The organism is Natronomonas salinimetallica, from assembly GCF_013839515.1.
GTDB lineage: Archaea > Halobacteriota > Halobacteria > Halobacteriales > Haloarculaceae > Natronomonas.
In genome coordinates this window covers 15,310-71,285 of sequence record NZ_JACDNQ010000012.1, presented here as the reverse complement: position 1 = coordinate 71,285, position 55,976 = coordinate 15,310, and the positions used below count along the sequence as shown (strand labels likewise).

Genomic DNA, 55,976 nt, shown 5'->3' with positions numbered 1-55,976 from the left:
GTTTCTCCTTGCGGACGTTCGTGACGAGGTCTGCGGCCTCGGTGATGTACTCTGGGCGGGCGTGGCTCCCCGAGAGAACGAGTTCGAGGTCGTCGGGCTTGTTTTCGATCATCCCGAGGACAGTGTCGGGGGCGATGAGCCCCCTGTCGGCCGCATAGAGGACCTCATCGAGTACGAGCATGTGAACGCCGGCCTCGGGGTCGCCGTCGGGATCGAACGGCGTGGACAGGTCGGCTGTGCCGGCCGCCTCGACGAGTTCGTTCGCCCGCTCGAAGCCCGCCCGTGCCTCGGCCTCGTGGTCGCGTTCGTCGGTCCCGTCGTTCATCGCGTGCCAGCCGTAGTGTCCCAGGTTCTCGTAGCTAACCCCTGGCATCGCCGCGATGGCGTTGTACTCGCCGCGGACGTCCTCGACGCTGTCCGCGCCGCCTTTCATGAACTGCAGGACGTGGACGCGGTAGCCGTGGCCCGCCGCCCGGAAGGCCATCCCCAGTGTCGCGGTCGTCTTGCCCTTACCGTCGCCCCACCACACCTGCGTGAGTCCGAACGCCTCCGGTGCGGCCGGCTCGATCTCGCGTGCCTCGGGGATCCGTCCCCGCCCCGGCGTCTCGCGGTCTGTCATGCGTGTCGGTTCGAGTGCCGTCAGTAAGGCCCTGTCGGAGGGCGGAGCCGGCGACGGCGAGGGGTCACGGCGGCCGAACGGTTCGAGGAGGGCGATCCGGATCCACCGCCCTCGGTAGGGACCGTCGAAACATGATGAAAGATCATTATGTTTAAGACCCCACGGCCAGTGGTATGGAGTAGACGATGCGCGACGAAATCGAACCGATGGTTCCGACGATGCCCCGATCGGCCGATCCCACCCCTTCGCCCCGCCCCGACGGGGGGCGGACGACCCGCTTTAGCGCCGACGCGGTAGACGCGCCGTTCGTCCCCGACCTCCGCTAACGGTGCACGCGCCGGTGACGCGCGTCACGAACGGCTCGCCGGCAGTATCACTCCGCGAGCGACGCGCCGAAATCGTCGAGGGGAACGACCGAGTAATCGACCGAGAGAATATCGCTCGTCGCACGTACCTTGCCGACGAACGTCGAGATCTCTTCGAGTGTCCCCTCGAGGATAAACAGTTCCATGCAGTAGTGGTCGCCGACGTGGTTGTGGACGTTCGAGACGACGAGGTGCTCGTGGTCGTGGCGGATCCCCATCATCCGCTCTTCGGCGCTCGACGTCTCGTGATCGAAGACGACAGTGACGACGCTCATCAGGTCACGTCCCTCGAGTTTCTTGTCCTCGAACTCACCGAGCAGGTTCCGGGAGGCCTCCCGAACGACCTCACTGCGGCCCGTGTAGCCGTGCTCGTCGGCGAACTCGTCGAGACGATCCAAAAGCGAGTCGGGCATTGACACGCTGACGACGGTCATATGTTAACTGAACGCCGATATTATATTAAGGATTGTGCATCGTTTCGGCCGTCCGGGGACGCCGTCGTCGCCCTGGCCGTCCACATCCCGATCCGATCGCCTACATCCCGACCCGGTCCTCCACATCCCGATCCGACTGCCCACATCCCGATCCGATCGCCCGACCGCCCACGCCCCGACCGGATTGTCCCTCGTCGCCACGTCTCGATCGACGGAGTTCCCGCCCGGGCGTGTCGTACCACAACGGTTTACTTCGGCAGTGTGTTATACCGTGGCAGATGCGACGACGGAGCAAAATCGGATACGGCGCGGGCACGCGGGTCGACCGTCGACAGTGGCTGTCGATGCTCGGTGCCGTCGGCGCGGCCGGACTCGCCGGCTGTTCGGGTGACGACGGCGGTTCGCCCGAGACTCCGGATAACGGTGGTGGTGTTCGTGGCCTCGATGGCATCGAGGAACGACCGACGGTTTCTGGGACCTACGATACGGTCACGTCGGCGTCGTTTACCACGTTGAACCCGCTGTACAACACGGAGTCGGGGGCCGGAACCGCTATCGGACGAGCGCTCGATCAGGGGTACACCTTCGACGCCGACGACGAATACGTCCCGCTTTTATACGACATGTCGACGGACGACGGCGAAGTATGGGTATTCGACGTCCGTGAGGGGCTGACGTTCAGCGACCCCTACGGCGCGGTCGACGCCGAATCGTTCGTCTATCAGATCGAAGAGCTCCACCAAAGCGACTGGGCGCTGACGGCGAACGCGACCGACTGGACCGGCGTCAACGTCGAACGGACCGGCAAACGCCAGTTCCAGGCCGAGTTACCCGAACCGCAACTGCTCTGGCCGGAGTCGTTCGACCCGCTCGAGTACCCGATCCCGAAGGGGGTGCTCGAACCGTACGTCGACGACGAGAACGTCGAGGGACTCCGACAGGACGAGGAGCTGCTCGAACTGCGGTTTAGCGGTAATCTCGGGGCGTTCGTCCTCGATGAGTGGGACCGCGGTGCCGGCACCACCTACACCCGAAACGACGAGTACTACATCCAGGACGCCGACAACTGGTCGGACCTCTTTTCGAACGCGCCGTACTTCGAGGGGGCCTCGATCAGCGTCGTCGAAGAACAGGCCTCCCGGCTTGGCGCGCTCGAGACCGGCGAGGCGGACTCGGCCAGCGTCCCGCCCGAGCGCTTCGAGGAGTTCGACAACGACCCGGACGTCAGCATGCTGCAGATCCCACAGCCGTTCAACCGTATCCTCTCCGTCAACATGCGGGACAACGGCTGGAACGCCGGTCCCGGCAACCTCTTTCGGTACGTCGCGTTCCGCCAGGCGATCGCGACCGCGATCGGCACGGACGACCTCATCGAGGGGGTCTACCGCGGGCTCGCCGAGCCACACCACACCTGGCAGCCGGCGTGGTCCCGGTGGTACCCCGGTGACGACGAGGTCCCCTTCTTCGGGACCGGAGACCGCTACGGTGCCGGCCCGGCCCGGGAGCTCGCGACGACGGCCTTCGACCGGTCGGCGTTCGACTACGGCTTCGATGGCGACCGCATGGTGACACCCGAGGGCGACCAGGTCACCCTCGACGTCTACCACAGCGCCGGCCAGGAGACAGCACAGCTCATCGCCGAGTACGCCGCCCAGGAACTGGATGACAACCTCGGCATCGAACTCGACGTCCAGGCGATCGACGGCGTCCGGTTCAACAACGAGTTCTGGACGGCGACACCCGAGGGCGGGACGGACACCGTCGCCGGCGAGAGCGTACGCTGGGACGCGCCGACGCCGAACAACCCCGGCCCCCGATCGGTGACGTCGAACGAGGAGTGGGATATGTCGCTCGTGTTCGGGCTGAACACGTATCCGCGCAACCCCCTCACCAACGCGGCCTTCTTCGACGGCGCGAACGCGAGGTACAACCCGGTCGGCTACTATCCGGAGTTCGACGCCGGGGGGCTCTTCGAGCGGGCGCGGACGGCCGCCACCGAGGAGGAACTGGCCGCCGCCTTCGCCGACGTCTTCGTCGAACTCGCTCGCGAACAGCCCTACGTCATGCTCGCGTTCGGGGACAGTCTGACGGGATACAACCCCGATCTCCGCGGGCCGATCGAGGACTTCGCCAACGGCTGGAACGCTCCGGGGTGGCACTTCGCGGAATGACGGCGACCGCATTCGCCCCCCGGAGACGGTCCACAGCCGTTTGCCGAACCGCCCCCCGGTGTACACGTCTCGCAGCGATCCTCCGACGATGGGACTAGCCAGATACGTCGTGTTGCGTGTCGTCTGGGCGGCGGTCGTCTCGCTCGTCATCGTCACCGCCACGTTCGTTCTGATGGCCGCCGCACCCAACCCGGCGATCCAGGAGGCGGCGACCCAGGCGGCCCTGGAGGGCGGCGATCCCCAGCAGGCGGTCGAACGGGAGCGCGAACTGCGCGGCCTCGACGAGCCGTTACACGTCAGATACCTCGATTTCCTCACCAGCATATACACCCTCGAATGGGGGTGGTCCGACCACCGGAGCCAGCCGGTCACCGAGGCGCTCGTCGAGGGACTCTACTACACTGCCCAGTATTCGATCCCGTGGACGGTCCTGACGGTCCTGATCGGGCCGCTCGTCGGGGTGTACTCCGCGGCGAATATGTATTCGTGGCGCGATCACGCCGCGACGGCGTTCGCCTTCTTCGGCTATGCGATCCCGAACTTCTTCTTCGGGATCGTCCTGTTGTTGCTGTTCGGGGTCTGGCTCGATTGGATTCCCGTCGTCTATCGGACCGACGTGGCGGTCTTCAGCCTCGAGAACGCCCGACAGCTCGCGTTGCCGGTGTTCGTCCTCGTCACGGGATCGATCGGCGCGGTGATGCGCGTCTCCCGGAACGAGTCCGCCGAGTTCCGCGATGCGACCTTCATGAAGACGGCGAAAGCCAAGGGCGTCTCGCCGTTTCGGGCCTACGCATACCACGTGATGCGGCCGACGCTCGTCCCGCTGTCGACGACGCTCGTCAGCCAACTGCTCGCGATCTTTCTGGGCTCGTCGTTGCTCGTGGAGGTGGTATTCGGCATCCCCGGACTGGGTCGGCTCACCTTCGAGGCGCTCGTCGCACAGGACACGAACCTCGTGTTGGGCGCGACGTTCGTGTTCACGTTCGTCGCGGTGATCGGCAACCTCCTCGAAGACATCGCCTTCAGCGTCCTCGACCCGCGGATTAGTTACGACGATAGATAACCATGCCACCGGAACGCTTCGATCGGATCGACTGGGAGGAACACGCCGGGTCGAGCGGGTTCTCCGCCTCGATCAACACGGTCGCGTTCGTCCTGACGGCGCTGTCGGTCCTCGCGTTGGCGGGCTACGACCGGCTGTTCGCCGCCGAGCGCGAGACCGTCTTCGGAGCCCTCGCTCGTGACGTCGGCGTGGGACCGCGGTTCGAATCGCTCGGGATCGGTGCCGATCCCGGCGCGCTCGAGTATCTGTTCGTCATCACGCTGTTGTTGTTCGTCTGGTATCTGCTCGCGCCGCTGTATCAGAACCCCCGTATGACGCGGTACTACTGGGATCGGTTCACGCGCAACCGTCCGGCCGTCGTGAGCCTCGGATGGCTGTTCGTCGTCTTCGCCGGCGGTCTGCTCGGCCCGCTTCTCCTCAGTGCTCCCCAACAGGACGTGCTTGCGGGCCACCAGCCGCCGGTATACCTCTCCATCGACGCCTCGAACGTCGCACGGTGTCTCGGCGAGACCGTCGGGGGTCGCTGTCACGGGACCTGGCGGTATCCGTTGGGGACGACCCAGGCCGGCGAGGGGGTGTTCCGGAACGTCGTCTACGGAATGACGATCAGCATGCAGATCGCGTTCATCACGACGACCATCGTCGCGGCCATCGGCATCACGTTCGGAACCGTAAGCGCCTATGCCGGCGGCTGGGTCGACGAAGCCCTGATGCGGTTCGTCGATATCGTACTCTCGTTTCCGACGCTTTTGTTTTTCCTCTTGATCCTCTATATCTACGGTGCCGGGCTCGGGATGTTCATCCTCGTCTTCTCGCTGTTCGCGTGGGGCGGGACCGCCCGCTACGTCCGCAGCAAGGCGCTCTCGATCGCCGAGGAGGAGTACGTCGACGCCGCCCGCATCAGCGGCGCGAGCACCTACCGGGTCGTCCGCCGACACGTCGTCCCGAACACCGCAAGCAGCATCATCACGCAGTTGACGCTTCTCGTTCCCGGATTTTTGCTCGCGGAGGCACAACTGGCGTTTCTCGGCCTCGGCGACTCGGGGATCAACTCCTGGGGGCAGTTGATCTCCGCCGGTCGCAGCGACCTCGCGTTTGCACCCTGGATCGTGCTGGCTCCGGGGATCGTACTGTTTTTGACGATCCTCGCGTTCAACTTCCTCGGCGACGCGTTGCTCGACGCATTGAACCCCAAAACGGAGGCGGAGCGCGGGCGATGACCGACGAACCGCTCCTTCGCGTCGAGGACCTCACGACGACGTTCGAGACGGACGCCGGACGGCTGGTCGCCGTCGACGGGATCGACTTCTCCGTCGAGGCCGGCGAGACGGTCTGTCTCGTCGGCGAGTCCGGATCCGGCAAGACCGTCGCGACCGAGTCCATCACCCGGCTGATAAAGGAGCCGCCGGGACACATCGAGGGGACGGTCCGGTTCGAGGGACGGGATCTCGCCGACTGCGCCGAGCCGGAGCTTCGCGAGATCCGCGGTGCCGACGTGGCACACGTCTTTCAGAACCCACAGGACGCGTTGAACCACTGTTATACCGTCGGCTGGCAGATCGCCGAGGCGATCCGGATCCACGAGGACGTCGGGAGATCCGAGGCGCGAGCGCGCGCGATCGAGCTGCTCGGTCGGGTCGGCATCGCGACCCCCGGTGCCCGGATCGACGACTACCCCCACCAGTTCTCTGGCGGCGAGAAACAGCGGGTGATGATCGCGATGGCGCTGTCGACGAACCCGGACCTGCTCGTCGCCGACGAACCCACGACCGCCCTCGACGTGACCGTCCAAGCCCAGATCCTGCGGCTGCTCGACGAACTCAAGACGGAGTACGGGATGGGCGTGTTGTTCATCACTCACGACCTCGGCGTCGTCAGCGAGATCGCCGACCGGATCGTGGTGTTGTACGCCGGGAAGGTGATGGAGCGCGGAAGCGCGGCCGACGTCTTCGAGCGGCCGTCTCACCCCTACACCCGACAGCTCCTCGGCTGTCTGCCGGGGATCGGTCCGCCGAGTGCCGGCGGCATTCCGGGGACGTTGCCGGACCCGACCGACCCGCCCGAGGGCTGTCGGTTCGCCCCCCGGTGTGAACACGCGGTCGAGGCGTGCTTCGAGGGGGGCCAGCCCGAAGCGGTCGAGCGATCGCCGGGGCATCGGGTGTCCTGTATTCACTACCACGACGGCTACGACGAGTCGGTCCTCGGCGAGCCGCCGACCCGGCTCGGGCTCGCCGATCCGAAAGCGGAGGAGGACACGCGAACGGGGGGTGACGCGGATGACGGGTGAGGAGCCGCTGTTGTCGGTCCGGGGGCTGAAGAAACATTACCCCACGGGCGGCGGGCTCCTCTCGCGGTCGAGCGGTGCGGTCAGAGCCGTCGACGGGGTCAGCTTCGACGTCGGCCGCGGCGAGACGCTGGGTCTGGTCGGCGAATCCGGTTGCGGGAAGTCGACCGCCGCGAGGTCGGTCGTTCGGTTGGAGGAGCCGACGGCGGGAGAGGTGATTTTCAACGGCGGCGGGCGGGCGGGCGCGTCCCGGAACGACGATGGCACGCACCCGAACGACGTCACCCGGTTCGGCCGCGCCGAACTGAAGGCGTTCCGCCGGGACGTCCAGATGGTATTTCAGGACCCGACATCGAGTTTCGATCCCCGCATGAGCGTCGGGGCGTCGATCGCCGAACCGCTCTCCGTACACGGGCTCTCGGACCGGGGACGCCGCCGGGCGATCGCCGAGGATCTGCTGGAACGCGTCGGACTCTCTCCGGGCGATTACGGTCGGTATCCACACGAGTTTTCCGGTGGGCAGAAACAACGGCTCGCGATCGCGCGCGCGCTCGTCCTCAACCCGGATCTCGTCATCGCTGACGAGCCGGTATCCGCACTCGACGTCTCGGTTCAGGCCGACGTGTTGGGGCTACTGGAGGAAATCCAATCGACGTTCGGGCTCTCGGTGTTGTTCATCAGCCACGACCTCTCGGTCGTCAGGGAGATCGCAGACCGGGTCGCCGTGATGTATCTCGGCGAGATCGTCGAGATCGGGCCGACGGAGGCGGTCTTGACAGCACCCGAACACCCCTATACCGAGGCGTTGGTGTCGGCCATCCCGACGGTCGGCCCCGGGGGGAAACGCCAGGAGATCGAGCTGACGGGGACCGTTCCCGACCCCTCGAACCCGCCTTCCGGCTGTCGGTTCCACACGCGGTGTCACGCGGTCGTCCAGCCGGAGGGAATCGATCTCGACCAGTCGGCCTGGCGTCGGGTGCTCGACCTCCGACACCGCCTGGAGGCCGGCGAGGTCGACCTGGAGACGGTGCGCGAAAGCATCCGGGCGCGAACGGACGCGACGGGTGATCTCGACCGTTCGACACTCGGAACACAGCTCCGTGCGGAGTTCGGACTCCCGGAGACGCTGTCGGACCCGGTGGCCGAACGCGAACTCGCCGGGTCGATCGAGGCGTTGCTCGGGGGCGACGCCGACGCCGCCGCGGAACGCCTCGCCTCGACGTTTCGGACCCCGTGTGAGGGGACCGCCCCCGAGTTCACCGGACACGGTGGCGGCCACCGCTCTGCGTGTCTCAGACACGCACCGGACGTCCCCTCGGAGCCCGAGTGACGCGTGGCGTCGGAGCGGGCCTCAGCGCCCGTCCGGGTGCTCGCTTTCGGGGCCGAGTGTGAGCGTCTCGACGCCGTCGGGGAGCCGATCGAGCGCGGACTCGGGCCACCTCCAGTGGGCGACGGCGAACGCCGTGTCGGGGTTCGCCTCGACGAGCCGGGCGACGCCATCGGCTGCCGTCTCGTACCCCGCCCGCCCGAGCCGTTCGGGCCGCTCGACCGTCAGCGGGTAGCTCTCCGAGAGCGCGGGCGGGACGGGGCCGAACGGCGCACGGAGCCGCCAGGTCTCCTCGAAGCGGCTGTTGTCGCCGCCCGCCGAGAGCAACACCCGATCGCCCTCAACGGGGAGTCGTGCGAGGCGGTCGTGGTAGCGGCGGACCTCCGGCCGTCGTGCGGAGTCGGCCGAGAGGTGAAAGAAGGTTCCCTTCGAGACGGGATCGCCGCGTTCGAGCGCCGCCGCATCGTCGAGTAGCTCGCGGTAGCCGTCGACCATCGCCGGATGGCTCCGGGCACGGCGTTCGAGCAACTCGAAGAGGTTTCCGGCTCGGATCGCCTGTTTGACCGTCCGGAGCTCCCGATAGCTGACGTGGAGGTTGTGGCGCGCGAGCAGCTCCTCGCGTCTGTCCGCGGGTGTCGACCGAAGCGTTTCGGGCGTGTGTTCGGCACAGACCGGACACGAGCAGGGAAAGTAGTCGAGGTCATCGAGGTGGTCGGTGCCCGAGACGGTCAGATACCGGCCGTCGCGGGCGTACAGCGCGTAGGCCGCGGAGTCGAACAGGTCACAGCCGGCCGCGGCGGCCAGCGCGAACATCATGGGGTGGCCCGCCCCGAACAGATGGACGGGCGCGTCGGCCCCGAGACCGCCTTTCGCCGCCCGGACGACCTCGATCATCTCGGCGTACCGGTAGCCGTTCATCAGCGGCACGACGGCACCGACGGGAAAGACGTCGAGTCCGGTCCCGTAGGCGTGGGCGGCGGCCGACTCCCGGAGATCGGGGTACGTCGACCCCTGGATCGGTGCGTTGAGGAGCATCTCGCCGACGTCGACGGACTCGGCGGCTTCGAGTCGCGTCTGCGTCGTTTCGAGGTCGGACTCGGCACGTTCTCGGCCGGCGTCCGGCGGCGTCGGGACGTCGATCGGCGTTCCGATGTCCGCGCCGATGTCCCGCTGGAACTCGATGATCTCGGCGTTCGACACCGAGATCTCGCCGTACTCCGAGAGCTGAAACGACCCCGAGTCGGTCATGATCGCACCGGAGAACTCGTACAGATCCGCAAGCCCGACGTCCAGGGCACGCTCGCGGAACTCCTCGCTCCCATAGAGGATGTAGCCGTTCGTGATGAGTATCTCCGCGCCGAAGTCGGATTCGAGTGTCGCCGGTTCGACGGTCCGGAGATGTGGGTTGATAACCGGCAACAGCGCCGGTGTCTCGACGGTCACGTCCGCACGGGGGACGGTCAACTCGCCGATCCGTCCGGCTCCGTCGGCATCCCGTATCTCGAAGCACTCACGCATTGGCAGACGGACGGTGCCGGGAGCCATAAGACGATTGATACGGACCGTTGTCGTCCGGGCGCGGTCACCGCCGGAACGGTGCGGGCGGTGACCGGCACATCAGGAGACCGATCCGCATGATACTGCCGGCGACGCGTCCGTGCCACGTATCCGCCCACGGGGGCGGACCGCTTCGAACCGTGCGGCGTGTGCGCCCCTCTCGATCGAACATGTTCGGGATTGCCCTTATATGTCACTCGCTACTTGTACCGATAATGATCGACACCGAGGAGTTTATCGGACGCCTGTCGGCCGACCGCGGTTCGGAGTACGAATTCAGCCAGAACCCAACGGAAGCGGAGATCCGCGAGGTCGTCCGGGAGCTGAAATCCGAAGGACTCTGTGGCCGCCGGGTCGCAGAACAGCGGCTCGGGCCCTACTTTCTCGGAAACGACCACTACGGCCAGCGCGAACTCGATCTCCTCGAGGAGATCGTCGAAGAGGAGTACGCGGATATGGACGTCTGCATCCAGACGCGAAGTTCCGAGTGTAGCCGGCTTCGCGGCGGCTGTAAGGGCTCGAAGTGAGACGGATCGGTGTGACGACATCCCGACGAGCGTCGAATCGGTGTGACGACATCCCGACGAGCATCGAATCGGCTCGGGACGTACCGGCACCCGACGACGACCGTCCGTACGAGCCGACTGTCCGTTGACGAGTACCGGTACGTCCAAACCCCTAAGACGACCGCTCGCCCACATCGGGTATGGAATGGCGACTCTTCGCTAACCTCGCCGAGGCCACCGGCTCGAAGCGGGTCGACGTCGAAGCGGGAGCGGGCGATACGCTCGGCGACGCCTTCGAACAGTTGCTTTGCGAACATCCGGACCTCGAAGCGATCGTCCTCGACGACGAGGGCGACCTCGAGGACCACATTCGGCTTCTCCACGACGAACGCGACCCGTTCACGGCCGGCGAGGGATTCGATACCGTCCTCGGAACCGGCGACGAGCTCGCGTTGTTCCCGCCGGTGAGTGGCGGCCGCCGGTAGCGTCCCCGCCCGTCCCGGTGATCACCCCAGTACCCCCCGATGGGTCCGTGCGCCGAACGGGACGACGGCTCTCCCGTCAAAAAGAGAAGAGAGAATAACGCGGCGGTGTCCGATCAGTCGTCGGCGGGGGCGGCCGAATCGCCGGCCGAGACGCCCGTCCCCGGCCCGACGTCGATATCGAGTTCGTCCAGTTTCTCGTCGGTGACGACGCCGTCGACCCAGCCACGGACCTCGTAGTACTCGTCTTTCATCTCCTCGAGTTCGACGAGGCTCCCCTCGACGCCACCCTGACCGGGGATCGCGCCGTCGGCACCCTCGACGAACCGGTTGGGTAGGTCGTCGTCGTCGCCGTCGAAGCCACAGAGGTTGTTGTAGTACCGTTCCAGCGCGTAGATACGCTCTCCCGCGGTTATCAGGTCCTCCTCGGTGACGTCGCGGCCCGTCATGCCGTTGTACTGGAGGACGTACTCCTCGATTCCCTCCGCGAAGGCGTTGAACTTACAGATATCGAAGCTGTCCGAAATGGCGTGGAGGTTCTGGAAGGTCGCCGTCAGTTCGCCTTTGCCCTCCCACTGAGCGGGATCGACCTTCTCCGGGATGCCGAGAATCTCGGCGGCCGGCGTGTAGCCACGCAGGTGACACGCCCCGCGGTTCGAGGTCGCAAAGGCGATACCCATCCCCTTCATACAGCGGGGGTCGTAGGCGGCGATCGTCTGACCCTTCACCGAGAGCGTGTTGTCGTGGGCGTTCCGTCGGTCCGCGATGCGGCGAGCACCCTCCGCCAGCAGGTCCGCGAGTTCCGTCTCGCGGGTGGCGATCTTCGGGATCATCTCGATCATCTCCTCGGAGTCACCCCAGTCGATGCCGTCGCCGAGGTCGTCGAGTTTGCCTTCCTCGGTCATCTCCATGGCCATCGCCATCATGTTCCCGACCTCGATGGCGTCGACGCCGTGGTCGTTACACCGCTTGATCATGACCGCGACCTCGTCGCGGTCGGTGTGCCCGGAATTGGGGCCGAGCGCCCACGCGTTCTCGTACTCGTAGGACTCGGTTCGGACGTTCATTTCCTCGCCTTTGTGCATCACGTCGACCTCGACTTCCTTCTTGCAGGCGACCGGACAGGAGTGACAGGTCGGCTCGTTGACGAGGATGTTCTCGCGGACGTTCTCGCCGGACGTCATCTCGGCGTCGAAGCTCTCTCTGTCCCTGAATCCGTCGTTGCGGGCGTCGCCGGTCGAAGTGTACTTGCCGTTGTTGGTCGGCAGCCCCGACATCTCTTCGGTCGCATTCATCAGAACGTTCGTGCCGTACAACGAGAGCCCCCCCTCGTTGGGGGCGGTCACGTCGGACTCCTGGATGACCTCCATAGCCTGTTTGTGGCCCTTCTTGAACGTCTCGGGGTCGGCCGGCTTCTGCATCTCCGTCGTGGATCTGACGACGACGGCCTTGAGGTTCTTCGAGCCCATTACACAGCCGGTGCCACCCCGGCCGGAGGCACGGTCGTCCTCGTTCATGATGCAGGCGTACTTCACCTCGTTTTCGCCCCCCTCGCCGATGCCCATCACCGAGAGGTTCTTCCCGTAGGCGCCGTCGACTTCCTCTTCGAGGGCGTCACGGGTCGCATGGAAGCCCTCGCCCCACAGATGCGAGGCGTCCCGGAGTTCGACCTCGCCGTCCTCGACGAGGGCGTACACCGGTTCGTCGGCCTTCCCCTCGAACAGCAGGCCGTCGAAGCCGGCCCACTTGAGTCGAGCACCGGACCAGCCGCCGTGGTGGGAGTCGGTGACCGTGCCGGTGAGCGGTGATTTGGTACAGACGGCGATCCGACCGCTCATCGTCACCTGCGTCCCCGTTAGCGGGCCGTTCATGAAGGCCAGCAGGTTCTCCGGTTCGAGGGGGTCGACGTCGGGGCCCTGATCGAAGACGTACTTGACGCCGAGGCCGCGTGCGCCGATGTACTTCTCGGCGTCCTCCTGATCGATGCTTTCGTAATCGACGCGCTCCTCGGAGAGGTCGACGCGAGCGACGTGGTCGTGGAATCCGCCCAAATCTGTCATGGTTTCTTCTGTAGTTATTTATGATCCGCTATATGTTAGTAGTTACTCCCGTGGGGAAACCACTATCAGTTACGTCCGCGCGGTAGTAGATTGTAATCGTATGCCGAGATCTACAGTTCTGACTCATTTCTCTCGTCGTCTGAGTACAACTATTCCGACGAGAGTCGAGAAAAAATGTACATTTTCGATCCAGGGGTACAGCGGCCGGGGCGCGGGGGCGTCCGGAACGAGGGAGGGGCTCGGCCGAACCGCCGGGATCTACCATCCAGTACCATCCCAAATATATATTAGATTCGATATATCCTACTGAACGACGTAATGTGCTGTAGCGTCCGTTTGAGAGGGTTTAACGGCTGGATTTTGCCCACTCGGGTTGAGATATATCAATAAATACCAGTCAGTAATACTGTTATCCGTCCGATCGAAGGCCCACGGTATCTCAACGCATACTCTATCGGGCACGGAGGGCCGTGTAACCGAACCTGTCTGCCCCGCTCGTGGAAAGACATTTGTGTGTACGAACGTCACGATCAATCGACCAGATGGACACACCCACCCGAACGTCGGACGAGACGACAGCGGAAGTTCGGGACCGACACCGCCGACACGCACGCGAGTTGATCCGCGACGAGGAGCTCCGGCTGTACATCGACGGTCAGTGGGTCGACAGCGACTCGGGCAAGCGAATCGAGGTCGTCGATCCAACGACAGGTGGGCGTCTGGCGTCGGCATCGGCGGCCAACGCCGCGGATATCGAGCGGGCGGTCACCGCCGCGTGGCGTGGATTCGAGACGTGGGGTGACGTCGGACCGGGCGAGCGACAGCGGACCCTCCAACGGATCGCGGACAGGGTCGAATCGAACCTCGAGCGGTTCGCGCGTCTCGACGTGCTGGACAACGGCAAGCCGATCACCGAGGCCAGAGAGGACGTCGAACTCGTCGTGGATCACTTCCGGTACTTTTCGGGGGTGCTCCGCACGCTCGAGGGGCGGACGGTTCCGACCGGTGACGATCAACACGTCGAGACGATCCGGGAGCCCTACGGAGTCGTCGGCGGGATCATCCCCTGGAACTTCCCCCTCCTCATGGCGGCCTGGAAGCTCGCCCCGGCACTCGCGGCGGGCAACGCGGTCGTCCTCAAGCCCGCAGAGGAGACGCCGCTTTCGATCGTGGAGTTCATCCATACCGTCGGCGATCTACTGCCCGACGGGAGCCTAAATATGGTCACCGGCTACGGGCCGGAGGCCGGGCAGGCCCTCGTTCAACACGATCGCGTCCGGAAGATTGCGTTCACCGGTGCCGTCGAGACCGCCAAGGGCGTGATGAAGGACGCGGCCGACACGATCACCGACGTCACGCTGGAACTCGGGGGCAAAAATCCGATCGTGGTGTTTCCCGATGCGGACATCGAGACCGCAGTCGAGGTCGCGACGGACGCGATGTTTTATAATTGCGGGGAGTGTTGCTGTGCCGGGACCCGCCTCTTCGTCCACGAGGACGTCTACGACCGGTTCGTCTCCGCGTTCGTGGCATCGGCGGAATCACTCACTATAGGCGATCCCCTCCTCGAATCGACGGACCTCGGCCCCGAGGTGACCAATACGCAGCGAGCCCGGACCGAACACTACATCACGTTGGCCGAGGAGGCCGGTGCGGAGATTCTCACCGGCGGTACGGGAACCGAGCGCAGCCCGAACGGAGGCCGGCGAAACGACAGCCGACCGGACGACGGAAAACGGGACAGCCGACCGGACGACGGAGAGGGATACTTCGTCGAACCGACCGTCATCAGCGACATCCCTCACGAGACGCGGGTCGTCCAAGAGGAGGTTTTCGGCCCGGTCGAGGTGCTCTTCGAGTGGTCCGACTACGAGGAGATGGTCCGACAGGCCAACGACGTCGACTTCGGGCTCGCGGCCGGCGTCGTGACCAACGACCTCAACGCCGCACACCGCGCGGCACGGGACATCGAAGCCGGTAACATCTGGGTGAACCATCACAACGCGTTCCCGGCCGGACAGCCCTTCGGTGGATACAAACAGTCCGGAATCGGGCGTGAAACCGCCCGAGAGACGCTCGAAGCCTACACGCAGACCAAGACGATTAACTTCAATCTGGAGACGAGTGGGGAGAGTTGGTCCCAATAACGACGGAGCGCTCGGGGCGTTCGGGTTCAGGGGGAGTCGGGCGGCCGGCGTGGCGAAGACTTATATAAAGACCGTATAATTATAAAATAAGACGCGAGATGAACCGTATAGACGACGATTTCGACGTGGACCTCTCCCCCAGGGACGTCGTTCTGTTGAAAGTCCGCATCGACAATCCGACCGCGCCCGTTCGCGAGATCCGGGACATCCTCGAAGAAGAGTACGGCATCGACCTGTCACACAACCGCGTGAACGAGTTGCTGCACGAGATGGCCGACCAGGGTGCGTTCCGCGAGGTCATCCTCCCGAACGAGCAGATATTCAACACCCACCTCTTTCGGGTCGCGTTTCATTACCCCAACTTCGAACAACAGTGGGAGGAGTGCTACTGGGAGCTGATGGAGGACGCCCACGTCATCATGTTCTGTAATGCTGACGGCTACTACCACTGGCAGCTCCTCATGCAGTTCATCAGCGACCAGGAAGCCGAACGCTGGATCCACCACTTCTTCAAGAAACACGGCGGGCTCATCGCACAGTTCGACAACACGAAGCTCCCGACGGTCCACAAATTCCACAGCCAGGCGTCTATCTTCGATGAACTCCTCTGGCAGTCCGAGGAGGGTCGTGAGTACCTCCAGAACGCCAAGGAGGATCCTCACGAGAACGGCGTCATCACCGCTGACGGCGGTGACGGCGTCCAATAGCCGTCGGATTTACGTCTTATTTATAAGCACGACAAAAAATTTACAACCCCGTGGGGTGAGAAGCATGATGAACCATGACACAGATGGAGGATTTTCTGATCCTACGGGAGCTGCCGGAACCGATCACGAGCGACGAACTCGACGCCGCGGCGAAAGCGTCCGGCGAGACGCTCGAGGAACTCCGCGAGGAGGGCACCGACATCGAGTGGGTAGATTCGGAGGTCCTCACCGACGACCGAGACGGGATCGTCGGCACCTTCTGTCACTATCGAGCCGAAAGCGAGGGGGCCGTCCACGAGCACGCCGACCGTGCCGGACTCCCGGCGACGAAGGTCACCCGACGCGGCGACCCACTCTCCGGCGAGTAGGGCCGAAGACGCCGGGGACGTAGTCACAACCGTGCAACGTCTCCCGGACGTCCCGACGCCGCTCCGCCGTGCGGTGGCGGTCTGTTGTGCGGTCGCGATCCTCTCTGGCTCCCTCCTCGAACCGGGCGATGGCGTCCCGAGGAGACTCCTCGGGATCGACGTCTCCGTTTATTTTCACGCCGTTGCCTATGCGGGCCTCGCCGGGGCCATCGGCTACGCCGCCCTCTCGGCGGACCGGCGGACGCTGCTCGCCGCCGCGGCCATCGCGACCGTATACGGCGCGGGAATCGAGGTGTTGCAGGGGCTGGTTTCGTACCGGACGATGGCGGCCACGGACGCGCTGTTGAACGCCATCGCCGCGGCCGGCGGCACAGTGTGTTGGTGGCTCATCGCCCCACGGTTCGGCGTTGATCGCGGGCCTCGGCCCTTTTTTCGCCCCCCTGAGTGAGTTCGACGTGCCCGCGTCTTCGGTTCCGATACGGATTTACGCCTGTGCGGGCTACGTGTGTCAATGAGTCAATCGACGCCGGACGGCTACGAGAAGGGGCGGGGGATGGACGCCCACAACGAGGTGATGCGCGAGATCCGGGCGCGCAACGACGAAAGCTACGATCCGACCGAGCCGACCCGGGTGTGGCTGGACGAGGACAACACCCCGGATGGGGTGCGGAACTCGCTCACCATCATTCTAAATACCGGCGGCTGTCGGTGGGCGCGAGCGGGTGGATGTACGATGTGTGGCTACGTCGCCGAGAGCGTCGAGGGCGGCACCGTCGCCCACGGGAACCTGATGACGCAAGTCGAGTACTGTCTCGACCACGAAGCCGACAACGCCGAGGAGCGGGCGGATCTCGTCAAGATCTACACCTCCGGGTCGTTCCTCGACGAGCGCGAAGTCCCCGGCGAAACCCGCGAGGCGATCGCCGAGACGTTCGCCGACCGCGAGCGGATGGTCGTCGAATCACTGCCGGACTTCGTCGAACGCGGAAAGCTGGCTGATTTCACCGACCGCGACCTCGCGGTCGACGTCGCCGTCGGCCTCGAAACCGCGACCGATCGGGTTCGCCACGACGCCGTCAACAAGTACTTCGACTTCGCGGACTTCGAGGCGGCCTGTGGGGAGGCCCGCGCCGCCGGCGCGGGCGTGAAGGCGTATCTTTTGATGAAGCCGCCGTTTCTCGCCGAGCCCGATGCGGTCGCGGACATGAAGCGGTCGGTCCGTCGGTGTGCCGGCGTCGATGGCTGTCACACCGTCTCGATGAACCCCTGTAACGTCCAGCGGCATACGATGGTCGAGGAACTGTACCACGACGGCGGCTACCGGCCGCCGTGGCTGTGGTCGGTCGTCGATGTGCTCTCCGCGACCGCCGACACGGACGTCATCGTCGTCTCCGACCCGGTTGGCCACGGATCGGATCGCGGTCCGCACAACTGCGGTGAGTGTGATTCCCTCGTCCAGCGGGCGATCAAGGACTTCGACCTCCGTCAGGATCCCTCGGTGTTCGAGGAGGTCTCCTGTCCGTGTACGGAGACCTGGGAGTACGTCATGCGCGAGGAGACGGCGTACAACCAGCCGCTCACTCGTTGACGCCCCCCTCCACCCGGAACGGTAGTTGTCGAACCAACGCTATAGTAGAGATCGGAAGACAGTACACACTCGATCGCACGGCGGCAGTGCGATCGATGTGTACATATGCGATGTGTACTATAGCTCTCGCTTCGACGGCGTTTTCTCACGCCCCCGACGTATCCGTTGTCGGAAGGAGGTCGGCACTCGCTACGCTTCGGAAAGAAATCCCGTCAGAACCGCTTCGAGGGAAATCCGGTTCGGCAACCGCTCGAACGGCGGGGTCATCCCCTCGCACTTTCGATCACTCGAACGCCCGGAGGATCCCCTGTCCGTCGGTCGGCCCGATGTCGGGGAGGCTGGCGCGTTCGGGGTGGGGCATCAACACCGCGACGTGGTCGTCCCCGCCGAGGATGCCGGCGACGTTGTGCTTCGAACCGTTTGGGTTGGCCGCGTCGGTGACCTCGCCGTCGGCGTCGCAGTACCGAAAGAGCACGCGATCGTCGTCCTCCAGCGCGGCCAGTCGGTCGTTGTCGATCTCGAAACGACCCTCGCCGTGGGCGATCGGGATCTCGATCACCGCACCCGCTTCGTAGGCGTCAGTCCAGGGCGTGTCGGCGTTTTCGACCCGCAGATAAACGGGCTCACACTGGAACCGGGCGCTGCGGTTCGTGGTGAACGCGCCGGGGGTGAGGTCGCTCTCGGATCCGATCTGTGCGCCGTTGCAGACACCGAGGACGGGGGTTCCCGATTCGGCGGCCGCCCGGACCGAGTCGAGGATCGGCGTGCGCGCGGCCATCGCGCCCGCCCGGAGATAGTCGCCGTAGGAGAATCCGCCGGGAATGACGATCCCGTCGGTGTCCTCGGGGAGGCCGTCGGCGTGCCAGACGATCTCGGCGTCGATGCCCAGGTGATCGAGCGCGCGGCGGGCGTCGCGGTCGCAGTTCGAGCCGCCGAAGCGGATGACCGCGACGGTCACAGCAGTCCCTCCGTGGACGCGCCGAGCGTCGCGGTCATATTGAAAGCGACGGTCACAGCAGTCCCTCCGTGGACGCGCCGAGCGTCGCGGTCATATTGAAAGCGACGGTCATCTATGCCTCGGCGACCTCGACGTCGTAGTCGTGGATGGTTGGGTTCGCCAACAGCCGCTCGGCCATCTCCGTGGCCCGTGATTCGGCGTCTTCGGCGTCCTCGGCGTCCATATCGACCTCGAATCGGTCGGCCGACCGGAGGTCATCGAGGTCGAAGCCGAGTCGTTCGAGCGCCTGTTGGGTAGTCTCGGCTTCGGGATCGAGGACGCCCCCCTTCAGCCGGACGGTGACGGTCGCGGTGTAGGCGGTCATATCTAACGGGGCGTGTTCGTGGGTGAAAACGATTATGGGTTGTATACGGTATCCACGTTCGTGGGTACTGTATCGGGTCGGGAGCGATTCGGGCGTCCCGTTGTTGTCGGCTCACGGTGCGTCCGCGCACCGACGTCAAACCGCTTTCGGAAGCCGTCGGTCCGTCAACGCATTCCAGTCATATACGAGAACAGACATATATGCGATGGGGGTGGTATTCGAAAACGGCACGGAACTGAGATGAAATGAGCGCCCGCGCGAACGTCCGTCCCGGATCGGTCCTCGATCAAGCCCGGTACCGCTCGACGACGCCGGCAGCGGCGAGCAGGAGGGAGACGAGGACGCCACCCAGGTGTGTCTCGCCGAACCAATAGGGGACGGCGGGGTAGACCGAGTGGACCAGGACTGTGCCGACCGAGAGGAGAGGGACGTCCCCGCCGCGGTCGATGGTACCGTCGGCCGCATACCGCTGGCCCCCGACCCGTTCGCCGTCCGGCAGCCGTTCGGCCTCGTAAGGGATGCCCGGCGTCCGGTGGCTCCAGACGACGGTCCGGTTCGGCGCGACCTCGAGGAGACGGGAGTTGCGGGTATCCGTGACGAGGGTGTTCCCGTTCGCCAGACGGTCGGCATCCCGGGGCCACTGGAGGTCGAGCCGTTCGGCGCTCTCGAGCACCCAGGCCGGTTCCCACTCGCCGGTCGTCTCGTTGCGGTGGAGTTCGACGATGCGGTCGTTTCCGCTATCGGCGACGAGGACCGCCCCCTCGTCGAGCCACTGCGGGTTGTGCTGGTGGTCCAGTATCGCGGGGTCACCACAGCTGACGTCGCCGTCCCCGTCCGAGTCGATCAGCTGTCTATCGATCACGAGACAGCTCCCGTCGCCCCCGTCGTCGTCCTCGTTGATGACCTCGGTGACGCCGCGACCCCGTTCGACGACGAGCAGTTGGTTCGCGTTGCGAACCGAGACTAGATACCGGTCGTCGTCGACGACGTCGACGTCGTTGATGTGCAGCCAGTCCCGCCGTGTCGGATCCTCGGGGGGATCATAGAACGAACTGGCGTTCCACGTCCAGGTTTCCTCCCCATCCTCGACGACGACGAGCCGTTCTCGGTCCATATCGGCGATCAGGAACTCGCCGGGGGAGAGCTCCTCGACGTCGTGGACCTCGCTGTTCGTCTTCGATCGAACCGGAAACGCGTACTCATCGATGACGGCAGACCCGCCGTCAGCGGTCGGATCGATGACCCGAAAGCCGGTTTTGGTACACGGCGCGGAATAGGGACCACAGCCGTCCTCGTAGCCGGTGTCCATGAACGCCGCGAGAACGGTCCCGTCGTCGCGTGCGCTCACGTCGAAGTAGCTATCGGCGCTCGCTTCGTTCCAGACCCGGTCGCTCCCCTCGATCAAAAACACGTTGCCATCGGCGTGGTAGCCGCTGTCGCCGCCCTGGGATCCGACGAGCGTCTGCTCGGCCGACGACGGATCGACGCCGCCAATCGCCGGGGCGGTCGCCGCGCCCACCACCAGTGTCCCCACGAATAGGATGATCCCCGCCGCGAAGAGCCCGATACCGCGTGTCCTGCGATCCATGGTGGCGGTATGCGGATCGTGCAAAAAAGTGTTCTCACCTCTCCGGCGTAGGCCCTGATACCGGATCGAAGACGGACGGCCCCGACAGAGGCGATGGACGGCCCCGACAGAGGCGACGGACGGCCCCGACAGAGGCGATGGACGGCCCCGACAGAGGCGATGGACGGCCTTCGACGGAGAAGTCGTCGTACGCCGGGGGGACTTGCTACAGCCGGCCGGAGGCCTCGTTCGAGACCACTGTCCGTCTCGACGTGTCGATACGTTTGAATGTTTTTTTTTCCGGGATGAAATAGTAGTCTCTAGTTATGTGTATATGAATGATAAAAAGCGCCAGTCGATAGGACCGTCGTCCCGGATGGACGCGTTCAAATAATAGCATTAATTTCGTTATGTAATTCGCTTTCGACCGCGCTCCGCGGGAGGGTCCCCCGGAAGTGCGCTGAAGTGGCGGGATCGCGGCCACACGGTACGAACAGTACCTATAAGCGGGAGCGTTCGATAGTCCCGGGTAGCATGAGCGAACACGATCACGCGAGGGACGAACCGGGCGGGTCACGGGCCGGCGGCCGGCGACCGGTGATCCGGGGCGTCGGCATGACGGCGTTCACCGGCGCTGACGGCCGGCCCTTGGGGGAACTCCTGCGGATCGCGGCCGGGCGGGCGCTGCGCGACGCCGATGTCAGTCCGGAAACCGTCGACTCGGTCCACGTCGGAAACATGGCCGCGGAGGCGTTCAACGAACGGTCGGGGCTCGCGAACGCCCTCGTCGGCGAGTTGGGGATGGTCGGCGCACGCGCCCACCGGATCGAAAACACCAGTGCCAGCGGTGCCAGCGCGTTTCAAGACGCGGTTATGGCCGTCCGAGACGGGCCACACGACGCCGCGTTGGCCGTCGGCGGCGAACAGATGTCGACGGTCGATACCTCGACGTCAACGGAGATCATCAGCCGAATTACCCACGAGGGGGAGTACGCACAGGGGATCACGCTCCCGTCGTTTGCCGGCCTCGCGGCCGATCGATATCTCGGGGTGTATGGCGCAACCAGAGCGGACCTGGCCCGCGTCGCGGTCAAGAACCACTCGAACGCCCTCTCGAACGAGTACGCCCAGTTCAACAAGCGAATCACCGTCAGCGACGTCGTCGAGTCCCCGCCCGTTGCGACGCCGCTGCGGTTGTACGACTGTTGTCCCACGGGCGACGGGGCGGCGGCCGTCGTGATCACCTCCAAGGACGCCTCTGCGAGCGATATCGACGACGTGGTCGAGGTCGCCGCCTGCGAGAGCGCAACCGGGACGCACGCGGTCGCGGACCGAGCGGATCCGCTGGCGATCGAGAGCGTTCGCGTCGCCGGTACCCGCGCATACGAGACGGCCGGGGTCGGCCCGGGGGCGCTCGACGTTGCGTGTCTCCACGACGCGTTTACCGTCCTCGAGTGGCTGGAGATGGAGGAGCTCGGGCTCGCACCGGACGGTGAGGCGTGGAAGCGGACGAGAGACGGTGAAACGGCGATCGACGGCGGGATGCCGATCAACCCCGGCGGTGGGCTGAAAGCCCGCGGACACCCACTCGGTGCGACCGGCCTCTCACAGATCGTCGAACTCGTCTGGCAGCTCCGGGGTGACGTCCCCGACGAACGGGCGGTACCCGGTCCGGAGCGGGGGCTCGCGGTCAACGTAGCCGGGTTCGGAAACAACAGCGTCTGTACGCTCTTGGAGGTGCCCGCATGACGGACGTGTTGGAGTGTGCCGACTGCGGCCGACGGAGCTTCTATTCGAAGCGCCGCTGTCTCGACTGCGGGAGCGACGACCTCGTCGACGCTCCCGCCGGGGACGGCGAACTCCTCGCGACGACGACGGTCCACATCACGCCCGAGGGCGTCAGAGAGCCGAACGCGTTGGGACTCGCGGCGTTCCCCGGCGGAGCGAACGTCGTCGCGCAGTTGGCGGACGCCGCCGCGGTCGGCGATACCGTCCGTCTGACCGGCGAGCGAGACCTGCGCACGACCGACGACGGCGCTCTCCGTGGATGCCGACTCGTCCCCGTCGAGTGAGGCTGTCGGCCGTTCACCGTATGGGGGGGGTCGCGGCGGGTATCGATCCGGTCGGAACGTCGTCGACGGGGGCTCTCGCCGTTACTCGCCCGCGAACCACAGCAACACCGCGAGTCCGGCGGCCCCACCCATCGAGGCGGTCAACAGCCAGAACGCGGGACGGAACCCGGCCATATCCGAGAGGATACCGACGGCCGCGGGTGCGAGGGCTCCGGCACCCATGAGCAACGTCCTGACGACCCCGAGGCTCCCACCGGCTATCGAGACGGGGACCACGGACAACAGGTACGCGCCGCGGATCGGCCGATGGCCGTGTGCTCCGATGCCGATACAGACCACGGCGATCCCGAGCAGCCAGGTGTTTCCCGTGGGGGAGAACGAAACGAGCGCAGCCAGCGAGACGGCGGCGACGGTGAGCGTCCCGACGAGGATCGAGGCGATCCCGATCCGGTCGCTGGCCTCGCCGGTCACGATCTGAACGGGGCCGGCGGCGAAGAGCAACGCGTATAGAAGGCTGGCCGTCGCGGTCGGTACGCCCGCCTCGTCGATCAGATACACCGGTAAGAAAGCCACGACCCCGTTGTAGGCGAACGAAAACAACAGGGTCATGAGGACGAACGTCGAGAACTGCCACTCGCGGAACAACGCGACGTATCGTCCGATACCGCCGTGCTCGTCCGGATCCGTCGCTCGCTTACGGGCGTCCGAGGGCACCCGGGACGGGACCCGAATGACGAAGGCACCCGCAAGGGCGAACCCGACGAGCGCGGCCGCGAGAAAGAGCAGACGCCATTCGGTGACGGGTCCCCCCGAGACGCCGAGGACGAACACGACCGCGGCGGGAGCCGCGATCCCGCCGAACACGCCGACCGTGTCCTGTATGCCGAGCGTTCGGCCGGTGTGATCGGGGTACGCACGCGACAACAGTCGAACCGCGACCGTCTTGTGCATTCCCGTTCCGACCCCCATCAACAACATCGCCACGACGACGACGACGAACGGCGAATCGACGACGAGTACGAGTGCGGCCACGGCTGTGAGCGAGGCGCCCGCCGTGATCACGACGACGGACCCGAGTCGGTCAGCGAAAAGCCCCGACGGGAACTGCATCGCGGCGTATGCGAGCATGAACCCGGTGAACGCGGTCCCGAGGACCGTGTTCGAGACGCCATACGTCCCCTGTAACACCTCGAAAAGCGGCGGAAAGGCGTATCGGAGGAACTTCGCGAGAAACCAGATGAGCGCCGTGAGAAACAACACCTCATAGGACGTTGCGACGTGTCTGAGGCTGCGCATGAACGGTGGATTTTACCTCGGATCTCGCCAACATAAATATACTGTCTCCGGTGTGTGCCGTCGGCTGTCGGGGCGATAGATTGTGGGGCCGCCCTTCGGGCCGTATATCGGCCCGAATGGGGTCCCGATACCGACCGATGAAGGGACAGCCCTATCTAGCAGCAGTAACTACCTGTGGATCGTTGAAACACTCAACATATTAGACATTCAAACTAAATATAATCTGAAATATATTTCCGTGAGGAAGTATCTCATTCCTCCGTGGATTTCCCGACAAGTGGGGCCGGCAGTATCCGTAGGGATCGGCGTCCCGTCGTTCCCGTAGGCGTCCGGCCAACGTCGACGTTCACCGCGATACATCGACAGTCCGCACCGGCCGAAAACGTCCCGGAACGTTCCGATACCGATTGAATCGGTATTATAGTAGGGATCGGAAGACAATACACACTCGACCGTACGGCGGCAGTGCGATCGATGTGTACGTAGTTGCGATGTCTACTATAGCCGGGAGCGGGATGGCGGGGCGTCGGTAACCGCGTCGTATACAGATATGGCCACCGCCCCATTTTATAAGTACCCTGGGGACGTGCTATACCGTGTCGGGGGGCACAACGGATCGAAAGGTGCCACGGGGCGTGTTTGCTCGCGTCTCGGGCCGCGCTTCCCTCGAACCGCGCGCCGCTACCCTGCGGCCGGGAGACCGTCCCCCGGCGGCGGAGCCGCCCCGCGGCCGCGGAGCGAATATCGGGGGGATCCGGCCAACATGTAATATATGTAGTATATATAATTGAGTGTAGTGAATCGGGTGAATACGGCGAGAAATCGCTCGGAGACGACGACGGTCCGTCTCGGAGGACACGGAGGACATCGGTAGGAGGGACGTCCGCTGTCTCCATCCCGAGAGCCGGGGGGCTTGACACCGTTCGGCGTCGGGCGAGGTGACTCACAGGGCGAACGTGAGTACCAACTGTCCGATCCCGGCCACGATAAGGACGATACCGGCGATCCGTGTCAGGGAATCTATATGTTCGCTCATCCGCCCGACGAGTGCATCGTGACCGATGGCGGTTGCGACAGTCGTGACGAGCATCAAAGCGCCGAATCCGCCCGCGTACGAACCCAACACGACGGCTGTGCCGGACGGAGAGAACGTGATAGACTGGAGCGTCACCGCCAGAAACAGCGGCAGGACACAGGCCATCGCGGCGAGGGCGTACAGCGCCCCGAACAGCCCGAACCCGAGAACGCTCGCCCGGCGCTGCGGGAGCGGGACGTGGAGCGACCCGGTGTAGCCGACGAGCACCGCAACGCCGAGAGCGACAAGCGACACGCCGACGAGGGCTTCCACTGCCGGCAGGACGCGCTCGACGAGATCGCTGGCGATAACGGCGAGCACCGAAAGCGCGAGGAAGGTCGCGAAGACGCCGAGGGCGGCGGCACCGCCACGGGCGAGTACGCCGGACATCGGGGGCGTCTCGTCTTCGATGCTCGCGGCGTAGTAGCCGACGTACCCCGGCAACAGCGCGTACGAGCAGGGCGAAAAGAACGTCGCGATGCCGGCCCCCAGCGCGAACACCGTGGTTCCATACAGTTCGACCGCCATCGAATCAGCCTCCGGCGGCCCGTATTTCCGCGGCGATCTCGTCGGCGTCCGTTCGGCCGCGGTGTCGCCAGACGACCCGGTTTCGGGCGTCGAGGACGAACGAGTACGGCACGCCGGACGCGTCGAGAGCCTGCGTCACTTCGAGGTCCCGATCGGCCGCGACCGTCCAGGTTCCGCCGTTTTCGTGCCACCACGCGGCGACGTCTTCCCGGGTGACCGTGTTGCCGAGGGGTTCGTTCGTCACCGAGAGGAACTGAACGTCCCCGTCGGTCGAGTCGTGGGCGGCGGCGAGTTCCGGCATCATCGATTCGCAGACGTTACACCACGTCGCGAACAGTTCGAGGAAGGTCACGCGCCCCGGTTCGGGTACCGTCACCGTGTCGGCCTCACTTTCGGGGGCCGAGATGACGTCGAGGTCGACGGCCCCGATCGTCGATTCGTCGGTCGAACCGACGACGTCGAAGGCGACCGCCGCGCCACCGCCGAGCGCGGCGAGGCTGCCGGCACCGACCAGGAGGTCACGGCGGCGCATCGGTCACCACTCCTCGACGAGCGTCCGGGCGTCGTCGATCACGGTTTCGGCCTCCGGTCCGTTGCCCCGGTAGGCCCGTTCGACGATCCCGTCCTTGTTGATGAGCAAGACCAACCCGTAGTGGTCGTAGCTGCCGGCACCGCCCTGAAACGCGACGCCGAAGGTCTCTTGGACGACGTCCTTGGCCCGTTCGGGGGTCTCGGGACGGAGGAAATACCAGTTCCCCGGCTCGCGGTCGACGCTCATCCGGTCGGAGTACTCACGGAGGACCTCCTCCGTGTCCGCCTCCGGATCGAACGTTATCGGCATGAACGCGAACTCGTCGGCGTACCCTTCTTTGACCGAGTCGTCCTGGACGCGCCTGAGGGCGGTCACGAGGAACGGACAGACGTCCGTACACGTCGTATAAATGAACGTCAGCATAGTGTGGCGATCGCCGACGAACTCCGTCGTCGTCACCTCGCGGTCGTGAAGCGGAGCCGGCACCGTTACCTCCGGGACGTTCTCGCCGTATGTCGGGTACGGCAGGTCGACGTCCTTTCGGCGCTCGTAGTCCTCCGGCGTCGAGAGGACGTTTCCCTCGGGGCTGCCCTCGCCGAGACAACCGGCTACCGAGACACCGATCGCCGTCGCGCCGGTCGCCCGGAGAACGGTCCGCCTGTCGTACGTTCGTGGTGTCCGTGTCATAGCTAAAGGTTCGTGCTCGATTTACTCATGAACGAGGACTCTTCCCAGTGAGTGAGACAGACATTGGATCCAGCCGGATGCCCCGGAGGTGTCCGCTGGGCCGAAACGACGGATCGACACATCGGTTACCACCCCTCGACGAGCGTCCGGGCGTCATCGACACCGGCGCCCGTCTTCGGCGGGCCGCCGTTGTAGGCTCGTTCGACGACCCCGTCCTTGTTGACGAGCAGGATGACGGCCGCGTGTTCGTAATGTCCGCCGCCGCCTTCGTACGCGACGCCGAAGGTCTCATCGACGATCTCGCGGGCCCGTTCGGGGGTCTCGGGGCGGAGGAAATACCAGTTCTCCACCTCGCGGTCGACGCCCATCCGGTCGCAGTACTCGTCGATGATCGCCTCCGTGTCCGTCTCGGGGTCGAACGTCGTCGGCATGAACGCGAACTCGTCGGCGTATCCCTCGGCGATCGAGTCGGCCTGTACCCGGCGGAGCGACTCGACCAGCGTCCCACAGACCGTCGTACACGACGTGTAAACGAACGTCAACATGGCGTGGCGGTCGCCGACGAACTCCGTCGTCGTCACCTCGCGATCGTGAAGCGGGGCGGGCACCGTCGCCTCCGGGAGCATCTCGCCGTAGTCCGGGAACGGGAGGTCGATGTCCTTTCGTCGTTCGTAGTTCTCCGGCGGGTCGAGTACTGTCCGCTCGCCGGCGGCACCGCTCGATCCACCGAGACAGCCAGCCATCGACGCGCCGAGAGCTGCCGTTCCCGCCGCTTTCAGCACGGTTCGTCTATCGTAGATGTGTTGGGATGCGGTCATGTGTTTCTCTCGGTCGTCGTGTGTTCTCCCGTCCGATGCGCCTCGCGCCGCTCGGTGTCTGTCCCCTCCGGACCGGTGTCGGCCTCGAGGACAGGTCGCGTCTTCTCGTTGAACATCTCGAGTGCGCGAACGACCCGGACGGGAAGCTCCTCCGGCGGGGGGTCCATCGCCGGTTCGCCGTCCGGATCTGGCCATCCGACCACGACGCGGCCGACGTTGCCCGCGACCTCGTGGGAGACACAGACCTCCTGTTTGTCGACGTAGTCGTACACGCCCTCGACGTCGAACGTCCGGGCGTAGCTCGCGCCGGGGCCATCGAGGAGATCACTTCGCCACGGTCCGACGCCGTCGGGCGTCCGGTCCGGGGGCTGGTGCATGAACGATCGGATGTCCTCGTGGTACGCGGTCACGTCGTGACGCCCGGTCTCGACGAGCCACTCGACGGTCGCTCCGGGGTCGATGTGGACGATCTGCGGATCGAACTCCGGGGCCGGCTCGGAGCGGATCATCACAGTCGTCCCGTCCGCGGGATCGCCGAGTGCTGCGGTCTGGGGCTCCTCGGCGTCGGCCCCGCCGGTGACGCTACCGAGACACCCGGCGGTGGATACAGCGGCTGTCGTACCGACAGCGGCTAGTACTGCCCGCCGACCGTATATAGGTTGTGTCGGGTGCATGAGTAGTATTTTTTCCCGGAGAATTCGTCCGCCGGGTTATCGGTCGGCCGCTTCCGGTCCCGCTTCCAAGACGGGCCGCGTCTCCTCGTCGAACATCTCGAAGGCGTTGTGGACCTGCGAGGGCGTCTCCGTCGCCTCCGCGTCCTCGAGCGGTTGCATCGCCGGTTCGGTGTCCGGGTCGGGCCATCCGACCACGACGCGGCCGACGTTGCCCGCGACCTCGTGGGAGATACAGACGGTCTGTCTGTCGACGTAGTCGTACACGCCCTCGACGTCGAAGGTCCGCTCGTAGGTCGATCCCGGTCCGGTGAGGTACTCACTCTCCCACGCGTCGACGCCGTCGGGCGTCCGGTGGGGCGGATGGTTGTCCTCGTGGTAGCCAGTCACGTCGTGGCGGCCCGTCTCGACGAGCCACTCGACGGTCGCACCGGGCACGACGTGGACGATCTGTGGGGCGAACTCCGGCCACGGCTGGGAGCTGATCGAAACGGTGATCGCCTCGGCTGGTGTACCCAGTTCCCCCGCGTTTTCCGGCGGATCCCCGCCGCTGTCGCCGTCACCGCTGCCGGAACCGCTACCGGCGCCGAGACAGCCCGAGAGCGCGGCTACGGCCGTGCCTGCGGTCGCCGCGAGCGTACCACGCCGTGTGAGATGTCGTGTCATAAGTATTCACTCCGTACGGGAGAGAGCGGGGAGTTCAGTCGTCAGATTCCGCGCCGCCGCTCGGCTGTCCCGGGTTCGGGTTGAAGATCTCCGGTTCCTCCTCGCCTTCGACTTGGACGACGCCGAGCATGCCCTTGCGGACGACCCGCGAGAGGGCGTGGTCGACGAGTTTGATCGGGCCGGGGACCGGGGTGTCGATCTCCGCGATGGCGACCGATCCGGGGGCGACCGGGGCCGTCTCGACGTAGCGGTCGGGGTCCGAGACGACGTCGCCGTCACGGTAGAACGTCTCCCAGACGTTCCCGATGCCGTGCCACGAGCTCATCAGGTTCGGTCCGCCCTGCGAGTGGAAGATACGAACCCGCTCGCCCTTCTGGACGGTGATCGGGCCGTATCCGTTGCCGGTGAAGGCGTACGCCTCGCCGTTGAGACAGACGTACGTCGGGTCCTCCTTTCGCATCGAGTCGAAGTCGAACGCGTGGTGGCCCTCCTCGCCCGACTGGCCGTTGGTGTACAGTTCGTGCTGGCCGAAGTACAGCTCGCGGTCGACTTCCGGGAGCCCGCCCTCGGGTTCGACGAGAATCGCGCCGAACATCCCGGCACTGATGTGGTGGTCCATGTTCGGGACCGCACAGTGGTATACGTGGACGCCGGGGTACATCGCTTTGAACTCGATCGTGGCTGACTCGCCGGGGCTGACGGTCGTGTCGTCTGCACCGCCGCCGGGGCCGTAGACCGCGTGGAAGTCGATGTTGTGCGGCATCGCGTTGCCCTCCTCGTTGGTGAGCGTGAGGTTGACCGTGTCCCCGCGACGGACGCGGACCATCGGACCCGGAATCCGCCCGTCGAAGGTCATGTAATCGAAGGTGACGCCGGGTTCGATCTCGGCGGTCTCCTCCGTCGTGACCATCTCGATCTCGTGGTGTCGGGGTTCGTTCCAGTCGACCGGATCCGGCAGTTCGGTCGGGTCGGCCGCGATCCGGTCGGTATCGAGTGATTTCGCGGGGTCCAGTCCCTCCTCTTGGGGCTGCGGCTCCGGATTCTCCGCCGCGGGGTCGTCCTGCTCACCGCTGCTGACGCACCCAGCGAGGGTGAGAGCGCTGGCTGCCCCTGCTGTCTTCAGAAGCGTTCGACGGTTGGCACCGGCCTTGGTCTCGTTGTTCCGGGTCATAAGTCTTCTACATTCTACTAATGCACCACTATATACAAAAGACGGGTAGCAGCGTCTCAGCGGCTGAGATGGGGACGGTTTAGCCCATAATATAGAGGCGGTTTATATACCCGGTGCGGCGTTTGACAAAACTGATCGGGCGAACATATTCGTTCGAACCGACATCCAGTAGTGTGTGGAAGGACAGGAACACTGTATGCCCCAGGCGAGACTCCGCGTCGAACTGCCGGACGGCCCATGGATCGCAGACGTTTCCAGAGACCATCCGGAGGCGCTTTTCGAGGTACTGACGGCGCTTCCGGAGGAGGGGAAGGGATTCGGTCTGTTTCGGTTCCGGTCCGATTCGGTCGAATCGGTGTTGGAGCGAATACGTACCCACGAAACGATCGAGGAGGCCTCGGTGATCCAACAGACGGACGGAGCGGCGACGGTCCAGATCGTGACGTCCAAGCCGATGCTGCTCTTGGCGGCGAAGCGCTCCGGGACGCCGATCGAGATGCCGGTCGAAATCAAGGACGGGACCGCGATCGTCGACGTCTCCGCCGGGCACGACCGTCTCTCGGAGCTGGGCGAGCAGTTCTCGGCGATGGGTATCGATTTCGAGATCGAGTACATCCAACAGCGGCTCCAGCCCGATCAGCTGTTGACCGACCGACAGCGCGAACTGCTTCGGCTCGCCGTCTCGATGGGGTATTACGACACCCCCCGTCGCTGTACGCTCACCGAACTCTCCGAGGAGATCGGGCTGGCAAAATCGACCTGCAGCGAGACGCTCCACCGCGCCGAGGAGGTCGTCACGAAGAAGTTCGTCCGGGAGTGGTTGCCGCAGGAGAACCTCCATTTCGAGCCCGTTCCCTGAGATGGAACCCGTCCGGGGTAGGTTTTGTCCCGTCCGGGGTAGGTTTTTGTCCCGTCCGGGGGTAGGTTTTGTCTCATCCTTATAGTAGACATCGCAACTAGTTACACATCGACCGTACGGCGGCAGTGCGGTCAAGTGTGTATTGTCTTCCGATCTCTACTATAGCGTACACCGGAGTATTTTGTCCCGTGCCCGTGTAGCGTACAGTTTTTTTGTCTCGTGTCCGCGCGACGTACGGCCGCACGCGTACGAAATCTGACTCAGACTACCGAATCCGAACACGTATTCGGGGTCAGACTACCGAATCCGAACACGTATTCGGGGCAAGACGGACCCCCGCCACCGAATCCGAACACGTTCGGGGCAAGATATCGGTGAGTGGCGTTGGATCTAACGTATAATGCGAAGGTTCACCGCGACGTTGATCGTAGCGACGCTATCGGCATATTTACTCGTCGTGCTCGGGGCGATGACGGCAGCGACCGATTTATCGACGGTCGCGCTCGGCCATTACGGTGCGGCGGGCCTCGTCTGGGCCCTCGTGCTCGTCGTCGCCGTTCGTTCGTGGGTCGACGACCACGACCGCCGCGTACGCCTGGGATCGTCGCTCGCGTTCGTCGTGTTTCCGGGACAGGCACTGCTCGGAGCCGCAACCCTGCGCGACCTCGCCGTGTTGGGGGAGCAAGCGCATCTCCTCGGCGGTATGCTCGTCTTCGGATCGCTGCTTCTCACGCTCGTGTGGCACCTCGACGGGGAGGTTGACGTCGGCGTGGCCCGGCCGTCCGGGGTCGGGTCGGCGGCGGTGGAGGGGGCCGTGCCGGCGTCGGGGACGGACCGAACGACCGGGGAAACCGGGTCGGCTGCCACGGCCCCCAGCGACGATCGGTCGGCGGACGAAACGCGTTCCTCGGACGACCGGTCGGCCCGTTCCCCGGGGACCGTCTCGATCAAGGAGCGAGCGAGTGCCTACCTCACGTTGACGAAGCCTCGCCTGATGTGGCTGTTGTGTCTGCTCGCGTTGGCCGGCATGGCGCTCACGAGCGTCACCGGTGCCGTCCTCGACGGCGTGACCGTCGTCGCGACGCTCGCCGGCGGAACGCTAGCAATCGGGGCGGCGGGAACGTTCAATCACGTCTACGAGCGCGAGCGCGATCAGCGGATGGATCGGACGTCGAACCGCCCTCTCGTCTCCGAGACTGTCGATCCGCTCCGGGCGACGGTCTTCGGTGCCGCCCTGTTCGTCGCCTCGATGGCAGTGTTGTTGACGTTCACGAACCAGCTCACGGCTGCGCTGACCGCGTTCGCGGCGTTTTATTACGCCGTCATCTACACCGTCGTGCTCAAGCCGTCGACGACCTGGAATACGGTTATCGGCGGCGGTTCGGGCGCGCTTCCGGCCGTGATCGGCTGGACCGCGATAACCGGGACCGTCGGGCTTCCCGCCCTCCTGCTCGCGGCGGTCGTCTTCTGTTGGACACCTGCCCACTTCTATAACCTCGCCATCGCCTGCCGGGACGGCTACGACGAAGCCGGCTATCCGATGCTCCCGGTCGAACGGGGGGTCGCGCTCGCCCGCCGCCGGATCCTCTATTGGCTCGGCGCGACGCTCCTGGTCGCGGGCGGGCTCGGCATGGTCGCCGAGTTCACGCCGGTGTACGCGTTCGTCTCCGCCTTCGCCGGCCTCGGATTCCTCTGGGCGGTCGCAGAGCAGTACTACCGGGATACGGAACGGGCCGCATATCGGAGTTTCTACGCGTCCAACGCCTACCTCGGTGCGGTCCTGCTCGCGATCATCTTCGAGACCGCCGTCGCCTGATACTGCCGGCGGTGGGTTCAGGGCGAGTATCGAACCGACGGGGACGTTTCGAGAAATACGACGTCTCGAGGGCGATGTGACTTCCGTCCGGACCGATATAGACACCCGGTCACGGTCCACTCAACGCTATCGTGGACAGACTGGGCGTTTGCGGGCGTATCGACTCCGTTCCTGCCGACCGAATCTCGAACGAATCGTGACCGGGGCTATAATACAGCCACCTCTCTCTTATCACGGCGATCGAACATGTGCGGCACAACCATTACCACTGGGTCGGCAAAATAAGCCAATTGTACTAGATCAATGAGCACGTCTCCATCGGAAGAAATACCCGTAATGCAGCGATTGTACAACCGAATTTGGCTCCTAGCAGCCGCCGCCATCGTCTTCTTCGCCGTCATTTATGTTGGATGGGGGCTGATGGACATCCTATCGGTCCCTGCGAGGTGAACGATGGCAGGACCATTTGACGAACCCGAGGGCAACTGGTGGGACGAACCGGTCAACCGACGCGAAAGCATCTGGCTTGGGATCGCCGGGGTGTGGTCTCTGGCTATCTTCGGCTGGATGAGCGGGTTCACGCGCTTTGGCGATCAAAACCCCATCGGCCAGACCTTCGACGTCGATCCCGACGAGTATCAAGCGATGGTTAGCGAGTACAAAGAAGCCGCCGACGAGACCGAAGAAGGCCACCTGATCCCGCCGGGGGATTCGGTGTACATCGCCGGGCGGCGTTTCGACTGGGACGGCCTTCCGGTCGTCCTCGAAGCGGGCCACGAGTACGATATCCACCTCGGGTCCTACGACGTCCAGCACGGATTTTCGGTCCGACCCGAAGAGAACCTGAGCAAACAGATCAATCTGCAAGTGTTTCCGGACACCGAGTGGGTCGTTCCCATGACGTTCGACGAGCCGGGGACGTACCACGTCATCTGCAACGAGTTCTGTGGACGAGGACACAACAGTATGCACGGCGAGTTCATCGTCGAGGAGCCATAATATGTTGAACGCACTCAAACAGCTGTTCGGCAACGACTACGACGAGGACGGCTTTCGGGAGTGTTCCGTCACGGGACTCTCGATCCACCGATCGGCGGAGAACCACGTCAAACTGTTCGGCTTGACGGCGGTCATTGCGCTCATCATCGGTGGGAGCTTCGCTTTTACCGTAGCGATGACGCGCTGGGAGCTGATCGGGCTCATCCCGGAGGACGGCTACTATACCCACCTCAGCATGCACGCCTGGAACATCCTCATCTTCTGGATGGTGTTCATGGAGATCGCCATCCTCTACGTGGGTGGGCCGATCGTACTCGGTCGACGGCTCCCGCTGACGAAGGTGGTAAAGGCCGGTTGGGTCACCATGGTCGTCGGCGCGCTCGGCGTCAACTACACGGCCTGGACCGCGACGTCGGCCGGTGGCGGAGAAGCGCCGCTTTTGACGGCATACGTCCCGCTCGAGGTGTCCGCCGAGTTCTACGCGAGCGCGATCGTATTCCTTCTGGGAGCGACGGTCGCGGCGCTGCCGTTCTTCGTTGCGATCTGGCAGGAAAAACGCGGCGCGGCGAAGAAGACGCTCCCGCTCGTCGTCTTCGGTGCGTTCATTACGGGGATCATCGCCGTCGAGGCGATCCTCGGCGGGATCGCGGCGTTCGCGTACGCGCTCGTTTGGCGGCTCGGCATCATCGAGTCGGTGAACGCGGGCATCTACCGACAGCTATACTGGATCGTCGGCCACGGTACCCAACAGATCAACCTGGTCGCAATGATCACGGTGTGGTATTTCCTCACGCACGTTGTCGGCGGCGCGGTCGTCATCTCCGAGAAGGTCTCGCGGTCGGCGTTCATCCTGTATCTCTTCTTCATCAACCTCGGCGCGGCCCACCACCTGATGGTCGATCCGGGGCTCTCGGCCGGCTGGCGGATCTTCAACACCTCCTATGCGTTCTACGGGGCGGCCTTCGCGAGCATGATCCACGCCTTCGCCATCCCAGGGGGACTCGAGGCCGGTCGCCGCCAGCGCGGACTCGGCGGCGGGCTGTTCGGCTGGCTCACGTCCGCTCCCTGGAAGAATCCGGTCTTCTCGGCGACGATATTCAGCATTATCCTGTTCGGCTTCGTCGGCGGCATCACGGGCGTGTTGATGGGTCAGATGCAGCTCAACATGACCTGGCACAACACCTTCGCGACTGTCGGCCACTTCCACGGGACCGTCGCGATCGGAACGACGCTCTCGTTCATCGGGCTCGTCTTTTTCATCATCAAGACGATGTTCCGACGGGACTTCATCTCGAGCAAGCTTGCGACGATCGTCCCCTACTTCTACGCCGGGGCGATGGGTATCGTCGCGTTGATGATGATGTACATCGGCATCCTCTACGGCGTCCCGCGCCGGAGTTCGGGTGTCGTCCGGAACATTCCGGGAACCGATTTCAGCCTCTCGGCCGCAGCGCCGTTGATGAACGTCTTCGGCGTTTTCGCCGTGTTGGCGATCCTCGCGGGCACCCTGTTCGTTCTCGTTTCGGTCGGGTCACTACTGTTCGGTGACCGCCTCGAAGGAGATGATCGCGGCGGGATGCTCCCCGACGGAGGGCTCCAGACCGACGGTGGTGCCTCCGTGCACGCCGTCGATCTCCGGGGGACCTTCGCGATCAGTCTCATCTTCATGGCGACGTTCGTGTCCCTCTATGCGCTGAATTGGTTCTTGCTCACACAGCTTTGGTCTATCGGGGCCTGATCTGATCGGCCCCGGTCGGCTGGCTGTCTTCGACGTGTTCGGACGTTCCGCGGCCGACGCGTTCGAAGCTACGACGTCCGTCTCGGTAGTCCACACAGACACGTTCCGACAACCACCGGCGATACGTTTTGACATCGCACGCTAACGCACTTCGAGAAACCATACAACGAGTCTTGATTCCACGTCCAATGAAACAAACACGATCGAGCGGTACTGAGAGAGTCACACGATGACAGATACGAAACAATCGAAGACGATAGCAGGGTATATCAAACAGGCCTGGCGCGATCTGTTGAGCATCTACTATACGAACACGCCCGCCTGGCGGTGGATGAAAAGCGGCGCGCTCTTCTTTATGGCGTTCTTCCTCTGGACGGGTAGTTCGGTTCTGCTGTCGGTCAAGCCGGGGTGGACGTTCCTGCACTACTCGATGGCCTACGGGTTCGTATTGATCCTCTGGGGGCCGCTGACACACCTCGTTATCGTCCCGCTGACGATCCGGTTGCGGCGGACGGCCAAGCACCCACTGGTCCGGAAGACGGCGATCAATTCCGGACGGCTCAACATCACGGTGTTTCTCCTGTTGGTCGTACTCGTCGGAACGTTCGCGCCGGGGACGATAATGCTCGGTTTCTCCCCGAGCGACGGGGGCGACGGGGGGGAGCCCAACGTCGGCGGGGACGTCGTCTGTGAGTTCAACGACGCGATTTCGTGTCACGTCGAGGACGCCCAGGGTATCGATCACGTCGTCGTCGTGTCCGGCGGGGAGGTGATCGCGACCGCCGACGAACCGCCCTTCGAAGTCGAGTTCGACAGGGACGACGTCGCCGAAACGCGGACCGGTCCGGAGTTCCAAGTCCAGTTCCGGGACGAAAACGACAAAATACTCAGGCGGTTCATCCGGACGGTTCCGGAACCCTCCGGGTGAGAGGACGCCCCGTCTGATGCGTTTTTGTATTTTGGAGTGAGTGAGCGCGGCTCGAGGTCCGGTACGGATAGGATCTGTCTCGACGTGGACGAGTGATTCTCGACGTGGACGAGTGATTCTCGACGTGGATGGGATCCGTCTCAACGTGGACGGGTGAAACAGTTTGAGAAACTGGTAGTTCTGCGTTTTGCTTCACGAAAGATACGTTCGATACTGTTCAGATTTCCGTGTCGTTCGTATCTGCAATCGAGGTCGTGGCGTTGACAGGCCTCTTTGGGCGGTGCGGTTCCATCAATGAGAAGCACTGCGTCGTCAGCGTCGTCTTTCTCGCGGAGTTCAGCAGAGAATGCGTGAGCGAAAGCGTTTCCGTTTGACACCAAATATTTCGAGAATCAAGACTGTATTTGAAAGTGATAATTCAGGATGAAGGTGAATATCGGGCTTCGTCAGCAATCGTAGTGTCGCTCCTCGTTCCACAAACCCTAACTCGATCTCGTCCAGACAGCCGTTGAGGCGGTCGTTTTCGGGCATGAATCACTCAGAAAACGTACCGCCACACTCCTCATTCGTATCCGAACGCCGCCCCCGTTCCCCACGTGGGTTCTACGAGAGACAGATCGGCGTTCGAGGGCACCACGACTGCGCTGGGAGATTCCGAATACACAGTCGGCGTTGACGGTGCCCGATATGTGGCACACGGTGCGACCGAAGCGCGAAGCGGCTCGGAGGGTGCTCCGTGTGTCGGCTCTCGACGGCCGTCACCGGGCCGGAAGGCACCGAGCCAGGGACGGGAGTTCTCGTGATCCGGATCCGGGGAATCGTCGGGGGATCGGACGACGACGGCGAACAGCGAGGGCCTCAATCGAGGACGGACCGGCGTGAGTTGGTGACGACGATGATGCTACTCGTAGTCATCGCGACGGCGGCGAACAAGGGGTTAATGAGCCCGAGGACCGCGAGCGGGACCGCGATCGCGTTGTATAAGAACGCCCAGAGGATGTTCTCACGGATCCGTCGGCGGGTCCCGCTGGCGAGGCCGAACACGTTCTCGACTGCGGCGAGGTCGCTGTCGTCGACGACGACGTCGGCGGCGTCGATGGCGCGGGCGGTTCCGTCCCCCATCGCGATGCCGAGATCGGCGGCCGCGAGCGCCGGCGCGTCGTTGGTTCCGTCGCCGACCATGACCGTCGTTCCGTTCGCCGCCAGCCGCCGGACCGTCTCGACTTTGCCGTCGGGTGGAACGCCGGTGAACACGGTGTCGACGGCGGGGTGTTCACGGAAACGCTGGACGCTTTCCCCCGCATCTCCGGTCAGTATCACGATCTCGCGGTCCGAAAACGTCTCGATCGCGGGCTCCCAGCCGGCGCGCTCCTCGTCGGCCACGGCGATCACGCCCTGTGCCTGCCCGTCCCACCCGACGACGATCGGGAGTCCTCCCCGTTGTTCGATCGCATCGATACGTGCGGCGAGACGGTCCGGGATCGGACCGGCCCGTTCCTCGACCAGTTCGGGAGTCCCGGCGACGACGCGACCGGCGTCGATGGTCGCCGAGACCCCCTCTCCGGGGTGGCGGATGAACTCGCTCGCGTCGGGGAGGTCCGGACCCCTGGTCTCGTCGGCCGCCGTATCCGGCGAACGTCCCACGGCACCGCCGTCCGCGATGGCCTCGGGGTCGGTGTCGGACCCGTCCACTGTGGCGGCCTCGAGGATCGCATCGGAGACGGGGTGGCTCGCGAACCGCTCGATCGCGGCCGCGGACCGGAGCGTTTCCTCGTGGCCGGCGACGTCGACAACACGCATCTCGCCGGCCGTCAACGTGCCCGTTTTGTCGAAGACGAGGGTGTCGGCCTCGGGGGCGACCTCGAAGACCGACTCGTTCGTGACGACGATCCCTCGGGCGAGCGCGTCCCGAAGCCCCCCCGAAACCGCCAGCGGCGTCGCAAGCCCCATGGCACACGGACACGACACGACGAGGACGGTGAGCCCGGCCAGCATGGCCGCGGCGACGGACGCCCCCGTCAACAGCTGCCAGAGCGTGACGGCCGTCCCGATGACGAGGACGAGCGGAACGAATACCGTCGCGATCGCGTCCGCAAGCCGCTGGGCGGCGGGCGCGTGACTCTGTATCTCCCACAGCGCGGTCGCGATGCGGTCGGCCGTACTCTCCGTGTCGTCGACGGCGACGACGAGCGCGTCGTCCTCGACGACCGAACCACCAACGACCGTATCGCCCGGCTCTTTCGTGACCGGGAGCGACTCCCCTGTCAGCACCGATTCGTCGACGTCGGCGACCCCCTCGAGGACGGCTCCGTCGACCGGGACGCGCTCACCGGGAGCGACGACGAGCCGGTCGCCGGGGGAGAGTTCCTCGACGGGGACGACCGTCCTGCCGTCGTCCGTGAGCTTGGTCGCCTCCTTCGTCCGTGCGGCCGTAACCGTCGAAAGCGCGTCGCTCGCGCGTGATCGGACCCGCCCCTCGTAGTACCGGCCGAGCGTGACGACCATGATCACCGCGACGCTCACGTCGTAGTACAGGTGGGTACTTCCGGTCGCGAGCGCGACGGTGCTGTATCCGTAGGCGGAGAGGGCGGCGACGGAGACCAACAGGTCCATGTTCGGCTGTCGTGCCCGGATACTCACCCACGCCCCCCTGAGGACCGGATACCCCGTATAAAACAGGACGACTGACGTGAAAAGCCCCATGAAGACCAAGGGGAGATACAACGTGAGCGGCGTCGTCGTATCGACCGCGAGGAGGCCCGTATCGATGCCGACGTAGCTCGGATAGAGATAGAAGACGTACCACGGCATTACGAGCATCGTAAAGAAGCCCCCGACGACGAGCCGCTGGACGGTGTTCAGCTGGCGTGCTCTGGCGTCGCGGTCGACCCCCTGGTCGTCCTCCTCGCGGAAGCGAACGGAGTAGCCGTGGCTCGACAGTACGTCGGGGAGTTCCTCCGTCGGGATCGTTTCGGGGTCGTAGACCACCCGCGCGGTCTCCATCGCGTAGTTGGCGTCCAGCGCATAGACGCCCTCGACGTCGTCGCCGCGCAGGCCGAGGAACGCCTCACAGGTGGTACAGTGCATGCCGTCGACCGCGAGGTACGCCTCGGAGGCGTCGTCGGGGATCTCACGCTCCGACGTCTCGGCGTCCGACCTCACGTCGTCGACGCCGTCGACGTCGTCGACGTCCCCGAGCGCCCGAGCCACTTCCAGACACCCACGACAACAGAAGTCCCCGTCGACGTCGTCGCCGGTTATCGGGGGCGTCGGGGTTTCTAAATCACAGAGAGAACAGACACCCATCGTGTTGGTGACTAATCTCCGTGACCGAATAGTTGTCGTCGAACACGTTCGGTCACGGGAGGCCGGTGGGTCGGCCGGGCAGGTCAGGCCACCGGGCGTCCGCGGTGATCGGAGACCGGCTCGAACATATTCGGCGGAACCCACACCCGGTTCGTGACCGAAGACGTACCGATGCCAGAAACGACGTTAGATCTCAGAGAGACGCCGCCGGCGGAACGCCACCCGAAGATTCACGCGGCCTTCGAGGAGCTGGAGGACGGCGAGACGCTCCGAATCGTCAACGACCACGAGCCGAAGCCGCTGTTCTATGAGTTCCAAGCGGAGGTATCGGCGTTCGACGCGGACCGCTACGACTGTGAGCAAGTCGAGGAAGGAAAGTACGTCGCCGACCTGCCGAAACGGATATAACAGGCGGTCTCGGTCGCCCCCAGTCCGTCCTGTATCAGGCGTCTCGGTCGCCCCCAGTCCGTCCTGTATCAGGCGTCTCGGTCGATGTACCGTCCGATGATCTTGCCCTCGGCCCGGTGGAGCAGGTCGCTGCACGTCGCCTTCGTGATCCCCAGCGACTCCGCGACCTCGGTCAGGCTAGCCTCTCTGGGCGTGTCGTAATATCCGGCCTCGGACGCGACCGATAGGACCTCCTGCTGTCGGGGGGTCAGGACGGCGTCGTCCCGGGAGTCGGAGAACGCCCGGACCGATTCGACGTCGTAGGAGATTCCGAGCGCGTCGAGTTCGTCGGTCAGGTCCGAGAGCTTCTCCTCTGAGGTAAACACCTCCCAGGAGGCGACGCCGTCGGAGATGACGAACGGCGTCCGTACCGGAACGCCGACGTGGGAGGCGGGCCGGAGCAACAGCGGATTGTCCGTCTCGATCTGTACGACCGTTTTGACGTCATCGTTCCACAACAGGTCGATACCGGTGATCTCGCTGGCGTCGTTGGCCCCGGCGAGCACCGCGACGATGTCGTCCCCTTCGATCTCGAAAAGTCCCGTCGCGGTGCCGTCGTCGTACTGGGTCGAAACGACCCGGAACGTGGCATCGGGACACGCCGTGGATGCCTCCGCGATCCACATCTCCTCCGGGACGGTGATCGTGATCGTTGCGAGCGGCACTGGTTTACCCCCTGTTCGGTCGCTCGGCCCCGACGTGTACGAACATGTTAGACTACTACCGACATGTTCGTGAAAAGGATTAGGGTATCCGAACGCGTCCGTTCTCACAACGTGGGCGAACGCGTAGTCGGTAAACGAATGAGTGCCTTCGGTCCGAACCAATGAGTGGCGAATATCTCAATGAGTGGCGAATATCTCAATGAGTGGCGAATATCTCAATGAGTGGCGAATATCTCAATGAGTGGCGAATATCTCAATGAGTGGCGAATATCTCAATGAGTGACGAATATCTCAATGAGTGGCGAATACCTCAATGAGTGACGAACACGTGTTGGTCTCGGTGCTGAGCGGCTGGATCATAGAGCACCCGGCGCGTATCGTGGTCGTGTTTTTGTTGCTCACGGCCGGGTTTGGAAGCGGGATCAGCGACATCGAAGTGGTAGGTGGTGCCGAGCAGTTCTCCGAGGACGTCGATGCCTATCAGGTCGACGAGTACGTCGACGAGACGTTCCGTCCGGCCTTCGCGGACGATTCGGACACGACGCTCCTGTTACAGAAGGGGGGGAACGTCCTCTCCAGGACGGGCCTCCTACGGATGCTCCGCGTTCAAGAGGAGTTAGTGGAGCGTCCCTCCCAGCGCGTGACCGATATGACGAGTCCGGCTCAGTTGATCGCCCTGGAGATCGATCCCTCCGCGAGGACCGCCGAGGACCAACTCCGGACGGTCCGGATGGCCAGCGACACGGAGATACGACGGGCCGTGCGGGCCAAAAGCGAGGACCCGACGTTCCTCCGGTTCGTCGGCGAGGACTTCAACCCCCGTTCGGCATCCGCCTCGGCGGCGATCGGGGCCGTTACACACGACGCGAAGGGCGACGACGTGTTCTTCCAGGAGATACAGTCCGAAACCCGGCGGATCACAGACGCCACCGACGGCGACATCCGCGTCTTCGGGTCGGGGATCACGGACACCGAAAACAACGAGGTCATACAGGATTCGCTGTCCGCGGCGATCCCGGCCGTCGTCGTTCTCCTGCTCGTGTTCTTGACGATCGCCTACCGGGACCCGTTCGACATCGCGTTGGGCGTCGTCGGACTGGCGATGTCGCTCGTGTGGACGTTCGGCTTCATCGGTGTCTCGGGCGTCCCGTTCACGCAGTTACAGATCGTCTTACCGCCGCTGTTGATGGCGATCGGCGTGGACTTCGGGATCCACATAACGAACCGGTATCGCGAGGAGATCACGAACAGTTCGAATGCGGCCGTAGACGAGGCTGCGGCTCTCGAGGAGGCGATCGAGGCGGCGATCGCACCGCTAATGGTTGCGTTCTTCATGGTCATGACGACGTCCGTGATCGGGTTCTCGGCGAACATGGCGAGCGGGCTCTCGCCCATTGCCGACTTCGGGCTCGTCGCCTCGGTCGGGATCACCGCCGTGACGCTGATCTTCGGGATCTTTCTCCCCGCCGGGAAGCTTTTGATCGAACGGCTCCGACGCCGGAGTCGGCTTCCGTCGTTCGTCTCGACGCCGCTCGGGACCGAGGACTCCCTTCTCGGCCGGCTCCTCCCGTTGCACCTCTCGGTGACGAGTCGGGCACCGATCGCCTTCCTCCTCGTGGTGGCGTTGATGACGGGAATGGCGGGCTACTACGGTCAGGACGTGGGCTCGTCGTTCGAGGACGAGGACATGCTCCCCCCGGAGGAACTGCCGGAGTATCTGGAATATCTCCCCGGGCCGATGGAGCCGGGGACCTACACGGTCACCGAGAACCTCCACCTCCTCGAAGACGAGTTCGAGACGACGGAGGAGGACACGGTCACGATATACGCACAGGGATCGTTCTCGGAGTCTCACGCCCTGGAGTCCCTCCAGCGCGCGAGCGAGGACCCGCCGTCGTCGATCGTCACCTCGGAGGGGCGACAGGCCGAGAGGCGAAGCATCATAACGGTCATGAACCGGTACGCCGAGAGGTCCCCATCGTTCGCCGCGCTGCTCGAACGGAACGACAAGAACGGAAACGGGGTGCCGGACGCCAACCTCGGGATGATCTACGAGCGGCTCCTGTCGTCACCGTTCGAGTCGGAAGCGCGCCGGTATCTCACCGACGACTACCGCGAGACGCGTATCGTCTACTCCGTGGAGACGGACGCGACCGACGCGGCGATCACCGCCGACGCGGAGTCGATGGCGGAGGGGTCCTTCCGATACGAGGCCGTCGAGACGGGGAACGTCGTCGTCTTCCAACGGGTCTCGGACGAGGTCTACAGTTCGGCCATCGACGCGCTCGTGCTCGCGCTCGTGCTCTCGTTGGCGTTCTTGACGGCGATGTACTACGGCATCGAACGGCGGCCCGTGTTGGGTGCCGTGACGCTGGTCCCGATCGTCGCGACCGTCGTGTTTTTGGTCGCGACGATGCGGTATCTGGCGATCCCGTTCAACATGTTGACGGCGACGATCCTCTCGGTCACGGTCGGGATCGGGATCGACTACTCGATCCACGTGGTCCACCGGTTCGTCGAGGAGTTCGACGCGAGAGACGACGGACTCGCCGCCGCGCGCGTCACCCTTCAGGGAACCGGCGGCGCGCTGTTCGGAACGACGCTCACGACGGCGAGTGCGGGTATCGCGCTACATTATCTCTCGATCACGCCGATTCTCACCCAGTTCGGGGCGCTGATCGCGTTCAGCGTCTCGTACTCGTTCCTGACATCGACGGTCGTTCTCCCCGTCGTGTTGCTTCTGTGGGCAAAGCGTGGGGGCGTCCGTGCGGCCGTGCTCGACGTCCCACGCGTAGCCGACCGATGATCCCGGTAGAGGTGACGCGCGTAGCCGACCGATGATCCCTGTAGAAGGTGAGAGCCGGGGGGCGGCGAACGGAACGGAAACGGAACGTTCAATCGAGCGATCCGGTCGCGTCGGCCGTCTCCCCCCGGACGAACGCCCGTCGGAGCACCGTCAACAGCAGGTACGTCTCGTACTTTTGAGTCCGGCAGTGCTGACAGGGGGCCATCTCGTCCGTGATACGGTCGAGTACGTCGCCGTGCTCCGCGCGGAGTTCCGAGACCATCTCCGTGACCTGCGGTTCGGCGGCGTCGACGAGCGGCTCGATCGCCTCGGCCGCACGTTCCGGGAGTTGATACGAGAGTACGATCGTGTTCGCCCGGTAGTACTTTACCGTCCCACCGCGACGCTCCTCCAGCCGCGCGATCTCGACGAGTCCCGCATCGCGGAGTTCGTTCACGTGATGTCGAACCGTGTTTTCGGTCCGCTCGAACCCCCTGTCGGCCAGCTCGTCGTCGATTTCACGGATCGTCATCGTTTCCTCGGCGAGCATATCGAGAATCATCGCCCGGGACGGCTCGTCGACGGCACCCGAGATGGTGGGATCGCGAACGGCGATGTCCTCGAGTTCGACGTCGGTCGTGAATTCCGTCATTGGCTTGCGGCTACGTGAGCCGTCGTGGAGAACCGTTCGGTTCCACTCCGAAGCCCGAAACGAGCCGTTGGACCGGTCCAACAGCTCGTGAGCCCGAACAAACATATCATTTAAATAATACTTATAGGAGGCGAGCGTCTACGGACGTATGTACACATGAGCGAGACAGTCCAGTTCAGAGTCATGGATTTCAGCTGCCCGAGTTGTGCCGGCAACGTCGAACGCGCGCTCGGTTCGATCGACGGGGTCGGCGAGGTCGAGGTACACTTTAGCACCGGCCGCGTCGAAGTCGAATACGACGAGGGCCGGGTCGCGACCGACGACATCGAGCGAACGATCGAGAATCAGGGATACACCCCCCAACCGGCGTAACGACGGCTAATGAAGGACATACGTGATTTGAAGCGAGCGTTCAGACGACATCGTACCGCCGTCGTCGCGGCGACGAGCGGGGCGCTCTTCGTGATCGGGTGGCTCCTCGACGTCGTGTGGGCGCTCGGAGCGGCGAGTTCGGCCGCGCTCCTCGTGGGCGCACTCGTCGGTGGGTACGACATCGCGAAGAAAGCGTACTACACTCTCCGCACCGGAACCGTCGGGATCAACACGCTGGTGACGCTGGCCGCGGTCGGCGCGATCCTCATCGGCGAGTACTGGGAGGCCGCAGGGGTCGTCTTTTTGTTCTCGCTGGGGAATTACCTCGAAGCCCGCACGATGGGGAAGACGCGAACGGCGCTCAAAGAGCTCCTCGAGTTGACGCCGGATACGGCGACGGTCCGCCGCGAGGGAACGACCGTCGAGGTCCCCGCCCGCGACGTCGAAGCCGGGGAGACGGTCATCGTCAAGCCGGGCGGGAAGATTCCGGTCGACGGCGATATCGGCGAGGGCGAAAGCGCGGTCAATCAAGCGCCGGTCACCGGTGAGAGCGCGCCCGTACGCAAAACGCCCGGCGACGAGGTCTATGCGGGCACCGTCAATCAGGAGGGTGCCCTCGAAGTCGTCGCCACGGGAACCGGGTCGGACACGACGCTCCAGCGGATCATCCGCCGCGTCGAGGAGGCCCAGGAGGCGAAAGCGCCGACGGAGACGACCATCGAGCGGTTCGCGAAGTATTATACCCCCGGGATCATCCTCCTGGCGGCACTCACGTATCTGCTTACCAGGAACGTCGTCATGTCGCTGACGCTTCTGGTCATCGGCTGTCCCGGCGCACTCGTCATCGGGCCGCCCGTCAGCATCGTCTCGGCGATCGGCAACGCGGCCCGCACGGGCGTCCTCATGAAAGGCGGCGAACACCTCGAACGCGCCGGAAAGATCGACCTCGTCGCATTCGACAAGACGGGCACGCTCACCAAAGGCGAGACGGCCGTCGCCGGCAGCGAGGGGTTCGGATACGACGCCGAGGAGGTGATTCGGCTGGCGGCGATCGCCGAAAAGAAGAGCGAACACCACCTCGCCGACGCGATCCTCGACGCCGCGGCCGATCTCACCCCGCCGGAGGATACCGCGACGGACGGCGGTGCCGTCGTCGAACGACCGGCCGTGCCCGATCCCGATGACTTCGACGTCGCCGCCGGTAAGGGCGTCGTCGCACACTACGGGGGCCACGAGATCGTCGTCGGGAACCGCGCGTTGCTCGACGAGCACGATGTCGACGTCCCGGACGCCGTCACCCAGTACGTCCGCGAGCGCGAGCACGCCGGAGAGACGGCGGTTCACGTCGTCCGCGACGGGACGGTCATCGGCGCTATCGCGCTCCGCGATGAGCTCCGCGAGAGCGCTCCCGGCGTCGTCCAGGCGCTGAAGGACGCGGGCGTCCGAACGGCGATGCTCACCGGCGACAACGAACGGACGGCGCAGGCGGTCGCCGAGGAAGTCGGTATCGACGACTACCGCGCCGCACTCCTCCCGGAAGAAAAACAGGAGGCGATCCGCTCGTTCATGGACGAGGGGAACGTCGTGGCGATGGTTGGCGACGGGATCAACGACGCGCCGTCGCTGGCGACGGCCGACGTGGGTATCGCAATGGGCGCGGCCGGCACCGATACCGCCATCGAGACCGCGGACATGGCGCTGATGGCCGACGACCTGGAACGCATCCCGTACGCGGTGTCGCTCAGCAAGGCGACGCGGTTGAACCTGTTCGAGAACATCGGGATCGCCGTACTCACCGTCGGGCTGTTGCTTGCCGGCGTGTTCACCGGCTACGTCCAGATGGCGACCGGGATGCTCGGCCACATCGGCAGCGTCCTGGTGGTGATTCTCAACGGAATGCGGCTGCTCCGGTATTGAACGCCGGGTGGGTATACACACACCACCCATCACTGACACACCACCCATCACTGACACACCACCCATCACTGACACACCACCCATCACTGACACACCACCCATCACTGACACACCACTCATGACTGATACTATCGACCCCGAACGGACGAACTGGAACGTCGAATACGACTCGGTCGAACCGATCCGGATCCGTGACCCCGTCGCGGAGGCCCTGACGGTCCTCGATCCGGGCGAGCCGATCGCGATAGACTACGCGGACGTACTCAAACAGGCCGGCCACTCCTGTCCGACGGCATCGGGTGCCTTCCGGATGACCCAACTGGGGCTCGCGGAGCTCTATCCGACCGAGCTCCCCGTTCGGAGCGAGATCGCGGTCACGATGGGCGGGGACAAATCCGATCCGACGTACGGCGTGTCCTCACGGATCATCTCCTACATCACGGGTGCCGCGGAGGAGGACGGCTTCGGCGGACTCGCCGGCGGCTACGGCGGACGAAACGACCTCCTGGAGTTCGGCGACTTCGGGGCGGACGAACCCGCCGTCGCGTTCGAGCGAACGGACACGGGCGAGGCCGTCACGGTCACCTACCACGTCGGTGACGTTCCGGGAGCCGGTCCCGCGACCCAGCACCTACAAAAGCTGATCGAGGGGACCGCGACGGCCGAGGAGCGCTCCGCGTTCGCCGAGGCCTGGCACGGCCGTGTCCGGACGATACTCGCCGATGAGGAGTTCTTCACCGTGTCACGTCGGGACGTGTGAATCGCCTCGGGGGCAAGTGGTTCGAGAGACTTCGTCTCTCGTCACCACGGAGGACTCCGTCTTCCGTATGACTCCGAGGCTTCCCGTTTCCACGACGCGACGTGCGGACACGGACGAACGTACGTCCGGCAGTATGAGGAGACGGGCGAAGCCCTGAGCAAGGGGAAGCAAGTGATAACGACCAAAAGCACAGTCGGCGGAGGCCGGGGTCACGCTCGGCTCCCGGCGTCGTCCCACGGTAGCGGTCCCTCGTATCCGTCCGGAACGTACGCACAGAGCGGGTCGCTCGCGAGCGGGTCGCCGGTCGCCGCGTAGGCCCGCGATCGGCTGCCGCCACAGACGTGGCGGTACTCGCAGGCACCGCATTTTCCCCGCAGGCGCTCGCGGTCCCGGAGCGCCTCGAACAGCTCGGAATCGCGGTACATCGAGACGAGATCCCCGTCGGTGACGTTGCCGGCGGACTTCGGGAGGAACCCCGAGGGATACAGTTCGCCGGTGTGTGAGACGAACGCGAAGCCGTCGCCGGCGAGGATGCCGCCACGGCGGCCGATCCGATCGGATTTGGGCGCGTCCGTCGCCGACCCCTGTCGTTGGAGCGCGACCCGACGGTAGCTCGGTGCCTCGGTCGTCTTGACGCCGAACGGTGCCGATTCGGACGTCTCGTGAAGCCATTCGAGGACGGACTCGGCGCGCTCGGGGGAGAGCCCCTCGAGCAGCCGTCCGCGGCCGACGGGGACCAAAAAGAACACCGACCACAGGACAGCCCCGAGGTCGGAAACGAGATCCCGGACCGCCGGCAGCGTCTCGACCGTCGATTCACAGACGGTCGTGTTGATCTGGATAGGGATCCCGGCCTCACGGGCCGCCGCGGCGGCCTCACGGGTCCGGCGGAAACTCCCCGACTCACCGCGGAACTCGTCGTGAGCATGCTCCGGCGCGTCGACACTGAGCGCCATTCGCCTGAGGCCGGCGTCGGCGAGCGCGGCGATGTTCTCGGACGTGAGCGCCTCCGTCCCGCTCGGAGTCAGTGTCATTCGGAGGCCCCGTTCGGTGCCGTAGCGGACGAGATCGACGAGGTCGTCGCGTTTCATCGGATCGCCGCCCGAGAGGACCACGAGTTGGTTCTCACCGAAGCGGGTCGCCGCCTCGAGCAGCCGTTTGCCCTCCGCTGTCGTTAGCTCGTCGGGGTGGCGGCTCGGATCCGCGTTCGCCCGACAGTGATCGCAGGCGAGTTCACACGCCTGTGTCACCTCCCAGATGAGGACGAAGGGGCGTTCGTCGGTATCGACCGAGCGCGGATCCGGTGGGGTACGTTTCGCGGTCATCGTTCACTCGTCGCTGCCGTTCGAGAGCGTCTCCGCGTCGGCCCGTGAATAGCCTGGCGGTATCTCTGCGCCGCCCTCGCGTTCGTCCCTCGTGACCGCCGTCACCGCGTAGTAGGTGACGACGGTCACTACGATCGCGGGGATGAGGATGAGAGAAACCTGAATAAGGGTCACCGCGGGATCGCTCGGAAAGGATCCGTAGGCGAGAAACAGTACGACAAAAAATAGGAGTATCCCGATCGGGACGACGTTGACCAGGACGTCGAAGAGCATTCCGTGTTCGGATGAATCGTCGTGTGCCGGCATATCGGACCGATCGGTCTCCCCGTCGCTATCGGTTGTGCCGAACATGTTTCGCGAGGCCGGCCCACGAGGGCGGATCACCGGGGGGGTTCTCCGCCCCTCAACGCGGCGATTCCTCGACCGTCTCCTCGGAGCGCCCGCGCTCCCGACGGGGCGAAAGCGACCCGAAGACCACTTCGTCCAGGGTGTCCGGGCTGTGTCGGCGCAACACCAACAACATGTTGGCGGTGAACACCACGACCCCCAACGTGAACAGGGCACCGCCGATCCCGACGGCCACCGGGCCGAACGCGACCCACTCCGAGACAACGAGCAACACCGTACCGGCGAACAGAAGCGTCCCATCGACGGCCGCGAGTCTGTCGTCGTAGAGGTCGTCGATCATCGGGACGTCCTCGAACCCGAGCCGGTCGCTGTAGGTGTGAACCCAGAGGATGAACGGGATGATGTGATACAGCGTCCCCAAGACGACGAACCCGATAACCCCGACGACCAACAGATGGACGGAACCGGCGGCTCCGAAGCGGTGCCCGGGGGCGATCGGATCCGAGATCCACGCCGGCACGGAGATGATCGCCCAAAGCGTAAGCGACGACACGACGACGATATACCGCGTGTGCATCGGCGTCCGCTCGACTCGCATCTCGTAGAGTTTGTGGAGGAGCACAGCGCCCAACGCGAGTGCGGCGAGCAGAATCGAGAGCCCACCGAGGGTCGCGACGGGCGAGGACTCGAACAGCCGGCCGGCGGCCAACACGACGACGCCGAGCGGATGGCTCACCTCCTCTACGTGCCGGAGGTGGTGGTCGATCCCGTGGAGTTCGGTCTGGGTGAACATCGTCCCGAGCTGATAGAGCGCCCCGTAGACGGTCGTCATGACGGCACCGAAGACGGCGACCGTTACGTGGGCACCCAACAGACCCGTGTGCGTCACCGAAAGCCGCGACAGGACGGGCGTGCTGAGGTTGATCGCGAGGAGGAATCCGAGGACCGTCAAGACGAGAAAGCACGCGAGGGCGAACGCGAAGTGACGCTCCGTCACGTCGAGGCTGTCGACGGTCGCCAACGTCCGCGCGATGTTGTACGCGAACGTCCAAAAGCCGACGAGCATGAGGAACCCGAAGGGGACGAGCCACTCGATCGGGAGAAACGAAAGCGTGATACCGAATCCGAGCAGCCCGGTGGCGACCAACCCGAGTTGAGCGTTGGCGAGTCGGCGGGAGTGGAGCGTGGCGTTCGACCACACCGGGACGAACTGCGTCATCGCGCCCATGATCGTGATGCAGATCCACCCGGCCAACAGGAAATGGACGTGGACGAGTCCCCCCCGTCCCGGAACCACGTCGGCGACCGCCCCGATGCCGAGCGTCGTTCCCACGAGGAGAAAGCCGAGGCCGACCACGAAGTGTCGGAGCGGGACCGTCATCGGCGGCTGTCGGGCCGTATCGACGCCGCCCGGAACGGCGCTCATTCGCTCCAGATGACCGTGACCGAGACGTCGTCGTCGTCGATCGTCTCGTATCGGTACCCCCGCTCGTCCAGGCGCGGATACAGGTGTTGGGGACGCCGGTCGTTCAGCTGTACGAGCACGACCGGGTCGTCGATGTCGGCCAGCTTTTCGAGGGTGTTTTTCAGCGGCTGCGGTGGCGGCAGTTCCCGCGCATCGAGCGTTTCGTGGGGGGAGTCGGCCGGCGCGTCAGTCTGCGAGAGATATGCGGCGACGTCGTTCATACACGTGGATTCGAAACGGGGAAGATAGTCGCTTCTGCCGAAGATGTTCCCCCCGATGCGAACATCTCCGGGGCCAAACGTAGGTGGTGTCCGTCCCGAACCGTTTATATGCGAGGCTTTCCGTCCCCGTTCGGAACTGACGATTCGCTGTTCGACAACTACGACGAGTTCCTCCCGGAGCGTCTCCCCGCCCCGGATCGGTTCCTCGGAGGCCACGACGTACTGACCGACCGAGAACACGTCGGCTTCCACCGGATGACGCGGGACCTCTTCGAGGAACGAACGGTCTACGATATGACGTTCGACTACAATCTGGCGCGGCTCAACCTGGATACGCGGCACTCGGATGCGGGCTATCGATACGCCAGACAGCGCGACGATCCCGCGGTGTTGCGCGCCGAGTTCACGCCGACGACCCCGTTTTGTCCACAGACGCACACGCTGACGATCGGGTCGTTTCGCGCCTGGAACGGGCTCTCGGAGCGCCACGAGTACGATCTCGTCCGCGTCCGGGTCGCACCGATGCATCACCAAAGCGAGTCGGTCAACGAACGGCTCGAAACGATCGAAGCGTCGTATCTCGAAACCGGCGACCTGGCGGCCGACCCGTCCGAAGAGCCCGATTCGGCCCGGATAGAGCGTGCGCTACGAGACGACGACCCGGAGGACGGGTCGGAGGAAGCGCCGTTCTGATGCCGGGATACGGGACGGAAGCCGGCCGGCCGCCGATCTCGTGTACGCCGAAGGCCACCCGACCACGAGCGCGGCGGCGAACGTTTTCGGGACAATATATACTCGACTGCGGCCCGAGGGCATACCATGAGCAGTGACCGACCCGACGCGACGAGAGAACTGGACGTCCGAACAGTCGACGGCGAACCGTTCGGACACATAATGTCCGCCCTCGAGGACCTACCGGCCGGCGATTCGTTGTTGTTAATAAACAGCTTCGAACCACAGCCGCTGTATCAGGTCCTCGAAGAGCGCGGATTCGCGTACGAGACGACCAATCCGGAGTCGGAACTCTGGTACGTCAAGGTCCAAGAGAGTTGAGCGACGCGCGCCGTCCGCTACCGACGAGCCATCGGTGAGTCCGGCCACAGGTCGGGAGTCACTCGCCGGTCGCCGGATTCGATATCAGCCGGAACGTGCCGGCAGTACTTAACGGCCGACATATATCGACCGCCGTTCTACCATTTCAGACCCGTTTTTTCACTTTCGTGGTAACGACTAACTTACAATGTCCTATAGCGTCTGTTGATGGCAAGTTCAGAAGACAATCCTTCAGAGCACCACAACGCCGAGACGTTGTCGATCGACGCTGGCGGAACGTTGACCGACACGTTCCTGATGGACTCGAACGGGGAGTTCACCGTCGGGAAAGCAAAAACCACGCCGGATGACGAATCGCGGGGATTCATTAAATCGTCCCGTGACGCCCTCGATTCCTGGGATCTGGACGTCGACGATGCGTTCCCGAACCTCGTTTCGACGGTCTATTCGGGGACGGCGATGCTCAATCGGCTGGTCGAGCGGGAAAGCGAGGTCGACGTCGGCGTTCTGACTACTGGCGGAATGGAGGACACGCTCCGGATGGGACGTGGCCGGCAGTCCTACACCGGATTTTCGTACTCCGACCGTCTGCACGTTAACACGCACAAACACCCCGAACCGTTGATTCCTCGGAACCGCATCCGGGGCGTCCGAGAACGGATCGACGTCAAGGGGAACGAGCTGATCCCCCTCGAAGAGTACGAGGACGACATCCGGGAGGGTGTCAACGACCTCCTCGATCAAGGCGTCGACGAGATCGCGGTGATGTTCCTTCACTCCTATCAGGAGGACAGACACGAACAACGGACGAAGGAGGTCGCCGAGGAGGTCATCGAGGAGCGGGACGCGGACACGACGGTGATGTTGTCCAGCGAGTACTATCCCACTCTGAAGGAGCTCCCACGGCTGAACACGCTCGTCGCCGAAGCGTTCGCCGCGGAGCCGTCACGGCAGCAGTTGACGAGGGTTCAAGAGTCCGTCGACGACCACGGTGGCGAAGTCGGCGTCCGGGTGATGGCGAGCCACGGTGGGACGATCGATATCTACGCAAACGAGTTGGCACGGACGTTGATCTCCGGTCCCATCGGCGGGATGATCGGAGCGAACTACTTCGGGAAGGAACTCGGCTACGAGAACCTCGTCTGTACCGATATCGGGGGAACGAGCTTCGACATGGGGATCATCATCGACAACGACTGGAAGATCGATTACAGTCCGGAGATGGCCCGACTCCTCCTGTCGTTGCCCATGGTCAATATGGACAGTGTCGGCTCGGGGACGGGGAGCTACGTTCGGGTGAACCCGACGTTCGACAAGATCGAACTCGGCCCGGAGAGCGCGGGGGACCAAGTCGGCGTCTGTGCAACCGAAACCGACGTCGAGACGGTGACAGTAACCGACTGCCACGTCGCGTTGGGGTGGATCGATCCGGAGAACTTCCTTGGCGGTGACATGCCAATCAGCCGCGAGGTCGCCGAAGAGGCGATCAAAGAGCAGGTCGCGGATAAGCTGGACATGGGCGTTTACGAGGCTGCGGAGGGGGTTATCAAGATCCTCGAGAACAAGCTGCAAAACGACCTCGAGGCCGTCGTGACCGGGGAAGGATACGCGCCGTCGAACTTCAAGTGTCTCTCCTACGGCGGGGGCGGACCGGTCCACACGGCCGGATACACCGAAAATCTCGGGTTCGACGAGGTCCTCATCCCGGAGTGGGCGGCCGGATTCTCCGCGTTCGGCTGCGGCGCAGCCGACTACGAATATCGGTACGATCAGACCACCAGCATCGATATCGATGCCGGTCTGTCGATGGAGGAGGCGGCCAAGACAGCCGGCGAGGAGCTCACGCAGGTCTGGAAGAACCTCGAGGGGAAGGTCGAAGACGAGTTCGCCAAAAGCGACATCGGACTGGACGAAGTCGAGTTCCAGTACAACATCCTCGGGCAGTACCAAGGACAACTCAACAGTATCGACATCCGGTCCCCCGTGGACCGGGTCGACACGCCCGAAAAGCTGGAGGAGCTGATCGACACGTTCGAGGAGGGCTACCGGCGGCAGTACTCCGAAGAAGCGCGTTCCCCGGAGCTCGGACACACGATCACGCAGGCGTCCGTCCGCGGCGTCCGCGACGTGGTCAAGCCCGAAATACCGACGGAGGGGCTCCAGGGTAGTGAGCCCCCCGAGGACGCGTACAAGGAGTCCCGTGAGGCCTACTGGGACGGCGTGTGGATAGAGACGGACGTCTACGATCTCCACGCACTCAACCCCGGGAACGAGCTTAGCGGCCCCGCCGTTCTCGAGGGTGAAGCGACAACGTACATCGTGCCGCCGGACTACGAGACGTCGCTCGATGAGCACCGCGTCCACCACCTCACTCGGGAGGAGTAGCGAGCGTCCCACCGCTTTCGTGTAGCCATGCATCTACCACACCGCGGGCGTCGCAGGCGCTTGTGGCCCCGGGAGTGAGGTGGGTGCACTGCACCAGCCCACATCTGGCTGTAGACAGATGACGACGTCATACGAGCAAATATGAGTTCAGAAAAACATCCACCGGATGCGTCAGAGGACGAGGAGCACGGACGGACCGAGGAGAACTTCCCTCGAATGCACGAGGAAAAAGAGAAGGTCCAAAAGAAGCTAGAAAACGGCGAAGGCATCGGCTGGGACGGACAGAGCCTTCGCGGGCAGTTCGAAGACCTCGAAGAGCGAACCGAGGAGACGGGCCACTATGCCGGGTTCGAGAAGCTCTCGTTGAAAGACGAGAGCCCGATCGAATACGAGCAGATGTTCGCACAGTTGCGCGGCGAACTGGTCAACGCGAGAGAGACCTCAAAGGAGGTCGCCGCGACCCCGATCGTCGAACAGGAAGGCGAGTTGTGTTATGGACTGTTCACCCCCGAAGGGGACTCGATCGCCATCTCGACCGGCATTATCGTGCACATCCACACGATGAGCGAGGCGATCAAGTACATGATCAACCACGATTACGAGGAGAGCCCAGGGATCGAGCCGGGCGACATCTTCGTGAACAACGATACACACGTGGGTAACGTCCACCCCTGTGACATCGCGACCCTCATACCCATCTTCCACGAGGGGGAACTGATCGCCTGGGCCGGCGGCGTCAACCACGTCATCGATACGGGCGCGGTCGGTCCCGGTAGTATGAACGTCTCACAGGCCTCCCGTTTCGGCGACGGAGCCTACTACACCGCCCGAAAGATCGGAGAGGAACTCGATATCTACAACTCCTGGAAAAACGATTTCCCGGACAAGACCAGAACGCCGGACTTCCTGAAGCTCGACGAGCGGACGCGGATGACCGGCTGTCTGATGATTCGCAACGCGGTAAACGACCTCATCGACGATTACGGCATCGAGAAATTCAAACAGCTCTCGCGTGAGGCGATCGAAGACGGCCGCCGTGGCTTCAGAAGCCGGATCCAAAAGACGATGTTGCCGGGGACGTACCGCGGTGCCTCGTTCGTCGACGCCCTCTACGAGGGACAGGAGAACCTCTCGCGGGCGTATGCGAGCGAGAATCACCTCATGCACGCCCCCTCGGAACTGCACGTCCGTGAGGACGGCTCCTTTCAGGTGTCCTTCGAGGGCGCGAACAAGTGGGGCTGGCATCCGTACAACTGTACGCCAGCCGCCATTCAGGGCGGAATCTGGGTGATGCTCACCCAAACAGTGATTCCGAACAAACTGGTCAACGACGGCGCCTACTACAGCTGTGATTTCCACCTACCGGAGGGCTCGTGGGCGAACACCCAGAACACGGAGACAGCACACGCCTACGCGTGGCACTTTCTCGTCTCCGCGTGGGCACCGCTGTGGCAACACCTTTCACGGGGCTACTTCTCCCGCGGATTCCGCGAGGAGATCAACGCGGGCAACGCGAACACCTCGAACTGGCTGCAGGGCGGCGGGATCGACCAGTTCGACAAACTCCACGCCGTCAACTCCTTCGAGGCGGCGTGTGAAGGCACCGGTGCTCGATACGTCGACGACGGTGAGCCGCACGCGGCGGCGATCTGGAACCCCGAGGGCGATATGGGCGACGCCGAAGTGTGGGAGATGACCGAGCCGCTGCCGTTCCTCGGCCGGAACGTCAAGCCCAACACGGGCGGCGCAGGCCGACGGACGGGCGGCGCGGGCTTCGAGTCGATGCGGACGGTCAAGGACGTGAGCCGGTGGCTGCTCTACGAGATGGGCAACGGCTACATGTCGAGCGACA

Annotated in this window: 51 protein-coding genes and 1 pseudogene (1 of these 52 running past the window's edge); 29 read left to right on the top strand and 23 right to left on the bottom strand. The window is 64.3% G+C overall.

Annotation, left to right across the window (positions count from 1 at the left end; translation table 11 throughout):
* Window positions 1–619, bottom strand: the 5' portion of a protein-coding gene (locus HZR14_RS10515) for a cob(I)yrinic acid a,c-diamide adenosyltransferase (RefSeq protein WP_181692824.1). 47 nt of this gene lie to the left of the window's left edge; 619 of the gene's 666 nt are visible here — the first part of the coding sequence; it begins with the start codon at window positions 617–619; its stop codon lies off the left edge, out of view.
* A gap of 185 nt (window positions 620–804) precedes the next feature.
* On the opposite strand from HZR14_RS10515, the gene HZR14_RS10510 reads away from it, so the two are divergent.
* Window positions 805–945 carry a hypothetical protein gene (locus HZR14_RS10510; RefSeq protein WP_181692823.1) on the top strand — a complete coding sequence of 47 codons (141 nt, stop codon included), beginning with the start codon at window positions 805–807 and terminating at the stop codon, window positions 943–945.
* 47 nt (window positions 946–992) lie between these two features.
* On the opposite strand, the gene nikR is transcribed toward HZR14_RS10510, so the two are convergent.
* The gene (gene nikR / locus HZR14_RS10505; RefSeq protein ID WP_181692822.1) at window positions 993–1,418 is read right to left on the bottom strand and encodes a nickel-responsive transcriptional regulator NikR; all 426 of its coding nucleotides are present in this window, start codon (window positions 1,416–1,418) and stop codon (window positions 993–995) included.
* Between the two features lie 278 nt (window positions 1,419–1,696).
* On the opposite strand from nikR, the gene HZR14_RS10500 reads away from it, so the two are divergent.
* The 5 genes from HZR14_RS10500 to HZR14_RS10480 all read left to right on the top strand — a co-directional run bounded on the left by HZR14_RS10500 (window position 1,697) and on the right by HZR14_RS10480 (window position 8,266).
* Entirely contained in the window at window positions 1,697–3,589 is a 1,893-nt protein-coding gene (locus HZR14_RS10500) for an ABC transporter substrate-binding protein (RefSeq protein WP_181692821.1), read from the top strand.
* Window positions 3,590–3,677: 88 nt separating this feature from the next.
* Window positions 3,678–4,652 (top strand): ABC transporter permease, encoded by a 975-nt coding sequence (locus tag HZR14_RS10495; RefSeq protein WP_181692820.1) that lies wholly within the window; start codon window positions 3,678–3,680, stop codon window positions 4,650–4,652.
* 2 nt (window positions 4,653–4,654) lie between these two features.
* Window positions 4,655–5,872, top strand: a complete 1,218-nt coding sequence (locus tag HZR14_RS10490) for an ABC transporter permease (protein ID WP_181692819.1) — start codon at window positions 4,655–4,657, stop codon at window positions 5,870–5,872.
* The gene (locus HZR14_RS10485; protein WP_181692818.1) at window positions 5,869–6,939 is read left to right on the top strand and encodes an ABC transporter ATP-binding protein; all 1,071 of its coding nucleotides are present in this window, start codon (window positions 5,869–5,871) and stop codon (window positions 6,937–6,939) included. Before HZR14_RS10490 ends, HZR14_RS10485 begins: the two co-directional genes overlap by 4 nt.
* Window positions 6,929–8,266, top strand: a complete 1,338-nt coding sequence (locus HZR14_RS10480) for an ABC transporter ATP-binding protein (RefSeq protein WP_181692817.1) — start codon at window positions 6,929–6,931, stop codon at window positions 8,264–8,266. Before HZR14_RS10485 ends, HZR14_RS10480 begins: the two co-directional genes overlap by 11 nt.
* Before the next feature lie 21 nt (window positions 8,267–8,287).
* Here the strand turns inward: HZR14_RS10480 and tgtA are convergent, their stop codons facing one another.
* Entirely contained in the window at window positions 8,288–9,781 is a 1,494-nt protein-coding gene (tgtA, locus tag HZR14_RS10475; RefSeq protein ID WP_181692816.1) for a tRNA guanosine(15) transglycosylase TgtA, read from the bottom strand.
* Window positions 9,782–10,035: 254 nt separating this feature from the next.
* On the opposite strand from tgtA, the gene HZR14_RS10470 reads away from it, so the two are divergent.
* Window positions 10,036–10,347 carry a hypothetical protein gene (locus HZR14_RS10470; RefSeq protein WP_181692815.1) on the top strand — a complete coding sequence of 104 codons (312 nt, stop codon included), beginning with the start codon at window positions 10,036–10,038 and terminating at the stop codon, window positions 10,345–10,347.
* A 179-nt stretch (window positions 10,348–10,526) separates the two neighbouring features.
* Window positions 10,527–10,811, top strand: a complete 285-nt coding sequence (locus HZR14_RS10465) for a ubiquitin-like small modifier protein 1 (RefSeq protein ID WP_181692814.1) — start codon at window positions 10,527–10,529, stop codon at window positions 10,809–10,811.
* Between the two features lie 113 nt (window positions 10,812–10,924).
* Here the strand turns inward: HZR14_RS10465 and HZR14_RS10460 are convergent, their stop codons facing one another.
* Window positions 10,925–12,868, bottom strand: coding sequence for an aldehyde ferredoxin oxidoreductase family protein (locus HZR14_RS10460; RefSeq protein ID WP_181692813.1), 1,944 nt, complete (start codon window positions 12,866–12,868; stop codon window positions 10,925–10,927).
* Window positions 12,869–13,410: 542 nt separating this feature from the next.
* Here HZR14_RS10460 and HZR14_RS10455 point away from each other — a divergent pair.
* From HZR14_RS10455 to HZR14_RS10435, 5 genes are all read left to right on the top strand, one after another.
* On the top strand, window positions 13,411–15,015 hold the full coding sequence (locus HZR14_RS10455; protein ID WP_181692812.1) for an aldehyde dehydrogenase family protein: 1,605 nt from the start codon (window positions 13,411–13,413) through the stop codon (window positions 15,013–15,015).
* A gap of 98 nt (window positions 15,016–15,113) precedes the next feature.
* A complete protein-coding gene (locus HZR14_RS10450) occupies window positions 15,114–15,722 on the top strand; it encodes a helix-turn-helix domain-containing protein (protein WP_181692811.1) in 609 nt (202 codons plus the stop codon).
* Window positions 15,723–15,805: 83 nt separating this feature from the next.
* Window positions 15,806–16,090: a DUF4242 domain-containing protein gene (locus HZR14_RS10445; protein WP_220132532.1), complete on the top strand. Its 285-nt coding sequence runs from the start codon at window positions 15,806–15,808 to the stop codon at window positions 16,088–16,090.
* 31 nt (window positions 16,091–16,121) lie between these two features.
* Entirely contained in the window at window positions 16,122–16,538 is a 417-nt protein-coding gene (locus HZR14_RS14620) for a VanZ family protein (RefSeq protein ID WP_181692809.1), read from the top strand.
* Between the two features lie 63 nt (window positions 16,539–16,601).
* A complete protein-coding gene (locus HZR14_RS10435) occupies window positions 16,602–17,678 on the top strand; it encodes an archaeosine biosynthesis radical SAM protein RaSEA (protein ID WP_181692808.1) in 1,077 nt (358 codons plus the stop codon).
* Window positions 17,679–17,961: 283 nt separating this feature from the next.
* Here the strand turns inward: HZR14_RS10435 and purQ are convergent, their stop codons facing one another.
* The 3 genes from purQ to HZR14_RS10420 form a co-directional block, all read right to left on the bottom strand.
* Complete coding sequence (purQ, locus tag HZR14_RS10430; RefSeq protein WP_181692807.1) at window positions 17,962–18,636, bottom strand: phosphoribosylformylglycinamidine synthase I; 675 nt, start codon at window positions 18,634–18,636, stop codon at window positions 17,962–17,964.
* A gap of 112 nt (window positions 18,637–18,748) precedes the next feature.
* Window positions 18,749–19,000 carry a phosphoribosylformylglycinamidine synthase subunit PurS gene (purS, locus tag HZR14_RS10425; RefSeq protein ID WP_181692806.1) on the bottom strand — a complete coding sequence of 84 codons (252 nt, stop codon included), beginning with the start codon at window positions 18,998–19,000 and terminating at the stop codon, window positions 18,749–18,751.
* Between the two features lie 286 nt (window positions 19,001–19,286).
* The gene (locus HZR14_RS10420; protein WP_181692805.1) at window positions 19,287–20,588 is read right to left on the bottom strand and encodes an aryl-sulfate sulfotransferase; all 1,302 of its coding nucleotides are present in this window, start codon (window positions 20,586–20,588) and stop codon (window positions 19,287–19,289) included.
* 594 nt (window positions 20,589–21,182) lie between these two features.
* On the opposite strand from HZR14_RS10420, the gene HZR14_RS10415 reads away from it, so the two are divergent.
* On the top strand, window positions 21,183–22,316 hold the full coding sequence (locus tag HZR14_RS10415; RefSeq protein WP_181692849.1) for a thiolase family protein: 1,134 nt from the start codon (window positions 21,183–21,185) through the stop codon (window positions 22,314–22,316).
* A complete protein-coding gene (locus HZR14_RS10410) occupies window positions 22,313–22,639 on the top strand; it encodes a Zn-ribbon domain-containing OB-fold protein (protein WP_181692804.1) in 327 nt (108 codons plus the stop codon). The genes HZR14_RS10415 and HZR14_RS10410 overlap by 4 nt, the downstream gene beginning before the upstream one ends.
* Window positions 22,640–22,720: 81 nt before the next feature.
* On the opposite strand, the gene HZR14_RS10405 is transcribed toward HZR14_RS10410, so the two are convergent.
* The 8 genes from HZR14_RS10405 to nirK all read right to left on the bottom strand — a co-directional run bounded on the left by HZR14_RS10405 (window position 22,721) and on the right by nirK (window position 30,083).
* On the bottom strand, window positions 22,721–23,935 hold the full coding sequence (locus HZR14_RS10405) for an MFS transporter (RefSeq protein WP_181692803.1): 1,215 nt from the start codon (window positions 23,933–23,935) through the stop codon (window positions 22,721–22,723).
* Between the two features lie 943 nt (window positions 23,936–24,878).
* Complete coding sequence (locus tag HZR14_RS10400) at window positions 24,879–25,538, bottom strand: cytochrome c biogenesis CcdA family protein (RefSeq protein ID WP_181692802.1); 660 nt, start codon at window positions 25,536–25,538, stop codon at window positions 24,879–24,881.
* A 4-nt stretch (window positions 25,539–25,542) separates the two neighbouring features.
* Window positions 25,543–26,070 (bottom strand): TlpA family protein disulfide reductase, encoded by a 528-nt coding sequence (locus tag HZR14_RS10395; RefSeq protein ID WP_181692801.1) that lies wholly within the window; start codon window positions 26,068–26,070, stop codon window positions 25,543–25,545.
* Between the two features lie 3 nt (window positions 26,071–26,073).
* Window positions 26,074–26,757: an SCO family protein gene (locus HZR14_RS10390; RefSeq protein ID WP_181692800.1), complete on the bottom strand. Its 684-nt coding sequence runs from the start codon at window positions 26,755–26,757 to the stop codon at window positions 26,074–26,076.
* Between the two features lie 125 nt (window positions 26,758–26,882).
* Entirely contained in the window at window positions 26,883–27,575 is a 693-nt protein-coding gene (locus HZR14_RS10385) for an SCO family protein (protein ID WP_181692799.1), read from the bottom strand.
* Window positions 27,572–28,249 (bottom strand): plastocyanin/azurin family copper-binding protein, encoded by a 678-nt coding sequence (locus HZR14_RS10380; protein ID WP_181692798.1) that lies wholly within the window; start codon window positions 28,247–28,249, stop codon window positions 27,572–27,574. Before HZR14_RS10380 ends, HZR14_RS10385 begins: the two co-directional genes overlap by 4 nt.
* Window positions 28,250–28,285: 36 nt before the next feature.
* Window positions 28,286–28,912 (bottom strand): plastocyanin/azurin family copper-binding protein, encoded by a 627-nt coding sequence (locus HZR14_RS10375; RefSeq protein WP_181692797.1) that lies wholly within the window; start codon window positions 28,910–28,912, stop codon window positions 28,286–28,288.
* Between the two features lie 34 nt (window positions 28,913–28,946).
* Window positions 28,947–30,083 carry a copper-containing nitrite reductase gene (gene nirK, locus HZR14_RS10370; protein WP_181692796.1) on the bottom strand — a complete coding sequence of 379 codons (1,137 nt, stop codon included), beginning with the start codon at window positions 30,081–30,083 and terminating at the stop codon, window positions 28,947–28,949.
* Window positions 30,084–30,258: 175 nt separating this feature from the next.
* Between nirK and HZR14_RS10365 the strand changes: the two genes are divergently transcribed.
* The 5 genes from HZR14_RS10365 to HZR14_RS10345 all read left to right on the top strand — a co-directional run bounded on the left by HZR14_RS10365 (window position 30,259) and on the right by HZR14_RS10345 (window position 36,423).
* Window positions 30,259–30,942: a helix-turn-helix domain-containing protein gene (locus tag HZR14_RS10365; RefSeq protein WP_370464974.1), complete on the top strand. Its 684-nt coding sequence runs from the start codon at window positions 30,259–30,261 to the stop codon at window positions 30,940–30,942.
* Between the two features lie 400 nt (window positions 30,943–31,342).
* A complete protein-coding gene (gene cyoE / locus HZR14_RS10360; protein ID WP_181692795.1) occupies window positions 31,343–32,758 on the top strand; it encodes a heme o synthase in 1,416 nt (471 codons plus the stop codon).
* 453 nt (window positions 32,759–33,211) lie between these two features.
* Window positions 33,212–33,757, top strand: coding sequence for a cupredoxin domain-containing protein (locus HZR14_RS10355; protein ID WP_181692794.1), 546 nt, complete (start codon window positions 33,212–33,214; stop codon window positions 33,755–33,757).
* A gap of 1 nt (window position 33,758) precedes the next feature.
* Entirely contained in the window at window positions 33,759–35,495 is a 1,737-nt protein-coding gene (locus HZR14_RS10350) for a cytochrome c oxidase subunit I (RefSeq protein WP_181692793.1), read from the top strand.
* 229 nt (window positions 35,496–35,724) lie between these two features.
* Window positions 35,725–36,423 (top strand): hypothetical protein, encoded by a 699-nt coding sequence (locus tag HZR14_RS10345; protein ID WP_181692792.1) that lies wholly within the window; start codon window positions 35,725–35,727, stop codon window positions 36,421–36,423.
* Between the two features lie 140 nt (window positions 36,424–36,563).
* Here HZR14_RS10345 and HZR14_RS10340 read toward each other — a convergent pair.
* Window positions 36,564–36,954 (bottom strand): annotated as a pseudogene (locus HZR14_RS10340) (hypothetical protein).
* 327 nt (window positions 36,955–37,281) lie between these two features.
* A complete protein-coding gene (locus HZR14_RS10335) occupies window positions 37,282–39,729 on the bottom strand; it encodes a heavy metal translocating P-type ATPase (protein ID WP_181692791.1) in 2,448 nt (815 codons plus the stop codon).
* A gap of 171 nt (window positions 39,730–39,900) precedes the next feature.
* Between HZR14_RS10335 and HZR14_RS10330 the strand changes: the two genes are divergently transcribed.
* A complete protein-coding gene (locus tag HZR14_RS10330) occupies window positions 39,901–40,137 on the top strand; it encodes a DUF2249 domain-containing protein (RefSeq protein ID WP_181692790.1) in 237 nt (78 codons plus the stop codon).
* Between the two features lie 68 nt (window positions 40,138–40,205).
* On the opposite strand, the gene HZR14_RS10325 is transcribed toward HZR14_RS10330, so the two are convergent.
* A complete protein-coding gene (locus HZR14_RS10325) occupies window positions 40,206–40,841 on the bottom strand; it encodes a helix-turn-helix domain-containing protein (RefSeq protein WP_181692789.1) in 636 nt (211 codons plus the stop codon).
* 313 nt (window positions 40,842–41,154) lie between these two features.
* Between HZR14_RS10325 and HZR14_RS10320 the strand changes: the two genes are divergently transcribed.
* A complete protein-coding gene (locus HZR14_RS10320) occupies window positions 41,155–43,647 on the top strand; it encodes an efflux RND transporter permease subunit (RefSeq protein ID WP_181692788.1) in 2,493 nt (830 codons plus the stop codon).
* Between the two features lie 88 nt (window positions 43,648–43,735).
* Here the strand turns inward: HZR14_RS10320 and HZR14_RS10315 are convergent, their stop codons facing one another.
* Complete coding sequence (locus HZR14_RS10315) at window positions 43,736–44,278, bottom strand: winged helix-turn-helix domain-containing protein (RefSeq protein ID WP_181692787.1); 543 nt, start codon at window positions 44,276–44,278, stop codon at window positions 43,736–43,738.
* A 156-nt stretch (window positions 44,279–44,434) separates the two neighbouring features.
* Between HZR14_RS10315 and HZR14_RS10310 the strand changes: the two genes are divergently transcribed.
* The 3 genes from HZR14_RS10310 (at window position 44,435) to HZR14_RS10300 (ending at window position 47,327) form a co-directional block, all read left to right on the top strand.
* Window positions 44,435–44,650 (top strand): heavy-metal-associated domain-containing protein, encoded by a 216-nt coding sequence (locus HZR14_RS10310; RefSeq protein ID WP_181692786.1) that lies wholly within the window; start codon window positions 44,435–44,437, stop codon window positions 44,648–44,650.
* Between the two features lie 9 nt (window positions 44,651–44,659).
* On the top strand, window positions 44,660–46,567 hold the full coding sequence (locus tag HZR14_RS10305; protein WP_181692785.1) for a heavy metal translocating P-type ATPase: 1,908 nt from the start codon (window positions 44,660–44,662) through the stop codon (window positions 46,565–46,567).
* A gap of 118 nt (window positions 46,568–46,685) precedes the next feature.
* Window positions 46,686–47,327 (top strand): FmdE family protein, encoded by a 642-nt coding sequence (locus tag HZR14_RS10300; protein ID WP_181692784.1) that lies wholly within the window; start codon window positions 46,686–46,688, stop codon window positions 47,325–47,327.
* Between the two features lie 209 nt (window positions 47,328–47,536).
* Here the strand turns inward: HZR14_RS10300 and HZR14_RS10295 are convergent, their stop codons facing one another.
* From HZR14_RS10295 to HZR14_RS10280, 4 genes are all read right to left on the bottom strand, one after another.
* Window positions 47,537–48,652 carry a TIGR04053 family radical SAM/SPASM domain-containing protein gene (locus HZR14_RS10295; RefSeq protein ID WP_181692783.1) on the bottom strand — a complete coding sequence of 372 codons (1,116 nt, stop codon included), beginning with the start codon at window positions 48,650–48,652 and terminating at the stop codon, window positions 47,537–47,539.
* Between the two features lie 3 nt (window positions 48,653–48,655).
* Window positions 48,656–48,958: a DUF6684 family protein gene (locus tag HZR14_RS10290; RefSeq protein WP_181692782.1), complete on the bottom strand. Its 303-nt coding sequence runs from the start codon at window positions 48,956–48,958 to the stop codon at window positions 48,656–48,658.
* A gap of 97 nt (window positions 48,959–49,055) precedes the next feature.
* Window positions 49,056–50,426 carry a hypothetical protein gene (locus HZR14_RS10285; RefSeq protein WP_181692781.1) on the bottom strand — a complete coding sequence of 457 codons (1,371 nt, stop codon included), beginning with the start codon at window positions 50,424–50,426 and terminating at the stop codon, window positions 49,056–49,058.
* Window positions 50,423–50,686, bottom strand: a complete 264-nt coding sequence (locus HZR14_RS10280; protein ID WP_181692780.1) for a DUF2249 domain-containing protein — start codon at window positions 50,684–50,686, stop codon at window positions 50,423–50,425. Before HZR14_RS10280 ends, HZR14_RS10285 begins: the two co-directional genes overlap by 4 nt.
* A 108-nt stretch (window positions 50,687–50,794) precedes the next feature.
* Here HZR14_RS10280 and HZR14_RS10275 point away from each other — a divergent pair, with 108 nt between their 5' ends.
* The 4 genes from HZR14_RS10275 to HZR14_RS10260 all read left to right on the top strand — a co-directional run.
* Window positions 50,795–51,379 carry a DUF7998 family protein gene (locus HZR14_RS10275; protein WP_181692779.1) on the top strand — a complete coding sequence of 195 codons (585 nt, stop codon included), beginning with the start codon at window positions 50,795–50,797 and terminating at the stop codon, window positions 51,377–51,379.
* Between the two features lie 126 nt (window positions 51,380–51,505).
* Window positions 51,506–51,739, top strand: coding sequence for a DUF2249 domain-containing protein (locus HZR14_RS10270; protein WP_181692778.1), 234 nt, complete (start codon window positions 51,506–51,508; stop codon window positions 51,737–51,739).
* A gap of 207 nt (window positions 51,740–51,946) precedes the next feature.
* Window positions 51,947–54,124 (top strand): hydantoinase/oxoprolinase family protein, encoded by a 2,178-nt coding sequence (locus tag HZR14_RS10265; RefSeq protein WP_181692777.1) that lies wholly within the window; start codon window positions 51,947–51,949, stop codon window positions 54,122–54,124.
* 141 nt (window positions 54,125–54,265) lie between these two features.
* Window positions 54,266–55,976, top strand: a 1,711-nt coding sequence (locus tag HZR14_RS10260) for a hydantoinase B/oxoprolinase family protein (RefSeq protein WP_255479233.1), incomplete at its 3' end; no start/stop codon positions are given.

What these genes read in the sequence shown, in the direction of transcription:
- HZR14_RS10295 (WP_181692783.1), bottom strand. Translation starts at nt 48,652, where the DNA reads ATGACCGCGAAACGTACCCCACCGGATCCGCGCTCGGTCGATACCGAC.
- HZR14_RS10345 (WP_181692792.1), top strand. Translation starts at nt 35,725, where the DNA reads ATGACAGATACGAAACAATCGAAGACGATAGCAGGGTATATCAAACAG.
- HZR14_RS10470 (WP_181692815.1), top strand. Translation starts at nt 10,036, where the DNA reads ATGATCGACACCGAGGAGTTTATCGGACGCCTGTCGGCCGACCGCGGT.
- HZR14_RS10510 (WP_181692823.1), top strand. Translation starts at nt 805, where the DNA reads ATGCGCGACGAAATCGAACCGATGGTTCCGACGATGCCCCGATCGGCC.
- HZR14_RS10385 (WP_181692799.1), bottom strand. Translation starts at nt 27,575, where the DNA reads ATGACCGCATCCCAACACATCTACGATAGACGAACCGTGCTGAAAGCG.
- HZR14_RS10435 (WP_181692808.1), top strand. Translation starts at nt 16,602, where the DNA reads ATGAGTCAATCGACGCCGGACGGCTACGAGAAGGGGCGGGGGATGGAC.
- nikR (WP_181692822.1), bottom strand. Translation starts at nt 1,418, where the DNA reads ATGACCGTCGTCAGCGTGTCAATGCCCGACTCGCTTTTGGATCGTCTC.
- HZR14_RS10335 (WP_181692791.1), bottom strand. Translation starts at nt 39,729, where the DNA reads ATGGGTGTCTGTTCTCTCTGTGATTTAGAAACCCCGACGCCCCCGATA.
- HZR14_RS10500 (WP_181692821.1), top strand. Translation starts at nt 1,697, where the DNA reads ATGCGACGACGGAGCAAAATCGGATACGGCGCGGGCACGCGGGTCGAC.
- HZR14_RS10355 (WP_181692794.1), top strand. Translation starts at nt 33,212, where the DNA reads ATGGCAGGACCATTTGACGAACCCGAGGGCAACTGGTGGGACGAACCG.
- HZR14_RS10330 (WP_181692790.1), top strand. Translation starts at nt 39,901, where the DNA reads ATGCCAGAAACGACGTTAGATCTCAGAGAGACGCCGCCGGCGGAACGC.
- HZR14_RS10465 (WP_181692814.1), top strand. Translation starts at nt 10,527, where the DNA reads ATGGAATGGCGACTCTTCGCTAACCTCGCCGAGGCCACCGGCTCGAAG.
- HZR14_RS10310 (WP_181692786.1), top strand. Translation starts at nt 44,435, where the DNA reads ATGAGCGAGACAGTCCAGTTCAGAGTCATGGATTTCAGCTGCCCGAGT.
- HZR14_RS10350 (WP_181692793.1), top strand. Translation starts at nt 33,759, where the DNA reads ATGTTGAACGCACTCAAACAGCTGTTCGGCAACGACTACGACGAGGAC.
- HZR14_RS10480 (WP_181692817.1), top strand. Translation starts at nt 6,929, where the DNA reads ATGACGGGTGAGGAGCCGCTGTTGTCGGTCCGGGGGCTGAAGAAACAT.
- HZR14_RS10280 (WP_181692780.1), bottom strand. Translation starts at nt 50,686, where the DNA reads ATGAACGACGTCGCCGCATATCTCTCGCAGACTGACGCGCCGGCCGAC.
- HZR14_RS10445 (WP_220132532.1), top strand. Translation starts at nt 15,806, where the DNA reads ATGGAGGATTTTCTGATCCTACGGGAGCTGCCGGAACCGATCACGAGC.
- HZR14_RS10315 (WP_181692787.1), bottom strand. Translation starts at nt 44,278, where the DNA reads ATGACGGAATTCACGACCGACGTCGAACTCGAGGACATCGCCGTTCGC.
- HZR14_RS10495 (WP_181692820.1), top strand. Translation starts at nt 3,678, where the DNA reads ATGGGACTAGCCAGATACGTCGTGTTGCGTGTCGTCTGGGCGGCGGTC.
- HZR14_RS10285 (WP_181692781.1), bottom strand. Translation starts at nt 50,426, where the DNA reads ATGAGCGCCGTTCCGGGCGGCGTCGATACGGCCCGACAGCCGCCGATG.
- HZR14_RS10410 (WP_181692804.1), top strand. Translation starts at nt 22,313, where the DNA reads ATGACGGACGTGTTGGAGTGTGCCGACTGCGGCCGACGGAGCTTCTAT.
- HZR14_RS10305 (WP_181692785.1), top strand. Translation starts at nt 44,660, where the DNA reads ATGAAGGACATACGTGATTTGAAGCGAGCGTTCAGACGACATCGTACC.
- HZR14_RS10275 (WP_181692779.1), top strand. Translation starts at nt 50,795, where the DNA reads ATGCGAGGCTTTCCGTCCCCGTTCGGAACTGACGATTCGCTGTTCGAC.
- cyoE (WP_181692795.1), top strand. Translation starts at nt 31,343, where the DNA reads ATGCGAAGGTTCACCGCGACGTTGATCGTAGCGACGCTATCGGCATAT.
- HZR14_RS10265 (WP_181692777.1), top strand. Translation starts at nt 51,947, where the DNA reads ATGGCAAGTTCAGAAGACAATCCTTCAGAGCACCACAACGCCGAGACG.
- HZR14_RS10455 (WP_181692812.1), top strand. Translation starts at nt 13,411, where the DNA reads ATGGACACACCCACCCGAACGTCGGACGAGACGACAGCGGAAGTTCGG.
- purS (WP_181692806.1), bottom strand. Translation starts at nt 19,000, where the DNA reads ATGACCGCCTACACCGCGACCGTCACCGTCCGGCTGAAGGGGGGCGTC.
- tgtA (WP_181692816.1), bottom strand. Translation starts at nt 9,781, where the DNA reads ATGCGTGAGTGCTTCGAGATACGGGATGCCGACGGAGCCGGACGGATC.
- HZR14_RS10320 (WP_181692788.1), top strand. Translation starts at nt 41,155, where the DNA reads ATGAGTGACGAACACGTGTTGGTCTCGGTGCTGAGCGGCTGGATCATA.
- HZR14_RS10460 (WP_181692813.1), bottom strand. Translation starts at nt 12,868, where the DNA reads ATGACAGATTTGGGCGGATTCCACGACCACGTCGCTCGCGTCGACCTC.
- HZR14_RS10405 (WP_181692803.1), bottom strand. Translation starts at nt 23,935, where the DNA reads ATGCGCAGCCTCAGACACGTCGCAACGTCCTATGAGGTGTTGTTTCTC.
- HZR14_RS10450 (WP_181692811.1), top strand. Translation starts at nt 15,114, where the DNA reads ATGAACCGTATAGACGACGATTTCGACGTGGACCTCTCCCCCAGGGAC.
- HZR14_RS10390 (WP_181692800.1), bottom strand. Translation starts at nt 26,757, where the DNA reads ATGACACGGACACCACGAACGTACGACAGGCGGACCGTTCTCCGGGCG.
- HZR14_RS10490 (WP_181692819.1), top strand. Translation starts at nt 4,655, where the DNA reads ATGCCACCGGAACGCTTCGATCGGATCGACTGGGAGGAACACGCCGGG.
- HZR14_RS10300 (WP_181692784.1), top strand. Translation starts at nt 46,686, where the DNA reads ATGACTGATACTATCGACCCCGAACGGACGAACTGGAACGTCGAATAC.
- HZR14_RS10400 (WP_181692802.1), bottom strand. Translation starts at nt 25,538, where the DNA reads ATGGCGGTCGAACTGTATGGAACCACGGTGTTCGCGCTGGGGGCCGGC.
- nirK (WP_181692796.1), bottom strand. Translation starts at nt 30,083, where the DNA reads ATGACCCGGAACAACGAGACCAAGGCCGGTGCCAACCGTCGAACGCTT.
- HZR14_RS10375 (WP_181692797.1), bottom strand. Translation starts at nt 28,912, where the DNA reads ATGACACGACATCTCACACGGCGTGGTACGCTCGCGGCGACCGCAGGC.
- HZR14_RS10380 (WP_181692798.1), bottom strand. Translation starts at nt 28,249, where the DNA reads ATGCACCCGACACAACCTATATACGGTCGGCGGGCAGTACTAGCCGCT.
- HZR14_RS10485 (WP_181692818.1), top strand. Translation starts at nt 5,869, where the DNA reads ATGACCGACGAACCGCTCCTTCGCGTCGAGGACCTCACGACGACGTTC.
- HZR14_RS10395 (WP_181692801.1), bottom strand. Translation starts at nt 26,070, where the DNA reads ATGCGCCGCCGTGACCTCCTGGTCGGTGCCGGCAGCCTCGCCGCGCTC.
- HZR14_RS10420 (WP_181692805.1), bottom strand. Translation starts at nt 20,588, where the DNA reads ATGGATCGCAGGACACGCGGTATCGGGCTCTTCGCGGCGGGGATCATC.
- HZR14_RS10270 (WP_181692778.1), top strand. Translation starts at nt 51,506, where the DNA reads ATGAGCAGTGACCGACCCGACGCGACGAGAGAACTGGACGTCCGAACA.
- HZR14_RS10415 (WP_181692849.1), top strand. Translation starts at nt 21,183, where the DNA reads ATGACGGCGTTCACCGGCGCTGACGGCCGGCCCTTGGGGGAACTCCTG.
- HZR14_RS10290 (WP_181692782.1), bottom strand. Translation starts at nt 48,958, where the DNA reads ATGCCGGCACACGACGATTCATCCGAACACGGAATGCTCTTCGACGTC.